This is a genomic window from Maribacter corallii, from assembly GCF_047345415.1.
In the GTDB taxonomy this organism is placed as follows: Bacteria; Bacteroidota; Bacteroidia; order Flavobacteriales; family Flavobacteriaceae; genus Maribacter_C.
In genome coordinates this window covers 115,344-173,014 of the sequence record NZ_JBLFEP010000007.1, presented here as the reverse complement: position 1 = coordinate 173,014, position 57,671 = coordinate 115,344, and the positions used below count along the sequence as shown (strand labels likewise).

General features: G+C 43.4%; 37 protein-coding genes (2 of these 37 cut by a window edge). 24 read left to right on the top strand and 13 right to left on the bottom strand.

The annotated features are described in order from the left end of the window. Positions 1-353 carry the 3' end of a glycosyltransferase family 2 protein gene (locus ACKWCA_RS22640; RefSeq protein WP_413980528.1) on the top strand. The gene continues 442 nt to the left of window position 1, outside the view, so 353 of the gene's 795 nt are visible here — the last part of the coding sequence; its start codon lies beyond the left edge, outside the window; it ends in the stop codon at positions 351-353. On the opposite strand, the gene ACKWCA_RS22635 is transcribed toward ACKWCA_RS22640, so the two are convergent. Next, positions 332-1,147 (bottom strand): glycosyltransferase family 2 protein, encoded by an 816-nt coding sequence (locus ACKWCA_RS22635; RefSeq protein ID WP_413980527.1) that lies wholly within the window; start codon positions 1,145-1,147, stop codon positions 332-334. The two genes, ACKWCA_RS22640 and ACKWCA_RS22635, sit on opposite strands and share 22 nt — an antisense overlap. Positions 1,148-1,324: 177 nt before the next feature. On the opposite strand from ACKWCA_RS22635, the gene ACKWCA_RS22630 reads away from it, so the two are divergent. The 7 genes from ACKWCA_RS22630 to ACKWCA_RS22600 all read left to right on the top strand — a co-directional run bounded on the left by ACKWCA_RS22630 (position 1,325) and on the right by ACKWCA_RS22600 (position 8,353). Next, positions 1,325-2,425: a glycosyltransferase family 9 protein gene (locus ACKWCA_RS22630; protein ID WP_413980526.1), complete on the top strand. Its 1,101-nt coding sequence runs from the start codon at positions 1,325-1,327 to the stop codon at positions 2,423-2,425. Then, positions 2,422-3,357, top strand: a complete 936-nt coding sequence (locus tag ACKWCA_RS22625; RefSeq protein WP_413980525.1) for a glycosyltransferase family 2 protein — start codon at positions 2,422-2,424, stop codon at positions 3,355-3,357. The genes ACKWCA_RS22630 and ACKWCA_RS22625 overlap by 4 nt, the downstream gene beginning before the upstream one ends. A 63-nt stretch (positions 3,358-3,420) precedes the next feature. Further along, the gene (locus ACKWCA_RS22620) at positions 3,421-3,981 is read left to right on the top strand and encodes an L-threonylcarbamoyladenylate synthase (protein ID WP_413980524.1); all 561 of its coding nucleotides are present in this window, start codon (positions 3,421-3,423) and stop codon (positions 3,979-3,981) included. Between the two features lie 93 nt (positions 3,982-4,074). Beyond that, a complete protein-coding gene (locus ACKWCA_RS22615; RefSeq protein ID WP_413980523.1) occupies positions 4,075-5,502 on the top strand; it encodes a CCA tRNA nucleotidyltransferase in 1,428 nt (475 codons plus the stop codon). A 119-nt stretch (positions 5,503-5,621) separates the two neighbouring features. Further along, positions 5,622-6,656 (top strand): COX15/CtaA family protein, encoded by a 1,035-nt coding sequence (locus ACKWCA_RS22610; protein WP_413980522.1) that lies wholly within the window; start codon positions 5,622-5,624, stop codon positions 6,654-6,656. A 26-nt stretch (positions 6,657-6,682) separates the two neighbouring features. Continuing rightward, on the top strand, positions 6,683-7,177 hold the full coding sequence (locus ACKWCA_RS22605) for an IS1096 element passenger TnpR family protein (protein WP_413980521.1): 495 nt from the start codon (positions 6,683-6,685) through the stop codon (positions 7,175-7,177). Between the two features lie 117 nt (positions 7,178-7,294). After that, positions 7,295-8,353 (top strand): nucleoid-associated protein, encoded by a 1,059-nt coding sequence (locus ACKWCA_RS22600; RefSeq protein WP_413980520.1) that lies wholly within the window; start codon positions 7,295-7,297, stop codon positions 8,351-8,353. Between the two features lie 9 nt (positions 8,354-8,362). Here ACKWCA_RS22600 and ACKWCA_RS22595 read toward each other — a convergent pair whose 3' ends face one another. Next, entirely contained in the window at positions 8,363-9,448 is a 1,086-nt protein-coding gene (locus tag ACKWCA_RS22595) for a hypothetical protein (protein ID WP_413980519.1), read from the bottom strand. Between the two features lie 236 nt (positions 9,449-9,684). Between ACKWCA_RS22595 and ACKWCA_RS22590 the strand changes: the two genes are divergently transcribed. The 12 genes from ACKWCA_RS22590 (at position 9,685) to ACKWCA_RS22535 (ending at position 41,622) form a co-directional block, all read left to right on the top strand. Further along, the gene (locus ACKWCA_RS22590; protein ID WP_413980518.1) at positions 9,685-22,041 is read left to right on the top strand and encodes a T9SS type B sorting domain-containing protein; all 12,357 of its coding nucleotides are present in this window, start codon (positions 9,685-9,687) and stop codon (positions 22,039-22,041) included. A 256-nt stretch (positions 22,042-22,297) separates the two neighbouring features. Beyond that, the gene (locus ACKWCA_RS22585; protein WP_413980517.1) at positions 22,298-24,379 is read left to right on the top strand and encodes a DUF11 domain-containing protein; all 2,082 of its coding nucleotides are present in this window, start codon (positions 22,298-22,300) and stop codon (positions 24,377-24,379) included. Positions 24,380-24,506: 127 nt separating this feature from the next. Further along, positions 24,507-25,409, top strand: a complete 903-nt coding sequence (locus ACKWCA_RS22580) for an ABC transporter ATP-binding protein (protein ID WP_413980516.1) — start codon at positions 24,507-24,509, stop codon at positions 25,407-25,409. A gap of 12 nt (positions 25,410-25,421) precedes the next feature. Next, positions 25,422-26,255, top strand: coding sequence for an ABC transporter permease (locus ACKWCA_RS22575; protein WP_413980515.1), 834 nt, complete (start codon positions 25,422-25,424; stop codon positions 26,253-26,255). A gap of 25 nt (positions 26,256-26,280) precedes the next feature. Next, positions 26,281-28,995, top strand: coding sequence for a T9SS type B sorting domain-containing protein (locus tag ACKWCA_RS22570; RefSeq protein WP_413980514.1), 2,715 nt, complete (start codon positions 26,281-26,283; stop codon positions 28,993-28,995). A gap of 56 nt (positions 28,996-29,051) precedes the next feature. Beyond that, on the top strand, positions 29,052-30,755 hold the full coding sequence (locus tag ACKWCA_RS22565) for a T9SS type B sorting domain-containing protein (protein ID WP_413980513.1): 1,704 nt from the start codon (positions 29,052-29,054) through the stop codon (positions 30,753-30,755). A gap of 34 nt (positions 30,756-30,789) precedes the next feature. After that, complete coding sequence (locus tag ACKWCA_RS22560; RefSeq protein ID WP_413980512.1) at positions 30,790-32,535, top strand: T9SS type B sorting domain-containing protein; 1,746 nt, start codon at positions 30,790-30,792, stop codon at positions 32,533-32,535. A gap of 9 nt (positions 32,536-32,544) precedes the next feature. Continuing rightward, on the top strand, positions 32,545-33,993 hold the full coding sequence (locus ACKWCA_RS22555; protein ID WP_413980511.1) for a T9SS type B sorting domain-containing protein: 1,449 nt from the start codon (positions 32,545-32,547) through the stop codon (positions 33,991-33,993). A gap of 134 nt (positions 33,994-34,127) precedes the next feature. Next, the gene (locus ACKWCA_RS22550; RefSeq protein ID WP_413980510.1) at positions 34,128-35,576 is read left to right on the top strand and encodes a T9SS type B sorting domain-containing protein; all 1,449 of its coding nucleotides are present in this window, start codon (positions 34,128-34,130) and stop codon (positions 35,574-35,576) included. A gap of 195 nt (positions 35,577-35,771) precedes the next feature. Continuing rightward, positions 35,772-37,889 carry a BspA family leucine-rich repeat surface protein gene (locus ACKWCA_RS22545; RefSeq protein ID WP_413980509.1) on the top strand — a complete coding sequence of 706 codons (2,118 nt, stop codon included), beginning with the start codon at positions 35,772-35,774 and terminating at the stop codon, positions 37,887-37,889. Positions 37,890-37,921: 32 nt separating this feature from the next. After that, positions 37,922-39,910 (top strand): excinuclease ABC subunit UvrB, encoded by a 1,989-nt coding sequence (uvrB, locus tag ACKWCA_RS22540; protein WP_413980508.1) that lies wholly within the window; start codon positions 37,922-37,924, stop codon positions 39,908-39,910. A 131-nt stretch (positions 39,911-40,041) separates the two neighbouring features. Continuing rightward, positions 40,042-41,622 carry a M20/M25/M40 family metallo-hydrolase gene (locus ACKWCA_RS22535; protein ID WP_413980507.1) on the top strand — a complete coding sequence of 527 codons (1,581 nt, stop codon included), beginning with the start codon at positions 40,042-40,044 and terminating at the stop codon, positions 41,620-41,622. Between the two features lie 107 nt (positions 41,623-41,729). Here the strand turns inward: ACKWCA_RS22535 and ACKWCA_RS22530 are convergent, their stop codons facing one another. Together ACKWCA_RS22530 and ACKWCA_RS22525 are read right to left on the bottom strand one after the other, a co-directional pair. Then, positions 41,730-42,155, bottom strand: coding sequence for an Hsp20/alpha crystallin family protein (locus ACKWCA_RS22530; protein ID WP_413980506.1), 426 nt, complete (start codon positions 42,153-42,155; stop codon positions 41,730-41,732). Between the two features lie 166 nt (positions 42,156-42,321). After that, positions 42,322-42,723: a TerB family tellurite resistance protein gene (locus tag ACKWCA_RS22525; RefSeq protein ID WP_413980505.1), complete on the bottom strand. Its 402-nt coding sequence runs from the start codon at positions 42,721-42,723 to the stop codon at positions 42,322-42,324. Between the two features lie 139 nt (positions 42,724-42,862). Between ACKWCA_RS22525 and ACKWCA_RS22520 the strand changes: the two genes are divergently transcribed. Beyond that, a complete protein-coding gene (locus ACKWCA_RS22520) occupies positions 42,863-43,228 on the top strand; it encodes a DUF1456 family protein (RefSeq protein WP_413980504.1) in 366 nt (121 codons plus the stop codon). 46 nt (positions 43,229-43,274) lie between these two features. Here the strand turns inward: ACKWCA_RS22520 and ACKWCA_RS22515 are convergent, their stop codons facing one another. The 3 genes from ACKWCA_RS22515 to ACKWCA_RS22505 form a co-directional block, all read right to left on the bottom strand. Then, a complete protein-coding gene (locus ACKWCA_RS22515) occupies positions 43,275-43,619 on the bottom strand; it encodes a hypothetical protein (RefSeq protein WP_413980503.1) in 345 nt (114 codons plus the stop codon). Positions 43,620-44,057: 438 nt separating this feature from the next. Next, positions 44,058-45,251 carry an ADP-forming succinate--CoA ligase subunit beta gene (gene sucC / locus ACKWCA_RS22510; protein ID WP_413980502.1) on the bottom strand — a complete coding sequence of 398 codons (1,194 nt, stop codon included), beginning with the start codon at positions 45,249-45,251 and terminating at the stop codon, positions 44,058-44,060. 139 nt (positions 45,252-45,390) lie between these two features. After that, positions 45,391-46,029: an LON peptidase substrate-binding domain-containing protein gene (locus ACKWCA_RS22505; protein WP_413980501.1), complete on the bottom strand. Its 639-nt coding sequence runs from the start codon at positions 46,027-46,029 to the stop codon at positions 45,391-45,393. 157 nt (positions 46,030-46,186) lie between these two features. On the opposite strand from ACKWCA_RS22505, the gene lysA reads away from it, so the two are divergent. The 3 genes from lysA (at position 46,187) to ACKWCA_RS22490 (ending at position 50,721) form a co-directional block, all read left to right on the top strand. Then, entirely contained in the window at positions 46,187-47,428 is a 1,242-nt protein-coding gene (lysA, locus tag ACKWCA_RS22500) for a diaminopimelate decarboxylase (RefSeq protein ID WP_413980500.1), read from the top strand. 62 nt (positions 47,429-47,490) lie between these two features. Further along, positions 47,491-48,024, top strand: a complete 534-nt coding sequence (locus ACKWCA_RS22495; protein ID WP_413980499.1) for a thioredoxin family protein — start codon at positions 47,491-47,493, stop codon at positions 48,022-48,024. Between the two features lie 117 nt (positions 48,025-48,141). Beyond that, on the top strand, positions 48,142-50,721 hold the full coding sequence (locus ACKWCA_RS22490) for a M1 family aminopeptidase (protein ID WP_413980498.1): 2,580 nt from the start codon (positions 48,142-48,144) through the stop codon (positions 50,719-50,721). Between the two features lie 5 nt (positions 50,722-50,726). Here the strand turns inward: ACKWCA_RS22490 and ACKWCA_RS22485 are convergent, their stop codons facing one another. The 6 genes from ACKWCA_RS22485 to ACKWCA_RS22460 form a co-directional block, all read right to left on the bottom strand. Continuing rightward, the gene (locus ACKWCA_RS22485; protein WP_413980497.1) at positions 50,727-51,374 is read right to left on the bottom strand and encodes a class I SAM-dependent methyltransferase; all 648 of its coding nucleotides are present in this window, start codon (positions 51,372-51,374) and stop codon (positions 50,727-50,729) included. Positions 51,375-51,381: 7 nt separating this feature from the next. Beyond that, on the bottom strand, positions 51,382-52,854 hold the full coding sequence (gene guaB, locus ACKWCA_RS22480) for an IMP dehydrogenase (protein ID WP_413980496.1): 1,473 nt from the start codon (positions 52,852-52,854) through the stop codon (positions 51,382-51,384). Positions 52,855-52,972: 118 nt separating this feature from the next. Beyond that, on the bottom strand, positions 52,973-53,431 hold the full coding sequence (locus tag ACKWCA_RS22475) for a heme-binding domain-containing protein (protein WP_413980495.1): 459 nt from the start codon (positions 53,429-53,431) through the stop codon (positions 52,973-52,975). An 11-nt stretch (positions 53,432-53,442) separates the two neighbouring features. Beyond that, the gene (locus ACKWCA_RS22470; protein WP_413980494.1) at positions 53,443-55,914 is read right to left on the bottom strand and encodes a TonB-dependent receptor domain-containing protein; all 2,472 of its coding nucleotides are present in this window, start codon (positions 55,912-55,914) and stop codon (positions 53,443-53,445) included. Then, positions 55,895-57,262, bottom strand: a complete 1,368-nt coding sequence (locus ACKWCA_RS22465; protein WP_413980493.1) for an HTTM domain-containing protein — start codon at positions 57,260-57,262, stop codon at positions 55,895-55,897. The genes ACKWCA_RS22470 and ACKWCA_RS22465 overlap by 20 nt, the downstream gene beginning before the upstream one ends. Positions 57,263-57,265: 3 nt before the next feature. Next, on the bottom strand, positions 57,266-57,671 hold the final stretch of the coding sequence (locus ACKWCA_RS22460) for an imelysin family protein (protein ID WP_413980492.1). The gene runs 743 nt beyond the window's last position; 406 of the gene's 1,149 nt are visible here — the last part of the coding sequence; the start codon falls outside the window, past its right edge; its stop codon occupies positions 57,266-57,268.

The window sequence follows — 57,671 nt, the reverse complement described above, 5'->3', positions numbered from 1 at the left end:
GGAAAATTGTACACGAGACGTTGGTGGTAGATGGTAAATCAGGAATTTTTAAAGAAAAGTTGGTCCATTATTGCTACAAGAACTTCGAGGACTATAAGTCGAAAATGCTTAAATATGGGAGGCTTAAAGCGAAGGAAGATTTTTTTACGGAAAAAAGCTTCAACTATATATCCCTTCTGTTAAAACCGACTTGGAAATTTTTCAATCACTACATTTTGCGCCTGGGCATACTCGATGGACAAAAAGGAATCATAATCTGTTATTTGAACGCACTCTCGGATTTGGAACGGTTTCGTGAGTTGAAAAGGCTAGAAAAGAAAAATGAAATGGCCTACTGCTTGATTATGCCGTGATAGGTCCAAACGCTTTTCTTTTGCCTAACTTCCTTTCGAATGACCATATTCTTTGCGATGGCCTCCGGGGTGCGATAGCTTCGCTCATGGTCTAAATGAATACAAACGGCACTGTATCGCAATTGCTTGGATTTTATCCCGAAATTGGAGAGACGTTCCCCAAACTCGCGATCTTCCCCTCCGTACTGCATTCTTTCATCAAAACCATTGACATTTAAGATATCGTTTTTCCATCCCGAAGAATTATGTCCGTTCCAACTGGCATTCGTAGGGGTGAAAGTGTTGAATAATTTAGAGATAAAACCACTAGCGGTCAGCTTGTTGTTTTTAAACGTTTTAGGAATCCCTTTTTTCTTCAACCAACTCAAATCAAAACAATTTTGACTTCGTATATCTGTCTCCGTGATGGCATTTGATATATTCATGGGTAACATATAGTACCCCCCGGAAATAAAATGACCCGGTTCTTTGTTCAAATAGTGCACTTGCACGAAATCTTCCCGCGGAATACAATCGCCGTCGGTCATGATGATATATTGCGTGCTACATGCCGTAATCGCCTTATTTAGTATTCTGCATTTCTGGAAACCGTCATCTTCTTGCCATACATGCTTGATATCGTACGATACAGTAGCTTTCATGCGCTTGATCAAATCAACGGTCTCTTGACCAGATCCATCATCCGCGATGACCACTTCAAAGTCTTTGTAGGTCTGGCAATCGAAACCCCAAAGTACTTTTTGCAACCAATCGGGTTTGTTATAGGTACTTACGATGACGCTTACGGTATTCATTGAGGAAGTCTTGAGCTACTATTTTTACAAATGTAGTTTTTTGCCTTGCATCTTCAACAGAGATTGGACTTTATCATGGGCCAAATATCGAAAATTTCATTTTAATACCCGGCTCATGCCTCGTATGGAAGGTCGGAACCGCTATTTTTTAGCAATCAGAAATAGTATATTTGATCAATGGCCCAGAAAAAGTTTTTAGTGATACAGCAAAAAATGATTGGGGATGTTCTAGCCAGCACAGTCATATGCGAAGGTCTAAAATCGGTATTCCCTTCCTGTATCGTTCATTTTGTGGCCAACCACAACACTTTACCCGTTTTGGAACATCATCCTTTTATTGATAAGGTTATCGTTTTCGAGAAAATATATCGTTCCAGTAAAATCGAGTTCTTCAAATTTTTGAAATCCATTCAGGGTCAGCCGTACTATGCCGTCATTGACGCTTATGGTAAATTGGAAAGCAATCTGATCTCTCTTTTTTCGAAGGCTACGTATAAAGTGTCCCACCCAAAGTGGTATACAAAATGGATATATAATCATAGGATAGAGGAAAACCTTAATCCTGACGGAAAATTTCCGTCGGCGCTTCAAAATAGGTTACGACTCCTCGAACCCATCATCGGCTCGCAGACCAACTTGGAAGTTTACCCCAAGATTTATTTGTCCACAAGAGAAACCACTACGGCAAAGAACACGGTCGACACCCTCAGGGAAACTACGGGCCAGTCTATGATTATGATCGGTATTCTGGGTAGTAGTCCGATAAAGACCTATCCCGCCAAATACATGGCAGATATTCTGGACTTCATTTGCCAGAGAACGGATGCCAAGCTTATTTTCAACTATATTCCCAATCAAAAAAAGGAGGCTTTGGCTGTTTATCATCAATGTAAAAAAGAAACTCGAGCACGGATAGCTATAGATTTTTATGCAGAATCGTTACGTGAATTTTTAGCGATTCTAGATCAGTGCGACGCATTGATCGGCAATGAAGGTGGCGCCGTGAATATGGCCAAAGCATTGAACATACCCACATTTTGTGTATTTAGCCCTTTCATTGTCAAAGGCGCTTGGCATGTGGACAACTCTAAAAAACATATGGGCGTTCATTTGAAAGATCATAGACCCCAAGTATTCGAAAATCGGAACAAGAAAAGTATCAAAAAGGATATTGAAGCGCTTTACACTTCATTTGAGCCGGAACTATTCAAAAAAAACCTAGCTAGGTTTATTGTTGAAAATCTTGACGATAAAAAAGAAACTACTCCGCAAAAATGAGCAACGTGACATACGATATCGCCATCATCATTATCAACTACAATTCATCGGAGTTTACTACAAAATGTGTCACCTCTGTTTTAGAACATACGAATACCGCACTATTTTATCACCTTATCGTTATTGACAATGCTTCCGAAGCCAATGATTTTAAAGCCCTGAAAACATCGATAGCTAACTTGGGTGAAGAACATATCAGTTTATACAGAAGTAGGTTCAACACAGGTTTCGGTGGAGGTAATATGCATGGCGTACAATTCGCCAAAGCCAAATATTACTTGTTTTTGAACAACGATACCCTCATGATCGACGACCCCATCAAAAAATGCTTTGATTTTATGGAAGCGCATTCTGATGCGGCCGTTTGTGGACCTCGAATTCAAAACGAGCATGGCGAAAAACAACTAGGGTTCGACTATTTCACTTCATTTTCACGTGAGGTCTTTGGAAAAAAATTCGTTGAAAAAATCTATGGAAAACCCAATCGAAGAAAAGAATACTCCCAGCCGATTGCTGTCGATTATATAAATGGAAGTTTTATGTTCTTCAGCGCTAAGGATTTTGATGAAGTTGGAGGGTTTGATACCAACATTTTTCTGTACTTCGAGGAAAGCGATGTTTGTTATCGACTCAAAAAAAAGGGTAAGAAAACCTATTACCTGCCTACGGCGACCTATGTACATTATCAAGGTCAAAGCATTAATAAGACCAAAATGCCCATGGCCATCAAAATAGAATTGAAAACATCGATGTTCTATGTGATACGAAAGAACCGTGGTTATTTTCATTACCAAGTCTTACGAATGATATTTGTGCTGCGCTATGGATTGACCTCAATTCTCAAACCACGATATTTCAAACTGTTCCATCGTATTTTAATAGGACTCCCATTGGGAAAATCACTCAAACAAAATCAGGTAATCCAAAGCTGAGAATTCCAGAATTCTTCCCGGATATCATATTTTTGCCAAATCATCAAAACAGTTATGTTTTCTATGACCGAAGAAATCAACAAGGCTATCGGGGTATTGGATTCGGGTGGACTTATTCTATATCCCACGGATACTGTGTGGGGTATCGGCTGTGACGCCACCAATGCCGAGGCCGTACAGAAAGTGTATCAACTCAAGCAACGTGAAGATAGTAAGGCCCTTATTTGTATGGTGGCCAATGATGCCATGCTCGAACGTCATGTCTCCGAAGTTCCTGATCTAGCTTATGATATCATGGATCTATCTACGAAACCAACCACTATTATATACGATGCGCCCAAAGGCATCGCCAACAATCTTGTAGCACCTGATCATACCATTGCTATTCGGGTGGCCAGTGATAAATTCTGTCAATACCTGATCAATAAATTTAAAAAACCAATCGTCTCGACCTCGGCAAACATTTCAGGCGAACCTACACCTCAAAATTTTACTCAAATCACGGCGCCCATTTTAAAAGGAGTCGACTATGTGGTAAATTTGTATCGAGATAAACAAAATGCAAGTCCTTCCGCCATTATCAAACTAAGCAATGATGGCACGGTAAAGGTGATTCGAGCATAGATAGAACGAAACAAGGGCAGGATATGTTATGGTTCAGATTTAGAACGCCATAATTGACCAGGCCACTATTCCAAATGTATTCCATATCGTAAAATGACAAAACAGAATCACAAACAAGCACTCACCGATCCTTTGTTTAAAAAAGTGACCGAAGCGGCCAAGGAATTGAAAGTGGAGTGTTATGTTATCGGGGGCTTTGTACGAGATTACCTTTTGAAGGGCGGACGGCCAAAAGACATTGATATTGTCGTTGTCGGAAGTGGTATTGCACTTGCGAAAAAAGTTGCTTCAAAACTTCCGGGGAAACCCAAGGTATCCAGCTTTAAGAACTTTGGTACCGCCATGATAAAATCCGACCATATTGAACTCGAATTTGTAGGAGCGCGAAAAGAGAGCTATCATCGCGATAGTAGAAAACCCGTTGTGGAAGACGGCACCTTGGAGGATGACCAAAAAAGAAGGGATTTCACCATCAATGCCTTGGCCTTATCGCTGAATGAAGCGAATTACGGTGACCTTCTCGATCCTTTTGAGGGTGTAATCGATTTAAAACGGGAACTTATTCGTACCCCACTCGAACCGGATATCACTTATTCGGATGACCCCCTACGTATGATGCGCGCCATTCGATTCGCCACTCAGTTGGGTTTCAGGATAGATCCTAAATCGCTTGATGCCATTTCGCGAAACAAAGAGCGTATTCAAATCATTTCAAAGGAACGGATTGTCGAAGAGCTTCATAAGATTATGGCCAGTACCAAACCCTCCGTTGGCTTTTCGTTACTTCATAAAACGGAGCTCTTACCTTTTATACTCCCCGAATTAGTTGCTTTGCAAGGAATTGAGGAAATAGAAGGACAACGTCATAAAGATAATTTTTGGCATACCCTGGAAGTTGTGGATAACATATGTGAGACTACTGACGACCTTTGGCTACGCTGGGCAGCGCTACTGCATGACATCGGAAAAGCACCTACCAAGAAATTCCACAAAAAAATCGGATGGACGTTTCATGGGCATGAATTTGTCGGTTCCAAAATGGTGTACAAGCTGTTCAAAAGGCTCAAGATGCCATTGAACGATAAAATGAAATTTGTACAGAAAATGGTCTTGATGAGTTCGAGACCTATTGTTCTTGCTGAAGATTATGCGACCGATTCGGCCGTTCGGCGGTTGGTTTTTGATGCCGGTGACTATGTGGACGATCTGATGACCTTATGTGAAGCTGATATCACTACCAAAAACCCTAAGAAACAACGTAAGTACAAGAATAACTTTAAAATGGTCCGGCAAAAGATTAAGGAGGTAGAAGACCGCGACCACATAAGAAACTTTCAACCGCCCGTTACCGGAGAGGAAATCATGAAAACCTTTGACCTCAAACCATCCAAGGAAATCGGGATTATCAAAGACACCATAAAAGAAGCTATTTTAGAGGGTGAAATACCGAATGAATACAAGGCCGCCAAGAAGCTCATGATTCAAAAAGGAAAGGAATTGGGCTTAAAGATACGATCTTAAGTATACGAGGTTATCAAAGGGCAAGAGTCCACCTTTGGGCCTATTGAAATCTTTGGGATTCTAGACCCTGAATCTTCTCAAAGTGTAGTAATTTTGTATCGAAATCCAATGAGAAAAACATGAGCAATCGCTTTCTTAAAACAGCAAAAATCTCGCTGATTTTAGTATATCTGGTGATTGTGGCCGGAGCTATAGTTCGGATGACCGGTAGTGGTATGGGCTGTCCTGATTGGCCGAAATGTTTTGGCTATTATATTCCACCTACTGAAGAATCACAACTGGAATGGCACCCAGATAGCACTTATAAAAAAGGGCAGGTCATCATTAGAAACGAACAGCTTTGGGTTGCGACCCAGAATTTTACGACACGCGCAACTTACGATTCATCCTATTGGGAGCCTTATACCAAACACGAATATGCTATCTTCAACCCGTGGCATACTTGGATCGAGTTCATCAATCGACTTTTTGGAGCCTTAGCCGGACTTGCAACGCTTGTCTTGGCGATCCTATCGCTATGGTATTGGAAGAAAAACAAGAAAATCACCTTGCTTTCATGGGTAATCGTTTTCGCTATGGGGTTTCAGGCATGGCTCGGTGCAACGGTAGTTTATTCGGTTCTGAATCCTTTTAAAATTACCATCCATATGGTCATGGCCTTACTTATCGTGGCCATGTTGTTGTATCTGATAGCCCTAAGCACAACCAAGTCTAAGCCATTCAAATACGATAGAATGACATTGATGCTGTTCATAACGGCATTGACAATTACCTTTCTTCAAGTTATTTTGGGTACACAGGTCAGGGAATTTGTGGATGCTCGAATTGATGTGGTCGGCGAAGCGGCCAAAGACCTTTGGTTAATAGAACCGACCTTACAGTTCTATATCCATCGCTCTTTTTCCATACTGGTGACGGCACTGAACCTCTTCATTGCCTACCGCATCTATAAACTAGGCTCCGGGTACTCAAAAATCAATTGGGTGTTATTGCTGATTTTTTTCGAGATAATTACAGGTATGGCGATGTACTATTGGAGTTTTCCATTTACCACTCAGCCCTTTCATCTTGTTTTGGCCTCGCTTCTATTCGGTGTTCAGTTCTATTTGGTTTTGGAAGCACTTAAATCGAAAAGAAGTCACAAAACTTTGTAACTTTACCGTCCCGCAAAAAAACACTAATGATTTATAAAATCCGCATCATTTTAGATGCTCAGGAAGATATCTTTAGGGATATCGAGATTGATGCCGGCAATTCAATGGAAGAATTCCATAATGCCATTGCCCAGTCTTTTGGGTTTCTTGGAAACGAAATGGCCTCTTTTTATACATGCGATGAAGATTGGAACCAAGATGAGGAAATAGCATTGTTCGATATGAGTGATACCGGTTCTGATGTACGATTGATGAACGAGACGTTTTTGGAAGATGTGATGAATGCTAAAAATCCGAAGCTTATTTACGTCTATGATTTTTTGAACATGTGGACGTTCTTCGTCGAGTTGGCCGATATTGTGGAGAATGAACCAGGCGCAGCCTACCCTAATGTTTTATTCAGTTTCGGCGAATTGCCCGAAACGCCTCCGGAGAAAAATTTTAAAGCAGACCCAACTTTTGATTTTGATGACACCCTTGAGAATTATGACGACCTTGATTTTGATGAAAACTGGAACTAGAATTCAAAAAATAAATCTACCATCGGCATTTGTTGCTAAGTATCAAGGTTAAGCGTTATCAAAATTATCCAAAAAAAAATTAGGCTCCGAAGGGAGCGACCCAAAAATTCAAACTGAATGATCAACCTGTATTCTACACAAATCGAAAGTATCTCTATACACCGAATCGGAAATAAGAACAAGGGAGAAGGTGCCTTTTTATCGGAAGAACCCGCTCGTTTAAATGATGAGACTTCGGGTATTCTAAAGGAATACTTTTTTAAACCCTTTCGCGAAAAAGAAGAGAATTATTTTAAGCTCTCGAACGAGGTAGATGTTGAATTCAATGAACTGTATACGATAGTCTCGGACATTTTTTCAGACCCCTCTTCTGCCCATCTGAACTCTAAAAAAGTAGCGACCCATCTTTTTGAACAATCGAATCATCCACATATCAAGAGCGGAGAGGTCTACGTGACTTATTTGACCGGTCTTGTTCTCGACAATACCAAAGTGGACGCGGTCGGTATTTTCAAAAGTGAATTAAAGCATGATTTTCTGCAGTTTGCCGAAAAGGGCAGTAATCTTGACATCATTATACAGCAAGGCATTAATGTAAATAAATTGGATAAAGGATGCCTCATTTTCAATACCAATAAAGAGGAAGGCTACAAGGTACTATCGGTAGACAGCAACCGCTATGATGCCAAATATTGGTTGGAAAATTTTTTGGGAGTAGATGCCTTGGCCGACGAGAATTTTTATACCAAAAACTATCTTAAGTTCTGTCAAAATTTTGCCAAGGATGTGGTTTTACCTGCGGAAGATAAGCAGCAAGAGGTTTTGTTTATGAACAGGGCGGTGAATCATTTCGCTAAAAACGATGCCTTTGAGGAGAGTAATTTCCTAACCGATGTCATGGAAAACCCAGAGCTTATTCCTGAGTTCAAGCACTACAAGGTGGAGAAAGGACCGAAATATAGTATTGAGGATGTTTCAAATTTCGACATTGCCAACAAGGCCGTGTCGGATGCCAGAAAGAAGATTAAAAACGTCATCAACCTCGATACGAACATCCAAATCAAAATGGACTTTATCAATCCCGAATCGGCGGAGAAGTTCGTTGAAAAGGGCTGGGACGAAGAGCGACAAATGTATTATTATTTGGTCTATTTCAATAAAGAGCAAAAAAGCTAATGGCTTTCTTCAAGGTATTTTTATTTTTTGCTCAATAATCTGTTTCATACTGACATTTTCATAATTCCGCTTGACAAAATCAAGACCAAGTGTCAAGACCTCTCCCATAGTCTTGCACTTCTTGAATTTTTTATCCAAGGTCAGCTCATAGATCTGATTTCGTAATGAATTGATGTTTTCCTCAATTGAAATGGTATCTTCCCTACAGATGTCGACCAACTCTTCGATTCTGTCTTCGGAACTGATGATACGTTTCGCTACAATAGACCGTTCCTCCACTTTGTATTGGTCAACGGAGGTCTTCTGTAATTTTGATCGTACCAATTCCACCATAAGGTAATTCTCTTTGAAAAATTGGGGACGATACACCTTTAATTTGCCTTCAAAGCACTGTTGGTCGAAATCAATGGCTCTTATCTTGTACACTACATGATCGAAATCGTGAGTCGGAACGATAACGTAATTGTAAGATCGCATATCGCCGAGGAGCCGAATCATACAACGCTCATTGAACTTAACAAACTCCTTGGCTAGCTGTGCCTTTTCCGATTCAGTGCATTTGGGCAGCATTTCCTTAATAAAGACGTCTCCCGGAATACCGGCGATATGCTCTTCAATTAGGGTGTCTTTATAGACTAAAAAGTTCAGATTATACGGTGAAAGCATGTGTTCCAGTTCCAACCCGTATACCCTAGAGGCATCGGTCTTCTTGACATAGAAATATGTAAAATTATCATTGAGTATGTTTCTGACCTTAATACGAAAAGGTTTTGAATTACCGAAAGTGCAATAATCTACGGCATCTATATTCAAATACTCGATAATCATGTCGCTTCCATCCGAATGAAGAATGGAATACACTTTCTTCAGACTCAGATCGATTTCCTTTCGTTCCACATCGGAATAATATACCCTCACCCAAAGGGTATCCTCGTCATTGGCGTCGTACACCACTACAGAACCCGCAAAGCGTAACAAATCCTCATAAAAGATGGGAATCTCTATTTTTCGGCTATAGTGATCCAAATAGGTATCCAATCGACTGCCAACCGGGTAAGCCGGTTTTTTCTTCGACATCAGTTTTTCGTCAGGCATAGTGCTTCATTTTTGGGTCCCAGTCTTCGACAAAATAGTATTTTGTAGTCTTATTCTTTCAATTTGAAGAACTTTCGAAATTCTACAAAAACCCAATATTATCGGTAAAGTTACGCAATACCTGAAGTTACCAACAAGGTTCGCTAGTTTTACAACATATTATTGCGCACTTGAACAGGTTGTCTTTTTTTTGAAGTTGGGCTAGTTATGTCCTTCCCAAACCAAAGTAACCTATAATGATCAAAAAAGTACTGTTTTTATGCTTGGTAATCGGATTTGCCATTTCTGCGAAGGCACAATTGAGCGACCTACATTATTTACCACCTTTAAAACAAGGCCAAAATAATGCGGGAATCCGTCAGCAGGCGGTCTACTTATCGACCCCTGAGCCAACCACTTTCTTAGTAAATGTATATCGAGGTACAAATGCAACACCAGTTGCAACCTTCAACATTTCAAATCTAAACCCGGCCACATATACCATATCAAATGGTGATAACAATATCATCTTGGTAAATAATGCCAATACCGGGGTGGTCCTTAACAACAGTGGTCTTCGGTTTGAATCGCCCAGTGGTAATCGGTTTTATGTCAACTATCGGGGTAGTAGCAACGCTCAATCGGCCTCGCTGACCTCTAAGGGGCGCCAAGCTCTTGGAACTAGTTTTAAATGGGGTGGAGTACCGAATTTAGGATCACATCCTTCCAAATCGAATACGCTTGGTATCATGGCTACCGAAGATAATACGACCATTAACTTATTCGGCTACGACCCTGGTTGTGAGTTCAGGGTAGGCAACGATAGGGCCGGTATTACGGCCAATACCCATCAAATCACGCTCAATGCCAATGAGTCCTTTGTTTATGAAACCTATATTGGCAATACTCCTACACAAGCGCATGAAGATGGTTGGATCGGGGCTTCGATAGTTTCAGATAAGGACATTGTAATCAGTAACGGATCTATGAACTTTGGAAGACAGGTCGGAGCGACCAACCGTGATGCCGGAATTGATCAGCCCGTACCTGAAAACAAATTGGGAAAGGAATATGTTTTTGTTCGTGGTAATGGTAATACCAACGGTTGGACTGAGTTTCCACTGTTGATCGCAACTGCAGATAACACACAGATTTTCGTCAATGGTTCAGCTACTCCGATAGCGACCATAAACAATGGGGACTATTTTCAAGTGCCCAGTAATTTGTATTCTTCGAATGCAGCTGGGGCAAACATGTTCATTCAGACTTCAAAAGATGTCTATGCGTATCAGTGTATGGCAGGGGCCAGTACGCCATACACCCAGGGTCTCAATTTTGTAGCTCCCGTAAACTGTTTACTTCCCGATGTCATGGATAATATACCCGACATTAGAAACATGGCAGGTACAGCAGTTACTGGAGGACTTACGATTATTGCAGCTGTGAACACCCCCGATGCAAACATACAAGTAACCGATGGTAATGGTGCCGTGGCTTTGCCCGCGCCCACACCCGTAGCGGGTTCTTCAGACTGGAAGACCTTCTTTATACCTAATCTTAATGGCAATGTAAGTGTTCAATCCACCGGACCAATGGCCATTGGATTCTTTGGATATAATGGTGCGAGGGGCGTTGCTGGTTATTTTTCCGGCTTTGACACCCTGCCTGAAGTGAATCTTGAAATCCGGGGAGGCACCGGCTGTTTCGTGGGTTCCGAACTGTATGAGGCCACAGATAGCAACTTCGACGCTTTTCAATGGTATGAAAATGGGGTAGCCATTCCTGGCGCTAATAGTGCCAGTTACTCCCCTAGTGGAGCAGGTGAGTTTTTCTTGAGAGGTACCAAAGGTCCATGTACCTATGACAGTAATCCTATTTTGGGGCTTTATTGTAATCCTGATGTGGTCCTTGAAAAGACGGTTGACAAGACCGAAATCATGGAAGGCGAAACGGCAACATTCACTATTCGGGTACAAAATTGGGGCGTCGGACCATTGACCAACCTCCAAATAACGGACAATATCCCTGCAGGGCTCACATTAGTCAATGCGTTTACAATAACGGGTAGTTGGAGTGGAAATACATGGAATATAGGAACCTTAAATGGGGGTGAAGTTGCCGAATTGGAATTAGAGGTCAGAGGTGATGAAATAGATACCTTACCACTTTTGAGTCTAATCAATACCGTTACAAATTCACAAGATCAGGTAGATTCGAACACTACACAAGACAATCCGTCTGCACGAATAGTCGTGCACAATGATTTTGATAATGACGGTATAAACGATACGACCGACTTGGACGATGACAACGATGGCGTCTATGATGAAGATGAATGTAGCGGGTTATCTTTCAATATCAGCGACGGAAATACCCATAATACCAATTTGATTAGCGTTGAAAACTATTTGATTCTTGATGTTTTCAGCATCGACAATTCCTTTAATCTGCAAATCAATGGCACAGATTTGGCAGGCGAAATTCAATTTCAGAATTCGCCGGGAAACTTCGCTCGATTCTTAGATGGCACGGGGTATGGTGAAGGAGGTAATCCACAAGTCTATACCTTGACAGGATCTCATGGAAGTCCACTTATCCGCGTAGTAGTAGACCAAACAGGACAATTCTACCTCTTCGGCTCAAGAAGCTCAAATGGGCCTTTAGAACCCATGGCCCTAACCACTCCCGCAAACGCATTTACTTGGAACGCTGCTGGGTCGAACACGATTACTGTTGGTCAAGACGTAGTTGGACCGACTAATATGCAGGGGGTATTATTAACGGCCGGTTGTGATACCGATTCGGATGGTCTACCTGACCAACTTGATTTGGACAGTGACGGTGATGGTTGTAGTGATGCCAATGAGTTTTATAAAGACGAGGATGCAGACGGTGGTGATGGCGGCGAATATGGTACCGGCGTGCCTGTTGTTGATGCCAATGATGGAACGGTGAATGCAGCATCTTACACTCGAGTGTTAGCTCCGGAAATACTTTTGGGCAATATTTCGGCCGATTTAGCCGGAGTCAACATCAATGGACAAGAATTAAGTTTAGGGCAATCGTTCCAGTATATACTTAGTTTTCAAAATACTGGAGATGATGATGCGGTCAACTATACCATTAGAAATATACTTCCTAATAATATAACCGTTGACAATATCGACGTTTCCAACGCTCCAAGTACGGCGGTTAACCATGATGTACCGAATGGAATCATCACCTTTTCCGTTCCCAATAATCTTGTGGAAGTTGGAGATCCGGAATATAGTATCCGAATTGAAGTTACCATCGCCGCTAACTGCTCAAGCTTTATCAACGCCTGTTCATCACAACTCGATAATTTCGCTTACTCTACCTATCAAGGAGCGACGAACACGAATACGTTTAGTGATGAGAATGGTTCGAACTCTATTACAGCATGTCCACGTACTCCGGAAGTAGCAAGTAACTCCATATTAAATGACCTCACCAATTGTAGTGAATCGCGCACCGTACAACTTTGCGGTGATGACGTATTGCTCACAGCTGGTCAAGGTTTTACGACCTATGATTGGGTCTTGGACATAAATAATAATGGACAGGTAGATGCTTCCGATACACCTATCACCGCTGATCCGGATAACGACCCGAGCACCATATTGGTAACGGCAGTAGGGGTATATATCGTTGAAAAATCATCTAATGGAAGTTGTCCTGATTTAGTGGAGCGAATCAATGTAGAACGATTCGGTACCACCCAGACCAATCCGATAGTCGATTACTTCAATCAGGTAAACAGTGATGTAAATACTGATAATGACATTCAGGGGGAGATCTTGGTGGATTGTAGTGATGGTACGACCCAGTTTCCTGAGATTTTCCTATGCGGAGCAGGAGACAGCGCCCTCTTGCAAATGAACATTCCCGATGCACAAGGTCTATTTTGGGAAGTATTGGACGAAACTAGTTGTACGGTAGAACCGGATAATTGTTTGAATCGAAACCTCAGTTGTACCTGGAACCAAGTTGCCACAGGCAGTGATTATACAGTCAACACCTCGGGAAGATATCGCCTGTCGATTACCTACCAAAACGGATGTTTCAGTCGTTTTTACTTCAATGTATTTCAAAATGAACTGAATTTTACCACATCGTCTTCCGATATTTTGTGTACCACTAATGGTACGATTAGAATCGACGGAATCGGCGCCAACTACGGTTTTCAATTGATCAATGCCGATAATAACAGTATCGCTGTACCGTTTTCCGCGAATAATGGTCCTCTTTTCAATATAGCGAATAGTGGTACCTATCGCGTGCAGATTACGGCATTGAATCCTGCCGACAGCACACCAATTGTCGGTACCTGTATTTTTGAAACCGAGGATATTGGCATCGAAGAATTACTATTTGACACTCAAGTGGCCTCAGATCCCGAATATTGTAATGATCTAGGTTCAATTTCGGTTCAGGCCCTTAACGCACGACCCAATTATAGTTATGAACTCCGTTTAGATGACGGCAGTAATGGAGGTCAAGGTACATTCGTGAGCGAATTGCTTGCGGTCAATGACAATACACACACCTTTTTGAATGTAAGTGCCGGAGACTATTTGGTAATTACCACTACTCAAGATGGTTGTACCGATAGTAAACCGGTTACCGTATCGGAAATCGATGAGCTAAGGCTTAATGCTGTCACCTCGGAAAACATTACATGTACTCCTGGTGTTGTCAATGTCACTCCGACTGGTGGCCAACCTAACCCGGAATATGAAATGGCCATATGGAGTAAGGATGGAACACCGCGGTATGCTGATGAAGTATCGGTACCTGATGGTGACTATCAAACCGAAACAACATTTCTATTCGGAGATACTGGCAATCCTGATAGCGAAGGCGATTACGTATTCATCGTAAGGGATGGGAATGGTTGTTATGGCTTTTCGAATTCAGTTCGCGTCGATAATTTAGGTACACTGGTCATTTCGGCCTCTGATTCCGGAATTAGATGTGCCGATACCGCGACGGCAACTATGACGGTTTCGGTATCTGGAGGCACACCACCCTATCGCTATAGTCTTGACGGTGGCACCAACTATCAGACGACTAATGAATTTGTAAACTTGGCCGCAGGACTTTATACCGTTACCGTAATGGATTCGAGTGGTACAACGGGCACTGGTTGTATCGAGACTCATGAATACGAGGTCACGCAGCCATTTCGATTACTAGCAGCGGCAGCAATTATCGAGGATGCTTCTTGTAATCCTGCCGGAGCCCTGGTAAAAATATTAAATACCAGCGGAGGGCAAGGTCCGTACGAGTATAGCTTCAATGGTGGCAGCTTTAGTTCAGTTGACCAATCGAACTTACCCTCGGGCAGTCATGTGATGACGGTCAGGGATGCCCTAGGCTGTACCTATGACATGAACTTAACCGTACCTAACGAAATTACCAGTCCAAGTTTTACGAGTGATGTTGTCTATGATTGTGATGGATTTGGAGACATTACCATTAGTCCATCGAACACGACGGATTTTACCTATGAATATACCTTGAACGGAACGGCAAATACACCGGCCGACAATGCTAATTTCAATACAGTTGCTTCAGGTACACATACGGTAAGTATTGCTATTTCAAGCACCTTGGCTCCTAGTCAAAGCACCCTCTTTTCGGAGACCTTTGGCTCAGGTCCCTCAACGCAAATCGCGGAAGTAGGAGCTGACTATTGTTATGAGCCACAAGACGGTTCAACGGTAAGCTGCAACCGAGGTCCAGCAGGTATTCTGGTGAATGGTGAATATACGGTTACCAATTTTGTGACCAATCCGATTTCGGTGTTGACGAGTCCTCAAGATCATACCGGTTTGGCCGATGGAAGATTCTTGGCAATCGATATCAGTACCTTCTCCGATACGGGTGTAGAACGATTGAACACCGTTTTATGGACAAAACAGAATATTGAAGTACTTCCGAATCGGGAAATCACTCTGGACTTCTGGGGGTACAACCTGATGAATGTTACAGGAGCGGGAAATAATCCTGAGGTTCTTGTTGAGATTTTGGACAGTTCAGGAACGTTGATACATAGTGAGGTAACTTCCGAAATACCAAAAAATACCAACGACAATGATTGGCACCAACGTACGATAACCTTCGACCCAGGAGCAAATACTGATATCGATATTGTCCTTAGGTCCAATGTCAACAGTAATGACGGCAATGATCTGATTTTAGATGACATCCAGGCTTCGCAAATACCTGAGGTGTGTAGTCAGACGACCGATATCACGGTAATCGTTGAAGATGACCAGGAGTTCAGCGCTAATTTATTAGGAGTCACCAATCCAAGCTGTACCACCAGTACGGATGGCGCTATTCGTTTTGAGGTCTTGAATTTTAATCCTGCCGACGGGTATCAATATTCCACTGACGGTATCAATTGGACAACTTCCACACAAACAGAAGTGACCACAACGGCCAATCTTGCCGCGGGCAACTATACGGTTCAAATAGCCAAGCTTCCCTTGACTACCAGTTGTACTACCGATTTCACGGCTACCTTAACAGCTCCAACGGCAATTGTACCAACACTGACACAAATAGCCGATTTTACCTGTTTGAATACGGGCGGCACATTACAAGCCTCAGCAACAGGCGGAACACCTGGGTATCAATATCAGTTGGAAGATACAGGTGGAGCCATCATCGCGGGGTATCAAAATGACGTTAATTTCCCGAATATTCCTGCTGGTTCTTACCTCGTACGGGTACAGGATCAAAATACATGTGCCGTTCTTTCGAGCACTCCGGTAACGATAGCTCCCCCGGCGACGGTAGATTTTGACCTCACGGCAACAGCATGCTACGATGGTTTGAACAACGCTAGCATAACGGCATCCGTTAATACAGGAAACAACAACTATGCTTTTAGAATACGAATAGTTGGAGGTACATACGGGGCGTTTATCACCCCTACTCCATCAACAACGCACACTTTCAATGGCCTATCGAATGGCGACTACGAAGTTGAAGTTTCGGATAGTTATGGGTGTTCTGCGACAGAGACCATATCCATTGCACCAAATGTATCGGCACAAGTACTTCCCGTAGACATCACGGCATGTGCGGATGGAAGTATTACCATCAATGCTACCGGTGGTGACGGGAACTTTGTTTACGCCTTTTTACCAACGGGCACCGCAGTTTTAGACACGCATTTCGCCACACCGAATAGCTTTACAGTAGCGAGTGGTAACGCCGGTGACTATGACGTTTATGTACGGGATAATGGAGGAGTAAACCCACGATGTGAATACACGGAAACCGTTACGGTACAGACCGCGGCTACCCTCGCTTACACGGCGACACCTACTGATGCCATCTGTTTTGGTGATACGGGAAGCATTGTAGTGAACATCACCGCAGGTGAAGGGCCATATACCTACCAGTTGGTCGATATTGACCATGGAACTTCAAATCAGACACAGAGTGGAGTTGTTGCGACTTCCAGAACTTACTTTAATTTGACTCCTGGATCCTATGACGTGACCGTCACGGATACCAACGGTTGTGCAACCACCGTGTCAGGAATTGCGGTGGCAGAACCTGACGAGTTAATAGCAACAGTAACCGGTATTACTCCAGCAAACTGTACCGGTGATGTCAATGATTTTGGATTCGGGTTTAGTGCATACCCAACAACTTTGGGTACCATTCAATTCAGCGCGGATGGAGGAGCGACTTGGATTGGAGACAATAGTACTCCTGGGACAAGCGATCAACTAACCGGTTATTTATCAGGAGATACGGTTAACCCTTCTATGCGAACCGTAGATGGATTTAACAATACCATATGTCAAACTGATTTACCACCTTTCATTATTCCATACCCCTTGGATGATTTGGATATTAGCCTTACCACTATTGTAGTGAACTGTAATGAGCTTAGGGTCAAAGTTCAAGGTTCGGAAGGTTCTGCACCTTATGAGTATGCCTATTCCGAAGACCCCGCTAATTTTGATCCAGGTACGGCTACCTGGGTACCGGGTAGTAATGTTGATATTTTAGGCAATCCGGTCGCCGCTGGTGACGGAATGTATGAATGGCTGAACCTAGTACCCGGGCGAACCTATGTGTTCTATGTAAGGGATTCTTCAGGTCCACCGGCCTGTGTGAGGCAAAGTAATGTCAATGTGAACGATATTACCACCAATCCTATGGAAATCGCAGCCACCTACGAACCATCGTGCAATGCTGCGAACGATGGGGAAATCACGTATACACTAACGGATACGGATGGCTCGATCGAACCTCAAATGGATTGGACACTTTATGATATCGATGACAATCCTATTCAAACCAGTGGCATCATTCCATATACAGGTACGATTACCGTTACCAACCTCCCTGCGGATGAATACTATATTGTGGTCACTCAGGTAGATGCTGGTGGCATATCACAATGTATCAGTGGTAGTGAAAACCTTATTTTAGAGGAATTAGATGCCATATCGGCAAACTTGAATGCCTTGCAACAAATCAGTTGTGAAGCGCCAGGTCTTATCGCCATTGAAAATATACAAGGTGGTGGCGGAACATTTACCTATACCGTGACCGGACCAGCACCTTTTGCAACAATTACGGGCACCACGGATAACCCGATTGAAATTCCGGCGAATTCACCGGCGGGAGATTACTATGTCGAGATCACGGACCAATTTGGCTGTTCGGCCGCTCTTGGCTTCGAGACGATGAGTTTGGCCGAAAACCCTGTAATTAACAGCGTCAATGTGGACAATTGCGGTATAGCAACAACGGTAACTATTGATGGAACCAGTCCCGCTTTCCCAACCTTGCTTTACTCCATAGATGGAGGCACAACCTTTGTCGACAATGCAGGCGTATTCAACAATGTTATCCCAGGTTCTTACACCGCCGTGGTAAAAAACAGTGCGGGATGTACAGTCTCACAGGCCTTCGATGTATCACCTAGCATGCAAGCTTCAGCAGCTTTAACACGAAGTCTCGGATGCGGCGCAGGGCAGGAAGCTCAGATTACCTTAGAGGTAACGGCAGGCTCGGGAAGCTATGAGTACCAAATAGTAGACTCCTCATTAGGTACTGTGGTAGCAAGGCAAACGTTGACGGGTAATCCGACAACCGAGAATATTACCTTGGCCGATACCTATGTGGTTACCATTTTCGATATTACCAGTAATCCGGAATGTCCACGTGACTTTACCATTGAGGTACCTGCGGCGACAATCCCCGATTTTAGTGAGGATGTCACCCATGTCACTTGTAATGGGTTTACCAATGGAGCGATTGCCCTTACCCAGATCAACAATGGAAACAATCCGTTGACCTATACACTGGCACCGAACCTCGGCAGCTTCAATGCGGCCTCGGATACATTTGAAAACCTACCCGCTGGAACCTATACAGTAACCGGAGAGGGACCCAATGGCTGTACGCTCATAATCAACAACATTGCCGTAAATGAACCTAATGTCATCGCCTTTGACATCCCCTCTGTGACATCATTTGGCTGTACAACGGATAATACGACGAACAATGCAACAGTTTCCATCAATACAGGTAGTATTGTAGGAGGAAGCACTACCTATACCAACTTTCAATTTGAAGAGGTAACTAGTGGTGCCATTCAAAATGGTACTTCACCCGACTACACCTTCACGGATTTTGCAGGAGGTGATGTTATCGTTAGAGTATTTGATGATCGCGGTTGTATGCATGCGATAACGGTGAACGTTCCGGCATTTGACCAGTTGAACACCGCAACCGTAACTGTAGTTGATCCGCTTACCTGTATTTCTTCTGGTGAGGATATCAGCATCGATGTCAGCAGTAGCCTGACCAACTTTGGTACCGACCCGACGAACTATGAATTCCGACAACTACCCGCAACGGTGTATGAAACCCCGGGGGACAACACCTTCAATAATCTAACACCAGGAACCTACACTTTTGGTGTACGAAACATTGCCACGGGCTGTGAAATCACGGTAACGCATGTCGTAACCGATCCGAACACATTCAACGTGGATGTTGAGGTACTTTCAAATGTAATTTGCCAGGGTGATGACGGAAGTGTCCGTTTTAACCTTACGGATGCCACTTATGGCGGTAACTTCACGTTGAACATTTACGATACCCAAGGTACCCCAATAGACACCTTGGACGATACCTTGGAATATAATCAGAATAATGTTCCCTTAGGTCAGACCGCTAGCATCAATATTCCGGCAGGTAGTTATCTGGTGGAAGTAATTCAGGACGGTTTGCCAAATTGTAGTCAAACCCGAGCGTTTACTATTTCAACCCCAATAGATCCGATTGGCCTAGATCCAGTGAGTCTTGAGCATGCAGGCTGTACTGATGATCAGGGAACGGCGATAATAACTCCGATCGGTGGGGCTGCCCCTTATGATATTATACTCACGAATACATCTAACGGCACCATACATCCAATGGTCGCGCAGGTAAATTCACATCAGTTTCAAGGGTTGACCTCAGGCCAATTCACAATTGAGGTGACCGATGCCCTGGGTTGTATTCGAACATTCCCGAACGCATTTGAAATATTGCTTCCCGATCCGATTTCAGGTCTACTGGCCGTAACGACCCTTCAATGCGAAGGTGATAGGGACGCAACCGTGGAATTAACTTTGAATGCCCGTAATGTAACCCCGAACTATCGATTCATTTTGAATACATATAGTGATAGTGCGAAGAGTGTATTGTTGCAGCAGACCGCTTCACAATCAAGCTCTATTTTCACGAATCAAGGAGCAGGGTTTTACACAATCTCTGTAGAAGATGATATGGGCTGTACCTATGAGGATGCCACGGCCTTGGAAATTGTCAATCCAACAGAAGTTTCGGCACTATTGATCACGACCCGAACCTTGAGTTGTGATCTTAATGCCGAGCTCGAGTTGACCGCTAGTGGAGGAACCGCGCCATATATGTGGAGTGAAGACGGCATTTCGTTCAATGCAATGAACGAAACCAACGGCCCAAATACCCATCTATTCCAAAATATAACGGCGGACAGCTACCAATACTATGTACGCGATAACTTTAATTGTATTTCCGTAATCTCAAACGAAATCAATATTGCACCGATTGAAGCGCTAATGGTAGCTCCGGTAAACGCTGCAATTATCCCGACTATTAATTGTAATGGCGAAGCAACGGCAATAATCGATTGGATCGCGGACGGTGGTCTTGGTAATTATCAATATGGGCTGTTCTATGATGCGGCGGCGACAAATCAAGCCGAGCCTTTCCAGAATACAGGTACTTTCCTCGATTTAGCCGCTGGCACTTACTATGTACACGTACAAAGTGGCGATTGCGAGGTAACCTCAACCCCTATCGTTATCACGGAACCAGATGCACTAGAAGTGGTTCCGAATATTACCGACATCAGCTGTTTTGGTGATGAAAATGGTCGTATTGAACTTGATGTTCAGTTCGGAACGGCACCATATCAATTTGCCATTTCACCAAATCTTTTGAAGTTTGTAGACGATAACTATTTCGAAGATTTGGGCGTGGGCGATTATACCGTCATCGTGCAAGACAGCAATGGCTGTATTGCATTGGTTGAATTTTCTATCGAAGAACCTGAAGTATTGACCATGTCGCTGACCGCTACCCCTGAGGTATGTGCCGGAGAAGAAAATGGTACGATAACGGTCAGTATCAATGGAGGCACTGCACCCTATAGCACAGCGATCGGTTCCAATAACGATGCCGATTTTGTGGAGGGCCGTTTGACCCTTGAAAACCTACCTGGTGGTGATCACTTCGTATTCGTTAGGGATGCCAACGGTTGTATGACGGAAGATCTTATAAGAGTAGAATCAGGAGCGAATTTGAACGCAAACGCAGAAGTTGTTTATGAATGTTCGGGTGACGTTCCGAACAATCACGTCGAACTTAGCTTAGAAGATGACTCTATTGCTGCTGATGTCTTATATGCCCTCGATTCAAATAATCCTGGTGACCTGGAGTTAGAGCCTGTTTTTGAAAATCTATCACCGGGTGATCATTTCATTTACATCGTTCATTCCAACGGCTGTACCAATACAATTGATTTTGAAGTAGAAGGGTTTCAACCACTCACATTGAGCTTGGAGCAACTGGATCTTAATGAAATCACGGCAACTGCCGAAGGCGGTAAGCCAGGTTACACCTATTATTTCGATGGTCAGAATAACGGAGATGACGATACCTTCTATATTCGACGTACCGACACGTACAACGTGAGGGTAGTCGACGAAAATGGCTGTGAATCAACCGCATCGATTTATATGGAATTCATAGATATCGAAATCCCTAATTTCTTTACACCTGACGGGGATGGTCTCAACGATTTCTGGATACCTCGAAACATCCAGCAATTCCCTGATATCTTCATTAAAATCTATGATCGCTATGGACGTGAGGTCTATCGAATTCTAGATACCGAAGAAGGCTGGAACGGCTTGTACGCTGAAGCCGAGCTTCCCACAGGTGATTACTGGTATATCATCAGGTTGAACGGCGAGGAGGATGAACGGGAATTTGTCGGTAACTTTACCCTATATCGATAATCGCTTTAAACCTTAAATAAGCACTCAAAACCCAACTGCCCCCAAAATAGCAAAGCTGTTTTGGGGGCAGTTCATTAAAGGTGTTGACGTATATCGCGCTCGTTAGAAGAAAAAGCACACCTCCATCCCGGTCAATGTTCGAAAAAGAAGGTTTTTACCACAAAAAATTAACAGTATACAACAAAACATTCCAGACCTCCCTTTAATGCTCTTAATTTGTATCAAAGTCCCGAACCTATACATCAATTGACCAAGTATGCTTTTCTTTCGTCCCCAAAGAAATACTGTTTTTGCCATCTTATGGCTTCTTTGTGGTTTTTATGGGTTCAGTCAACTTAGTGATCTGCATTATCTCCCTCCTCTAAGACAAGGAAGAAATAATCAGGCCATACAACAGCAATCTATTTACCTTTCCACTCCTGAGACCACGGCTTTTACCGTAAATGCATATCGCGGAACCAGCGCGACCCCCATCGCAACCTTCACTTTGTCAAATGTAAGCCCACAAGAGTATGTATTGGGTAATGGAGACAATAACATTACCCTCGTGAACGAAACCAATACCGGAGTGGTACTCACCAACGGCGGGCTTCGTTTTGAAGCCCCTGGAGGAAACAACTTCTATGTCAATTACCGCGGAAGTTCAGGTTCACAAGCGGCTTCCTTGACCTCAAAAGGAAGGGCGGCTATCGGTAGGGAATTTAAATGGGGCGGAGTCCCGAATCTGGGCAGCCACGTATCCAAGTCAAATACTTTGGGAATCATGGCAACCGAAAACAATACCACAATCGACATTTTTGGGTACGACCCCAATTGTGAATTCAGGGTCGGAAGTAATCGAGCAGGAATAACGGCCGACACCTACCAAATAGTGTTACAGGCAAATGAGTCTTTCGTTTTTGAAACCTATATTGGCAATGCACCTACCCAGGCACACGAGGATGGATGGATAGGAGCCTCTATTGTTGCCGACCGGGATATTGTCATCAGTAACGGTTCTCTGAATTTTGGTCGCCAAGCCGGGGCCACGAATCGAGATGCCGGTATCGACCAACCTGTTCCGGAAGGCAACCTAGGCCGGGAATATGTATTCGTAAGAGGTAACGGGGGTACCAATGGTGCTACCGAATTCCCGTTGATCATTGGTATAGCCGATGGCACGGACATCTTTGTGAACGGGTCTGCGACCCCAATAACCACCATTAACAATGGGGAGTACTTTGAGATTCCAAGTAGCAATTACTCTTCCAACTCGGTTGGAGCCAATATGTTCGTTCAAACTTCTCAAAATGTGTATGCCTATCAGTGTATGGCAGGCTCGAGTCAAGTGTACACCCAAGGCCTCAATTTTGTTGCCCCTGTGAACTGTCTGCTACCCGACTCCATGGACAATATTCCAGATATTAGGGATGCCGCGGGCATTACCATTACGGGCGGTGTCACCATAATCGCGGCAACTTCCACCCCGGACAGCAATATTGTGGTCACCGATGGAAGTGGTACGCTTACTTTGCCAGCCTCTACTGCAGTAGCCGGCACATCGGATTGGAAAACGTTCTATCTACCGAGTCTGACCGGTAATGTCAGCGTACAATCTTCGGGGCCGATCGCCGTCGGCTTTTTCGGTTTTAATGGTGCGCGCGGACTGGCCGGGTACTATTCAGGTTTCGATACTATTCCTGATGTCGATCTCGCCATAACCGGAAATACCTGTTTGCCCGGCGCTTCCCTAGAGATTGCCGACGGAGAGACTTACGATGCTTATCAATGGTTTGAAGGTGTGAACCCCATAGCGGGAGCTACCTCCTCTTCCTATATTGCTACTTCGGCCGGTAATTATTATGTTCGCGTTACCCGTGGACCCTGTAGTTACGACTCCAATATCCTTCCCGTGTATTATTGTAATCCCGATATTGTTCTTGACAAGACGGTAGACCAACCAGTCGTAAATCACGGAGATATCGTAACCTTTACCATTTCCGTGGAGAGTTTGGGACTGAATCCGGTGACCAATCTGAATATTACGGATAATTTGCCGTCGGGACTCAATTTTATATCCGCAACGGTGTCCTCAGGCTCTTTCACCTATCCTAATTGGGATATCGGGACAATGAACGCCGGACAAATTGAGACCATGACCATTACTGCAAAGGCCTTACTGACAAATACGTACATCACCACCTCACAAACACATACCAATACCGCCTCCAATACTCAAGACCAGACCGATAGCAATACTACTACCGATACTCCTTCCGCCAATGTGCAGGTTAATTTTGTGCGCCCCAATACCATTATCACAAATAGAAGAATTACGATTCGGGTGCGGCCCCATTAGAATCTAAATTGGAGGTCACGTTATTTTTCACCATAGCTGTAACAAAATTCTCTTTTGCTCGTCAAGTATATGAAATGGGCAAGTCATGCCTATTTCGTATTTTCATCAATCATCAAAACCTTCTACTTTGGAAAAAATCCTGACCGTCAGCAACCTGACTAAAAAATTTGGGTATTTGACCGCCGTCAAAGACCTATCCTTTACCATAGAAAAAGGCAACGTTTATGGAATTCTGGGGCCCAATGGCAGCGGAAAGTCGACCACGCTCGGTATCGTATTGAATGTTGTGAACCGAACTCAAGGTGAATTCTCATGGTTCGATGGAAACACCTCAACACATGAAGCATTAAAAAAGGTAGGTGCCATTATTGAGCGACCTAATTTTTATCCTTACATGACCGCGGTTCAAAATCTAAAATTGGTCTGTAAGATCAAAGAAGTTTCGACCGATAAGATCGAGGAAAAATTGGAATTGGTCGGCCTATTGGAAAGAAAGGACAGCAAATTCAAGACCTATTCCTTAGGTATGAAACAACGTTTGGCTATTGCCTCAGCCCTATTGAATGATCCTGAAATATTGATTCTTGACGAACCTACAAATGGCCTAGATCCTCAGGGAATACATCAAATTCGCGAAATCATAAAAAAAATAGCCCATCAAGGCACTACGATTCTTTTGGCTTCACACCTTTTGGACGAGGTTGAAAAAGTGTGCAGTCATGTGGTTATTCTGAGAAAGGGTGAAAAACTGTATTCCGGCAGAGTAGACGACATGCTGGCCACCCACGGATTCTTTGAATTGAAAACCGCACAGCAAGAGGCATTGAAAACCTATCTGAACGACAGTTCATATTTTGGTGAAATCAAGGAGGAAAACGGACTCGTTACGGCCTTTCTCAAAGAAGACCTAAAAGCCGAGGAGTTTAACAAAGCGCTCTTCGAAAAAGGAATTGTATTATCACATCTAGTGAAAAGAAAAGAAAGTCTAGAAGAACAATTCTTGACGTTGACCAAAAACCAATCCAATTAATAGCACCATTCCATGATACGACTCCTTCAAATAGAATTCATAAAACTGTGGAACAATAGGGCTAGCAGGGTTTTGATAATTTCTTACTTTGTACTTTTGACCTTTATTTCCCTGATTGCGGCCATAAAGTTCGACATCGGCCCGATTAAATTCCATTTGGCCGAACTGGGCATCTTCGACTTTCCATATATATGGCATTTCAACGCATTTATCGCAGCTTTTTTCAAGTTGTTCTTGGCGGTAGTCATCGTTTCGATGATGGCGAATGAATATAGTAACAAGACGATAAAACAGAATCTGATCGACGGACTGAGCAAATGGGAATTCGTTTATTCCAAATTTCTAACTGTTCTGGCCTTCTCAGCAATATCTACCCTATTCCTTTTCGTGATTTCCATAGCGCTCGGCCTGGCCTATTCATCCTTTGACGAACTGAGTATCATATTTTCGGATCTTGAGTTTATACTAGCCTATTTCGTCAAACTATTGGGTTTCTTTTCTTTTTGTCTATTCTTGGGTATTTTGGTCAAAAGATCCGCTTTCGCACTGGGTTTTCTGATTCTATGGCTTATTTTGGAACAACTCATGTTCGGCTTGATCGGATGGAAATTAACAAGTTGGGAGACTGCTCAAAAAATTAAGGATTTCTTCCCCTTGGAATCAATGCAGAATCTTGTAGATGAACCATTTACTAGACTTTCCGCCGTCAAGAACTTGGGCAACCAAATCGGCGAGGACCTCAACTTTGACTATGCTGTACATTGGTATGAAATCTTGATTGTCTTATGCTGGACCGCTCTATTTATCAATTTTTCATATAGTTTGTTGAAAAAGAGAGATTTATAGTATCTTGTAGCGTTCAGAGAACGCTATGATCAAGAGAGCCACAATTATCATTGTATTGTGTTTAGCTTTCCCTACCCTGATTTTTGGGCAGGGAGAAACCTCTAATTGGTATTTTGGTAATGGTGCCGGCATCTCCTTTAACAAAAATGGTTCGATACAAGTAACCACGGACGGGCAATTGAATACCGCGGAAGGATGCGCTACTATATCCGATTCTTTTGGTAATCTACTTTTCTATACCGATGGCAAAATAGTCTACAATCGAGACCATCAAGTCATGGAAAATGGTACAGGGCTTTATGGGGATTCATCAAGTGCACAATCTGCTATCATTGTGCCTCAACCCGGTAACTCCGATGTGTTCTATATTTTTACTGCAGATACTGGCCTTTCAAAGTCAGATACGGATTATGGTCTAAACTATTCTATTGTGAACCTCTCCCTTCATAGAGGAAAGGGAGCTGTTGTAGAGAAGAACATTCCGCTACTGGCACATAGTTCCGAAAAACTGGCAGCCATTGCAAAAAGCTGTGTCGAGCAGTCTATTTGGCTACTGACCCTTGCCACTTCCACGGGAAGCAAGGGCACCTTAAACACCTATCACGCCTTTGAAATCACCAATACCGGGGTATCGAAAACCTCCGTTAGATCAACCTTCGAGGATTTATTCATTAACGACCCAAGAGGCTACCTGAAAATTACTTCTGACGGAACCCGAATTGCCAGTGCAAATATGGCCGGGGGGCTTTTTCTTTATGACTTCGATTTAGAAACAGGAATCCTTTCCAACCAACACCGCCTTTCCATTTCCGGTTCGAATAAAGCAGCCTATGGGGTAGAGTTTTCACCGAACGGTCGTTTTTTGTACGCGCACACTTCAAAAGATGCAACGGAAGACGCCAAACATTTCTCAACCCTTCTACAATATGACCTTCAATCCTCGAATATCTCTTCTTCCCAAGTAGTTTTAGATGACCGTTCCATATTTCGGGGAGCCTTACAACTTGGGGAAAATGGCAAAATATACCGAACCATCGCCAAAAGCTTCAGTGAAGGAACCTCATTTCTGGGTGTCATCAACATACCCAATGAAAAAGGGCTTGCTGCGAGGTACAAACATGATGCCATTGCCCTAGGGTCCAATATGGCTATGCAAGGCCTTCCCCCGTTTGTACAATCGTTTCTGAACAAAACAGACCTGTTGACCGACGGGAACGGTGAAAAGGTAGGCGTGCGCACGATTTGTGAGGGTGACGATTTAAGGTTGGAGGCAGAGGCAATCGCAAATGCGACCTATTCTTGGAAAAAAGACGGTGTACCCTTTTCAAATCCCAATGGACATTATGTCCAGATTTCAGGAGCCTCTAATCACGATTCTGGTCGGTATCAACTGAAAATCGACCCAAACGACCCAATGGAGTGCACCATAATAGGGGAAGCTTTAATCGAAGTAGCGGAGCTACCCGAGATCGACGATCTCGTATTGACCCAGTGTGTAATTAGCTCCGAAGATTCGCCAGCCGATGGGTATGCCGTTTTCAATTTGAACCAACTCGTAGAAAATGAAGACGACACCTTCATTTTTTACGAAAGTCTGCAAAGTCAAACGGAAAACAACCAGATTAAGAATCCCGGTAATTATACGAACATCTTTCCTTACCAACAGACCATTTTTTACAGCGCTGTCAACGAAGCAGGATGTAAAGGCTCTGGAGAAATTACGCTTCAAGTAAATCCGACCACTTTAAACGAAAGTGTATTAAGTCCATTACTGACCTGTAGTACGAATAATGACGATACCCTTTTGAAAGGTATTTTCGACCTTGAATCTTTCGCCCAAAAGGCATATCCGGGTCTCGAGTGGGCCTTTTATGCTAATTTGACCGATCTGGAACATGAAGAAAACGCCCTAGAGCGCTCTTTTGTTAGTGATGACACCACTATTTACCTTCGTCTTGAAGGTGACAACCAATGCCTAGGAGTTGAAAAACTAAGTTTAGGGGTGATGCCATCACCTATCTTTGAGTTCGTAGAAACCCTAGAAGTATGTACTGACGGTACCCCCATAGAGCTCGAAGCCCCGTCAGGTTATGATTCGTATGCTTGGTACAGAAACGATACCGAGCAATGGCAAAAAATCGGTGAAACGAATAAACTATCGGTATCCCAAGGAGGTACGTATAGTCTTGAAGTAGGAAGGCTCCATAAAAGTGAAGGGCAGCAAATTATGTGTCTTACCACTAATGATTTTGTGGTAATATCCTCGAGCAGGGCTGTTTTTCAGGAAATACAAATAGAAGATAATTCCTCTAACAACACTATTGAAATAATTACCAGTGGTGAGGGTCATTATGAATATTCCTTGAATGGAATCACCTATCAAGATAGCGGTAGTTTCGAGGGTGTAGATGCTGGGTTTTATACGGTATTCGCCCGGGATAAAAATGGGTGTGGTATTACGGAAGAAAGAGTCTCGGTTATGGGTTTTCCTAAGTTTTTCACACCAAATGGTGATGGTCTCAACGATGAATGGCAACTCATCGGCGTAAGTCAAAATGACATCACAGCACGAATCTCCATCTTTGATAGGTTAGGTAAGCTTATGGCGAGATTAGAGGCGAATGAGCCAGGATGGGATGGGACCTTTCAGGGAAAACGTTTGCCGGCTTCGGATTATTGGTTCAAGGTGGATTTTGATGACGGAAAAAAGTTTACAGGGCATTTTTCGCTGAAAAGATAAATCGGACTTCAGTACTTTTTGCTATGAAAAGAGTCTTGTTTCACATAATGGTATTTATGAGTTTAGGGTTTGCCCGAGCGCAGGTTTGTCCGCAGCTCATAGGGCCTTTTGATAACGATGAGGATGTGGCAGTGACTACTGAAATCAGATGGGAAAATCTCACTGGGCAACATATCTTCTTGATATCCCTCGGAACTACTCCCGGCGGCACCAATATCATCGACAAGAAGACGTCGGGTACCTTTGCCAATTTCACGCCTCCAAAGGGCTTGCCTGAGCGCACACGAATCTACGTCTCCCTAACCGTTATCGATGAAGACCTGACGCGCTTCGATTGCGAGATAGGAAGTTTTGTTACCGAAGATGTAGTCATACCGCCTTCTTGTACGACGCTTCGCGATCCTTTGAACAATGCCATATTCGTGAGAGAAGAAGTAAACATCGTCTGGAATTATGCCCCTTTGGCAACTGGGTATCGAATCACGATAGGTACTTCACCAGAGGGTAACGATATCGTTGAGGAATTTGACGTGGGCAATACCCTCTTTTATGATCCACCGAGCAATCTTCCCTTGAATTCAGAAGTGTATGTAAAAATAGTTCCGTACAATGAAAATGGACCACCGGCCTTTGTTTGTGATGAAGAGAGCTTTGCAATACGGACGGTAAGTAATAGTCTTCAATGTACAAATCTTAGGTATCCGACCGACGGAGCCATTGAAATACCTAAATCAGTAGCTCTAGAATGGAATCCTGTTGATGGGGCCAGTGGCTACAAAGTATCCCTTAGTATCTCACCTTTTCCTATCGACGTGTTCTATACGGCGTATATTGAAGATACCAAGACCAATCTACTCGAACTGGAGTCTACCCACAAGTATTATGTCACCATAGTACCTTATAACGACGCCGGTGAGGCCGTAGGTTGTGCAAACGAATCGTTCACAACAATTGTCGACTGTGGTCCATTTACCGATGACCTTACCGGCGAAACAGTCATTCTAAACCCCATAACCACGCTTCAAGACCAAATAGCCCTTTGCAATACACAATTACCCAAGGTACTTTCCGCTCCGGACAGGGCCGATGGGTACCGATGGTATCAAATCAATTCGGACGGAACGACCGACCTGATATCCGAAAAGGAAGTGATTGAACTCTTTGAGCCTGGAAACTATCTCTACGAAATTTATGATACGGCGGTTTTGTTTGAAAGAACGATCGAATGTAGCAGTAACAGTGAGTTTTCGGTCGTCATTGATGAAGGGCCACGAATTACCCGAGCCTTGGCCATAGAAAAGTTCGACTACCTCGAAATCACGGTTGAGGTCGAAGGCAACAACACTTATGAATATAGTCTTGAAAGTGCAGATGGACCATTTCAAAATAGTAATAGATTTGAAAACATGCCTCCAGGCTCCTATATTGCTTTTGTGAGGTCGAAGGATGGGTGCGCCGTTTCCCAACGACCTGTTCAGCAAAATATAGCTGTGGATGATTTTCCGAAATTCTTTACCCCTAATGGTGATGGAATCAATGATTTTTGGCAATTTAAAGCAGATAGTGCGGCGAAAAGAAAACAAGTAGGACCTATTTCCATCTTTGACCGCTATGGTGTTTTTATTCTGCAAATAGCCACGGACTCCAATGGTTGGGATGGTACTATCAATGGAAGACCGTTACCCGCCTCTGAATATTGGTTTGAAGTGTTCATCGATGGGGAGCGGGATTTTAACGGTCATTTTTCGCTGAAAAGATAGACTTTAAGTATATTGTACTGTTTGATGCTATCAAATGAAAAAAAAACTGCTATTTCTCATCGCAATCCTATGCGCTGGTATTGCATGTGGCCAAGTTCCTTGTCCCGAATTGAATGGGCCTGAGGATGGTGATGTCAATGTACCGGTCGATGCGACGATTATGTGGAATGATGTTGCTGCTCCAGGATATCGTATTTCGATAGGTACCACACCAGGAGGCACTGAAATCATAAACGAGCGAAATCTTGGTAACGCCACCGCTTTTACGCCCCCCTTAGGACTACCACAAAACACCCTTATCTATGTCAGGCTCACCATTTTTTTCTTCAATTCTCCCGAGCCGGATATCGTATGTGACGTGGGGTCCTTCAGAACAGTTAGTGTTACGACTCCCCCCCCATGTGCGATCATCAGTTCTCCCACCGACGGAGCTACCGATGTAAATGTTGCCAGCGCGATTAGCTGGGATTATACCCCCACCGCCGAGGGCTATTTTATCTCTATAGGAACCACTCCAGGGGGAAGTGAGATTTTGAATAATTTCGATGCGGGTAATGTGCTATCGTACCGACCAGCGGCCGATTTTCCATTCAATACTACCATCTATGTCCGGATCACACCTTATAACATTGCGGGATCGACGCCCGATACCTGTACCGAATATAGCTTTACCACGGGAGCAATGGCCACCCTACCTCAATGCACGCAACTCATTAGTCCCGCAAATGGATCGATAAATGTGCCACTGACGCCGAATTTGGAATGGACTCCCGTGCCCGATGCCATTGGTTACCGGGTAACTGTAGGTTTATCGCCGACCACAGGTGAGGTACTTGACAATGTGGTATTCACCGCCAATAGCACACGAATAGTGGATTTTGACCCGAACCGGACCTTCTTTATCCGCATAATTCCCTTTAATGTTGCCGGAGATGCCATCGGATGTACTCAAGAAACCTTTTCAACCGTATTGGGCTGCGGTCCTTACTTAGATCCACTGACCGGTGCACTTGTGGATCTCGCACCTGAAATCAATTTCCCTGATGAAGTATCCTTTTGCGAGAATGAAACCCCTTATTTCGTTTCGGCAACAGATACGGCGGAAGGGTTTCGGTGGTACAAAATCGATAGCAATGGCAATGAAACCCTGATTTCGTCAGACGTACAGCTAGATGTTTCCGAAGCTGGTCTTTACCGATACGAAGCGTACAACACCGTTTCCCAATCAGGAAATACCGTTGAATGTACCAAAAGCAAGGTATTCACAGTCGTGGCCTCTGAAATAGCGACCATAACATCATTGGATACCCGAGTGCTCAACGGTAATTTTGAGATTGTGGTAGAAGTAACCGGCAGTGGTAATTACGAATTTGCATTGAATGAAATCGATGGTTCGTATCAAGATAGTAATGTGTTTTCCGGGCTGCCATCGGGTTCCTATACAGTGTATGTCAGAGACAAGAATGGCTGTGGTATCGCCGAGGAAAGTATCGTTCAAGACCTGACTTTAGAAGGTTTTCCGCGTTTTTTCTCTCCCAATGGGGATGGAATCAATGATTTTTGGCAATTTATTCCCCCAAATGACACTGGGGAAATCAACGTTGGAGCCATTCAAATTTTCGACAGGTACGGAAACTTCCTCAAACAGATCGACCCCTTAGCCCTCGGATGGGATGGGCAATTCAACGGGAGACCTATGCCATCATCGGATTATTGGTTTACCGCTATTTCCTTAACAACACAGAACAAGATAAAAGGGCATTTTTCCCTAAAACGATAGAACGTATCTATGTGGTCTAGATTTTTTATTACCGTGGCGCTATGCTTTGGATTTTTTTCACAAGCACAGCAATGTCCTAGAATCTCGACCCCGGTTGACGGGGCTGTAGACGTACCCGTGGATACCGAGGTTAGATGGCCTCAAGTGGAAGGTATTTTTGGTTATGTGGTATCACTGGGCACCACCCCCGGGGGAGGTGAAATCATCAATCGAAGATCTTCCGGTACCAAGAACTTTTACGTCCCCGAGGTAGGCCTGCCCGAGAACACCAAAATCTATGTGACCATCCGACTATTTGTGCTTGGCCAACCCGTTAGAGTTTGCGAAATCGAGGAGTTCACTACCATTAACGTGAATACACCACCAGAATGTACGACCTTGGCCTATCCCTTGGACAAAGCGACCCAAGCGAATGTAAATCGGCCTATATCATGGAATTATGCGCCTACGGCCACGGGGTATCGAATAAGTATCGGTACGACCTCGGGAGGTACCGATTTGGTAAATGACCTCGATGTAGGCAATGTGTTGCAGTATAAACCCCCGACCGAACTACCCTTAGATCAGGAATTTTTCGTACGGGTAACTCCATATAATGAAAACGGTGATGCCGGTACCTGTCAAGAGGAATCTTTCATAACAGGTATTCCGACATTTAACTGTGATGCCGTACCGAACCCTGCAACGGGTACCGTATACTCCCTAAAACCGGAGATTTCTTTTCCAGATCAAATCGGTTTTTGTGTGGGCGAGAATTCAAAACCCGTACAAAGTGAGGATACCGCACAGGGGTTTAGATGGTTTAAACTGAACGACGATGGAACCGAGACCCTCCTTTCCCAAACACGAGAAGTAAATCTTCAATCATTGGGGCGATATCGTTATGAAGCCTATAACAGTGCGGTTTTTCTCGGCAATACAGTTGAATGTGCGCAGGTCAAGGAGTTTACCGTAATACCATCAGGACCTGCGGAAATCAACACGATCAAGGTAAGCAGAGAAGCCGATGGGTTGACTATCATAACCGTAATCACCGGACCCGGATCCTATGAATTCGCCTTGGATGATGAAAATGGCCCCTTTCAAGACAGCAACACCTTCACCCGTGTGCCCTTAGGTGAACATACGGTTTATGTTCGTGAAAAGAATGGGTGCGGCATTGTAAGCCGTATCGTTGAACGACAACTTTCGGCAAAAGACTTTCCTCAATTCTTCACTCCCAATGGTGACGGCATACATGACTTTTGGCAATTCTCACCACCCCCGGATGTTGAGGCCAGCATTGAACGCATTCGTATCTACGATCGCTATGGCAATTTTTTGGCGCAGATCGATCCTAAAAGAATTGGATGGGACGGCCTTTTCAACGGGCGACCACTTCCTGCTTCCGATTATTGGTTCAAAGCGACCTCGTTTGGTCAACAGGAAATATATGGGCATTTCACGCTCAAGCGGTAATCACCGTAAACAACCTCGGAGCAAGCCAGTCTGCCAAAAAAGGTAGGCTCACAAGGCATTCTAAGGAAATAAAATTTACAAATTTTAGATTATCGAGTCAAAGAATAGCTGCAGAAAGATTTTCATTTATTAGTATGGGAAGGTTCGTATTTATCGCATTCCAATTGACGTGGTTTTTTTCCACCGCACAGGTATGTCCGACAATTAGCTACCCGACCAATGGTACGTTGGACGTACCAGTGGACGCCACGATTACCTGGCCGGCAGTTCAAGGGATCAACGGTTACCTACTAACAATTGGAACCATACCGGGAGGAACCGATGTACTCGATAGCCAACCCATCGGAGTAGACAACTTTTACACCCCCCCGTTGGGTCTTCCGGAAAACACTCCGCTTTACCTGACACTAAGTCTTATACCTTTCGACCAACCTCCCATTCACTGTGAAGAGATTACCTTCACCACTATTGATGTGACCGAACCACCCCCATGTACGTTCCTGATAGCACCAGACAACAACGCTGCCAATGTTACCATAATAACAGAAATTGTATGGGCCTACGCCCCTACCGCCACCGGCTATATTCTATCTATGGGAAGCGAACCGGGAGGTACCGATTTGGAGGATAATCTCGATGTGGGCAATACAGTGCGTTACGTACCCCCTGAAGACCTTCCGCAAGACACGGAAATTTTCGTTACGATAATTCCCTATAATGACAATGGTGATTTGAACACGTGTACGGAAGAGAGTTTTATCACTGGCGCTTCGCCCTACGCATGCGATCCCGTTATCGATGAGCACACGGGTGAGACCATTTACTTAAAACCGCAAATCGAGTTCCCAAGTCTGGTAGGCATATGTAGCGATGAGTTGCCCTATACTATTAGCACCGATGATATCGCCGATGGCTTTCGATGGTTTCGCACCAATAGTGGAAGTGCCGAAACCCTCTTATCCGAAACAACAAGCGTAGGTATCACCGAACCCGGAAGATACCGTTATGAAGCCTATAATTTTGTTGATGGGGCCAATGGAACCATTGAATGTGCAAGCACGAAACTTTTCAGTGTAGTCGCCTCCGAAGTGGCCCTTATTGAATCCGTAGAAGTCATTAACTTAATGAACGGGAAAACGATTACCATACAAGCAAGCGGAAACGGAGACTACGAATTTGCCCTGGACAACGAGATAGGACCCTACCAAGACAGTCCTATCTTTTCAAACGTGATAGATGGAGGGCGAGTGGTATTCGTTCGTGATAAAAATGGTTGTGGAACGATTTCCAGATCAGTCGATAGAGATCTAGATCAAAGTGATTTTCCCCGTTTTTTTACTCCTAATGGTGACGGTGTCAATGATTTTTGGCAGTTCATCGATCCTCCCGAGAACTTTGAGCAAAGCTTAAAAGTAATTTCGATATTTGATCGATTCGGCAATTTTCTAACCCAAATCGGGCCAAATCAAAGCGGATGGGATGGAAGTTTCAATGGACGTCCCCTACCGGCTTCCGATTATTGGTTCAAAGCCATTTTTCGGAATCGACAGGAAATTCGTGGGCATTTCGCATTAAAAAGGTAACGCAAACATGGGCAAAACCGGAATTCAAAAAAGAAACGAAGCACTGTATAGGGGTATCTTGCAAGTTGGTACGGACTATGCTTCAATTCAACTTAAAACCAAATGAGGCTTGTTCTATTTCAATTCTTCCTCCTTTGTTTCAGTACTTTACTGTACCCTTCGGCTTGCCCTGAAATGACTGAAGACAGGTTACCCATGGGCACCATACCTTTCGTGACCACATGGAAAACGGATAATCCCGGAACCTCTGACGGCAGAAGCATCAGTATTCCAACGGCCCCTAACGAGATCTATAATTATACGGTAGACTGGGGTGATGGTACAGCACCTACCGATCACACGGGCGACGCCACTCACACCTATGCAACACCCGGTACGTATACCGTAAGTATTACAGGACTCTTCCCTAGGATCTATAACGGCGCTCAACCCCCAAATGACTCCGAAAAACTGGTGAGCATTGAGCAATGGGGGAACAATGTCTGGACTTCCATGAACGGTGCATTCTCATCTTGCGCTAATTTGGTCGGTAATTTTATAGATGCTCCCGACTTATCCAGCGTTACGGATATGAGCTCCATGTTCGCCAATTGTACCTTGTTCAACTCGAATATCGGCAACTGGGATGTCAGTAACATTACCAGCATGTCCGCCACCTTCGCCAATGCCAGCTCGTTCGATCAGAACTTGGGCAACTGGACTATTGAAAATGTAACGGATTTTGAAAATATGTTCCTCGGCGCAACTCTCTCTACGGCAAATTACGATGCCCTGCTGATCGGTTGGGACCTTCAAAATCTTCGGCCGAATAGTGCTTTCCATGGAGGAAATAGCAACTATTGCGATGGTCTCATCGCTCGAACGAATATGACCAATACCGATGGATGGACCATTACGGATGCTGGGGCCGCCGCACCCGTAGTAAACGACATACCTCACCAAACCCATGTGAACGGCGTTTTGTTACCGGAAATCACTGGAAGCAATCTTACGGGTAGAGAACGTTATTATACAGGACCCAATGGAACTGGTACTGCCTATGAAGCCGGAGCGATTATTCTATTTGCAGACTTTCCGGCCTATCCAGTAACATTTTACATTTACGATGGTACTGGTAGCTGTAGCTCCGAAGAAGATTTCAATTTAACGTTGACCACTTCTTGTAACCCGCCCACCGCTGACAGCCTCTTGGATGTAACGGAATGTAGTGCCTATACCTTGCCGCCTTTGACTGCGGGCAACGAGTACTACACGGATACCAATACGGGAGGACTACTATTAAATCCAGGCGACAACATCACCACCTCGCAGACCATTTACATCTACATTGGTAGCTTGGGATGTTCCGATGAAAGTTCTTTCAACGTTACCATCATCGAACCTACAGCGGAGGTATTATCTGATATGATCGTTTGCAATTCCTATACCCTACCTGCACTTTCCATAGGAAATGAATACTACACCGAGACCAATGGTGGAGGAAATCAGCTCAATGCAGGGGATGTTATTACAAGCTCGCAAACGATTTATATCTATGCGGGCACTCCGGGTTGCGCCGACGAAAGTATGTTTACCGTTACCATAACCGGTGGTCCGATTGCCGATACCCTCATCGATGTCAACGAATGCAACTCATTTACGCTACCGCCATTGAGTGCCGGAAACAATTACTTCACTGAAAGCAATGCGAACGGGATGTTGCTCAATGCAGGTGATCTGATTATCGAATCACGATCACTGTTCATTCATACCGGTAACGGTAGCTGTTCGGATGAAACCAGCTTTACCATTACCATTAATGACACATCTGTCGCCGACGAGATGGAGGATGTGCAAGCGTGCAATAGTTACACCTTGCCGATTCTTTCGGTCGGCAACAATTATTATACCGAAAGTGGGGGCAATGGAACCCAATTGAGCTCCGGAAATATCATCAATACATCACAAATGATATACATTTACTTTGAATCCGGCAGCTGTAGTAGTGAAAGTAGTTTTACAGTGACCATCGACCCTGATATTTGCGAACCTACTGCAGAACAAACCTGTGCCATAGAATTTTCAAAGTTCATGACACCTAACGGGGATGGGATAAACGACCGTTTTGAAATGAAGAACGATAGGTGCCGATTCCAAGGTGAATTACGCATTTTTGACCGTTATGGAAAACTGGTCTTTCAAACGATGGACCTCTACAAAGGTTGGGACGGCACCTACGCCGGAAAACCACTGCCGGCCTCCGATTATTGGTACCAATACCTCGATGCTGAAAGTGGTGAGATCGTTAGCCAACATTTCGCCATAAAACGATAAAATAGTCGTGTTCTCTTTTGTATTTTTAGGAAATGAAGTTTAAGGTAGTATCGGAATTCAAACCGACCGGCGACCAACCTCAGGCCATCGTACAATTGGTAGAAGGTATGGAGTCGGGCGAGAAGTACCAGACACTCTTAGGAGTTACTGGATCGGGCAAGACATTTACTGTCGCGAATGTCATTGAAAAAGTGCAAAGGCCCACCTTGGTTTTGGCCCATAATAAAACACTCGCGGCTCAATTATACTCTGAATTCAAGCAGTTCTTTCCTGACAATGCGGTCGAATACTTTGTATCGTACTATGATTATTACCAACCCGAGGCATTTATACCCACCTCTGGCCTGTACATCGAGAAAGACCTCTCTATCAATGAGGATATTGAAAAACTGCGGTTAAGCACCACTTCCTCATTACTTTCCGGTCGTCGGGATGTCATTGTGGTCGCCTCCGTTTCCTGTCTCTACGGAATCGGTAATCCCATTGAGTTCCAAAAGAACGTCATCAATATCCAGAGAGATCAGGTCATCCCAAGAACAAAATTCCTTCATCAACTCGTACAAGGATTGTATTCCAGAACGACGGCCGACTTTAGAAACGGAAATTTCAGGGTCAAAGGAGATGTTGTGGATGTTTTCCCAAGTTATGCCGATCATGCCTTCAGGATTCACTTTTTTGGGGATGAAATAGAGGAGATAGAGTCGTTCGACCCTTTCAATAATACGATTTTAGAAGAATTCGAAAGTCTGAGAATCTACCCCGCCAATATGTTCGTAACCTCGCAGGATGTGCTACAGAACGCCATTCATCAAATTGGAGAAGACATGGTCAAACAGGTCGAATACTTCAAGGAAATCGGAAAACCTTTGGAAGCCAAACGACTGGAGGAGCGAACAAGTTTCGATTTGGAAATGATTCGTGAATTGGGCTACTGTTCCGGTATCGAAAACTATTCAAGATATCTTGATGGACGCGACCCCGGTACGCGACCTTTCTGCCTCCTGGATTATTTTCCAGACGATTATTTAATGGTGGTCGACGAAAGTCATGTTACCATTTCCCAGGTACATGCCATGTATGGTGGTGACCGTTCAAGAAAGGTCAATTTAGTGGACTATGGATTTAGACTGCCCGCAGCGATGGACAACCGTCCGCTAAAATTCGAGGAGTTCGAGGCGTTGCAGAATCAGGTCATCTATGTAAGTGCGACTCCCGCGGATTACGAATTGCAACTCAGTCAAGGGGTTTATGTGGAACAGGTCATTCGACCGACAGGACTTCTAGACCCCATTATAGATGTTCGTCCTAGCCTTAACCAAATTGACGACCTGGTCGAGGAGATTCAACAGCGTGTTGAAAAAGACGAACGGACCTTGGTAACGACCTTGACCAAACGAATGGCCGAAGAGCTCGCCAAATACATGGATCGCATCAATATTAGATGCCGATACATTCATAGCGATGTGGATACTTTGGAAAGAGTGGAGATCATGCAGGATTTAAGAAAAGGTATTTTCGATGTATTAATCGGGGTGAATCTGCTAAGAGAAGGGTTGGATTTACCCGAAGTTTCCTTGGTCGCCATCTTAGATGCAGACAAGGAAGGCTTCTTGAGAAGTAACCGTTCTTTAACACAAACTGTAGGAAGAGCTGCGCGACACCTAAATGGAAAAGCGATAATGTATGCGGACAAGATTACCGAAAGCATGCAGAAAACAATTGATGAAACCAACTACAGAAGAGCGAAGCAGACGACCTATAATACGGAACACAATATTACCCCGAAAGCACTGTCCAAAAATTTAGACAGTGCCTTGGCAAAGAACTCGGTTTCTACCTATCATTTTGAAAAGGAAGAGATGCGCGCGGCCGAACCGGATCTCGAATACCTCACCAAAGAACAGATCGAAAAATTAATTCGGGAGAAGCGAAAGTCAATGGAAAAAGCGGCCAAGGAATTGGACTTTATGCAGGCGGCCAAACTAAGGGATGAGATAAAAATGTTACAGGAAAAAGGCTAATTACCAGAAAAAAGACCTAAATTTCAATAATAACAGTCTCTGCTTTTAAAATAGAAAAAAAGCTTTATATAAATTATTTTAACTAATTGGCTTTAAATATTTTAATTTAAATTTTTAGACAAGACTAAATCATGAAATCCACTCATTTCAGACACACATATTTAATGTTTCGTTTTTATTCGGGTCTAAAATCGATACATTTTTCACTTCTGCTTTCCATTCTCTTTTTTTCACAATTTTCAGATGCTCAAAAATTGTCCGGAAAAGAAATCAACGACTTGGCCACACATAAATTTCCAGAAGCGATTTCTAATTTGACCTCGTTTTTAAAGTTACCGAATGATGGTCATTTTGAGAAACAGATCCAACAGAATTTACAATGGTGCGACTCCGTTTTTTCCAAATTGAAATTCAGAACGCAGGTGATAAAAACAGATGGTGCTCCCCTACTCCTTGCCGAGAAAAAAGTAGCTCCAAAAGCAAAAACCATTTTGTTCTATTTACAGATCGACGGACAACCGGTGGACACAACGAAGTGGAATCAGCAAAATCCATTCCTACCTGTTTTTAAGGAAATAGATTACAAAAACAAATGGACGATTATCAAGTCGGACATGCCGGAAAAAGAGTTTAATCCGGACTGGAGAATTTTTGCCCGGTCCGCGTCCGATTCAAAAGGCCCGGCCATGTCTTTAGTCTCGGCACTCCAAATTTTACAAGACCGCAACATAGAGCCCACATTCAACGTAAAGGTCATTATGGATTTTCAAGAAGAAATGGGAAGTCCATCTTTACCCAAGGCGGTCATGCAAAACCGCAAGGTCTTGGCTGCCGATATGCTTTACATTATGGATGGCACCCGCCACCTTTCCAACCTACCAACGCTTACCTTCGGTGCCAGGGGGATCGCCACGGCCACTCTTAAGGTTTTCGGCCCAAGATATCCGCTACATAGCGGTCAGTATGGTAATTTTGCACCAAATCCGGTATTCGGGATGGCAAAACTATTGGCCAGCCTAAAGGACGAACAGGGCAGGGTCACCCTCCAAGGCTTTTACAAAGGCATTGAACTCTCCGAAAAGGATAAATTACAGCTGAATTCCGTACCAGAGAAATTAGAGAACATCAAGAATAGGCTAGGTATTGCATCCATCGATCAGGTGGGTTCAACTTACCAAGAAGCTCTCCAGTACCCCTCGTTAAACATCAGAGGCCTCAACGCCGCTTGGACAGGGGACGGTGTTCGAACCATTATCCCTTCCGAGGCAGTGGCGGAAATCGACATGCGGCTGGTGCCTGAATCGGATGGAGAGCGACTCATGCAACTCTTGAAAGAGCATATCTTAAACCAAGGCTATCATTTGGTCGATTCTATCCCTACGGAGGAAGAACGAAAAAAATATTCAAAATTGGCCTCCTTTACGTATCGGTTAGGCTCGCAGCCCTTTCGAACAGAAATGGACTCCCCCATCGGGGAACAGCTGGGGCGGGCCATGCGGAAAGTCTTTGGTGATGGCTTCATCAAAATGCGGACTACTGGCGGGTCACAACCCATCGCCCCATTCATACAGACACTGGGAATTCCGGCAGTATCCATTAGAATACCGAATCCTGACAACAACATCCACAGCCCCAATGAGAACTTACGGCTTGGCAATTTTCTAGAGGGTATCATCACCTGCTTGGCTATTTTGGATGAACCCTTAAAATAGAAAAACGCCTCGATTTTTCAATCGAAGCGTTTCTCAACTAACCAACTAAACCAACCTCTATGCGGGGCCACCAGCGGTGGTAGCACGCCTCATAGCTTTTAAATACCTTACTTGAGCTCGATATGCCGCTTGGGCTTGGGCAATGCCTCTGCTTTCTTCGGAAGCACAAACTTTAAAATCCCATCCTCATAAGCTGCTTCAATTTGATCCTCGTTAATGGTCTCGGGCAATGTAAAAGCCCGCTTAAAGGAAGTATACCCAAATTCTTTTCTCGAATAATTGTGTGTTGCAGCCTCGCTCTCTGTCGTAATTTCAGAAGATACCGTCAGCACGTTATCATTAATCTCAATATTGAAATCATCCTTCTTTCTACCAGGTACCGCCAACTCTAATTCAAAGTCCTTTTCGTTTTCCTTAATATTGACCGCAGGAACATTGCTCGATAGATTTTCCATACCACCAAACCAATCCGGTTTAAAAATCTCGTTCATTAAGGCCGGAAAAACCAAATTATTTCTTTTCACTATACTCATGATGCTTTTGTTTTTGATTAAAAATTAAACTCAATCCGAGTAGGACAAAAGCTATACCAAGGCAAATAAGATGCCCTTTTGACATGCTTAGACTTTAAAAGCCTGTCATTTTGGCATTTTTTTAACAAAAAAATTAAGTTGAACGAGGAAATAAACCAGGATTGACCTAGTTATAATGCGCTTTGAAGATATCAATAAGCACTTTTGGTGGAACTACCCGATTCGGATATTGATGCATAATGGAGAGCACTTGATTAATGGCGGAGGGTGGCAGCCCCATGCCCAGGCCAATATTATGAAGCTGGCCCACTTCCGTTTCCTGTTGATCCTGATCCACATTCATTAAGAGTACCAAACGATGGAACTGCAAAATACGATCACCTGCCGTTTTGGGTATTACGTGTTCCGTTTCATTTTCAAAAAGACCTTCAAACAATGTTCTGTCAATCCCTAATTGGGTGGCTACACCGAATAAGAATTGGTATTCGGAATCTTTCACTACGCCATCTACTTTCGCAAATTCGATCATTTCGGAAAGGATGCTCAGTTTTTCTTTGTGGGTACTCATGTTTCGGAACGTAATTAATTCGCCTGCTTGGCTTTAAAAGATAACAGAAAAAACAACATTTTCGTATAAAAATAGGCAAAAGCAAAGAACAACGAAATCATAAAACAATTTGTAATACCTTGCGACAAAGTACTACAAGATGACAAATAATGATGTTTTTAAAAAGCTTAGAGTAGCCTTAAGACTAAGAGATGATGAGATTGTAGATATTCTGAAGCAAGCGGATTTTAAAATCTCTAAAAGTGAGTTAAGTGCTTTTTTCAGAAAAGACGACCACCCGAATTACAGAGAGTGTGGAGATCAGGTCCTAAGAAACTTCTTGAATGGATTGATACTGCATCTGAGAGGCACCAAAGAACATCCGAAAAACCCAGGGGAAGTGCTCTTGAGTCAACAAAACAAAGGTACGGCCAGCAAATCGGAAAAAGCGCCTCGACATCAGGAACGAAAAAAATTCGATTCCGATATCAGCCCAGTGAAATACAAAAACAAAAAAAAGTCCTGAAACCGTGCTGTCGGCATAACCAGGACTTTTTCTAATTAACTAACACTTAAATTACAACCCGTACGGAAACGGTATATTTTTTACCTTCTTTGTAATTGGCCAAATCAACTTCTTGATAGTTCAATTTGCTTTTGATAAACCCCTCTAGAGAAGTATTATCGTCGGCATCTACTGAAAGGACAACGATTTCCCTATCGTCGTTAAGGGTGAACAATACCTGGGCTTGTTTGCCTTCATCGTTCTCTGTAAAATTATTATTATCCAACAATGCCCCAATTTGAGCGGTAAGACTTTTAGAGGGCTTGCCTTTTTTTGCAGGATTGTTGTTTGCGAATGTACTTCCAACAGATAATAGCATTGCAGCTACTAGTACGAAACTAATTTTTCTCATGACTTGTTTGTTTTTTAACCCCTTCGATGATTGTCGATTGTTTAGGGATTTGATTAATAATTGATTGATGATATGCTATAAAGACGTCTAAATTCTCAAATTGTTACATTCAACACTGGATTTAACAATTTTTTAGGCAAACCATATCCATCGATATACATAGCAAAACTAAGCAGCATGACACTATAAAGCAACTGCACGTCAATAGGTTAACCCACAATTAAAGTACGTAACGCTATGATAAAGGATACCATGAAAAAAAGATAGGAAACGAACTGGGTTTCCTCCAAAATTGTTCTATCATGGCTAAGATAATGCGTTCAAAAAGTCACAACTATCACTTATACCAGAACAAATTGTAGCGAAAAGTAATAAAATGAAAAAAGGGCAATGTTATCAAAACATTACCCCCTTCTATTAAATTGTATATAGTAAATATTAACTCAATACCTCTTTTACCTTATCGGCTGCCTCTTGAAACTGCACTGCTGAGTGTACCGCCAAGCCAGAGTTGTCGATAATCTCTTTCGCAATCTCGGCGTTCGTACCCTGTAGGCGAACGATGATGGGCACTTTTATACTATCGCCCATGTTCTTGTACGCTTCCACGATACCGTTGGCCACTCTGTCACAGCGCACGATTCCGCCAAAAATATTGACCAGAATTGCTTTTACTTCAGGGTCTTTTAGTATTATCCTGAAAGCCTCTTCTACCCTTTTCGCATCTGCGGTACCACCAACATCCAAGAAATTGGCAGGTTCGCCACCGGCCATTTTAATTAAATCCATTGTTGCCATGGCCAAACCGGCACCATTGACCATACAACCAACATTACCGTCTAAATCCACGTAGTTCAAGCCCAGTGCGCCCGCTTCGACCTCGATAGGGTTTTCCTCGCGCAAATCACGCATTTCCGCATATTGCTTTCTTCTGTATAAAGCATTGTCATCGATAGAAACTTTCGCATCGACGGCCATGATTTTGTCGTCGGAGGTCTTTAAGACCGGATTGATCTCGAACATACTCGAGTCACTTTCCACATACGCTTTGTACAAAGCGGAAACAAATTTGGTCATCTCTTTGAAGGCCGTTCCGGACAGCCCTAGGTTAAAAGCTACTTTTCGAGCTTGAAAAGGCAATAGACCTGTCGCAGGATCGATTTCTTCGGTAAATATCAAGTGCGGTGTACTCTCGGCCACCTCCTCGATATCCATACCACCCTCAGTGGAATACATAATCATATTTCTACCGGTACCACGGTTAAGTAGAACGGACATATAGAACTCACTTGTTTCACTGTCTCCAGGATAATACACATCTTCTGCAATCAATACCTGATGTACTTTTTTTCCCTCGGCCGAAGTCTGTGGTGTAACCAAGTTCATACCGATGATCTGACTTGAAATCTCTTCTACTTCCTTAAGATTTTTTGCCAATTTAACACCTCCACCTTTACCTCGGCCCCCAGCATGTACCTGTGCCTTGATCACGTGCCATCCTGTTCCTGTCTCTGCCGTCAATTGTTTGGCAGCATCCACGGCTTCTTTCGGGTTATGTGCAACGATACCGCGCTGAATGCGCACACCGAAACTTGCTAATATTTCTTTTCCTTGGTATTCGTGAAGATTCATATGTTAAAAGGTCTTTTGTATTCGGAAGCAAAAATAAGTAATAGTTGTCAGTTTACATCCTCCTTGAGAACTAAAGTTACCCTAATCGAGTCAAGAGTTACCCTCAGGGAACACCAATGCTAAAGACTGGATAAAAGCCTCAAATTTTGAACTCATCAAAATCCAAAGGATCGAAATTTTTGAAATCACCATTCAACTTGATGGTGAGCTTAGTACGATCTATTTCCTGCAAAACCGAAATGGTCGTCAGTAAATGGTTCTTGATAAAGTCAAGACGTTGACTTTCTTTGGGGAGTTGTAATAATTCATATTCCTGTTCATAGGAGAGCCCCATTTTATGCGCAAGTACAAAACTGCTATATTTATCGACTGAAATGGGAGTATAAGGAACGCCCATAAGCTCATACAATTCTTCAATCTTGCCGAGTACATAGCGCTTGGTATTTTCGTCTCCGTCCATCTCATTGTCGAGAAATTCAACATCGCCTCCGGCGTAGAGCTTTCCATCCATTTGGGTTTGAAAATTCACAAGTCTGAACACTTGACGCGCTACACAGGTAACATCCATTTCACCCTCCTCATAGGTATTGACCACTTCGACTAACTGCACTTCTACCCCGTAATGAATGCTATCGTGAATATATACGGGTATACCAAAAGTTGTGGCCTCATTTCTACAATCCCAGATCAGCTGTTTATACCGTTCCTCAAAAATGTGCAAGGGAACGGTCTCCCCTGGGAAAAAGATGGATTGCAAAGGAAACATGGGTAACTTCATTCAATGACGTTTTTCGTTAAAAATACAACTCACCACGCTTTGGAACAAATTCTGTTTTTGTTTTATTTATAACATTTTGTTGTATATTTCATTATTGGTTATTATTTTTTTGTGATGATCGAGAAGAGAATTAGATTTGATAAAATTTTAATGGGCTATGAAGCAAAATGACTTGCTAAAAATTGCAAAAACCTACGGCGACCCCGTCTATGTATACGATTCAGAAAAAATCACTTCCCAGTTCAACAGATTGACCTCTGCCTTCAGTGGCGTGAAGAAACTGAAATTGAACTATGCCGCGAAGGCATTATCGAATATTGCGATCCTTAAGCTGATGAACAGTCTAGGCAGCGGGTTGGATACCGTCTCCATTCAAGAGGTACAATTAGGACTACTGGCCGGTTTCAAGCCGGAAGCGATTATCTTTACGCCAAATGGGGTTTCTTTAGAGGAAATCGAGGAAGCTTCTAAATTGGGCGTGCGAATCAATATCGACAACCTATCCATATTAGAGCAATTTGGTAGTAAACACCCTGACATTCCCGTTTGTATACGAATCAATCCGCATGTTATGGCGGGGGGCAACTCGAACATTTCCGTGGGCCATATCGATTCAAAGTTCGGTATTAGCATACACCAGATTCCCCACTTACTTCGCATCGTCGACTTGACTAAAATGAACATCAACGGTATTCATATGCATACCGGAAGTGACATCCTCGATATCGATGTTTTCCTATACGCTTCTGAAATACTTTTCGAAACGGCCAAAAACTTTGAAAACCTAGATTTCATAGATTTCGGTAGCGGATTCAAAGTACCCTATAAAGAGGGAGATATTCAGACTAATATCGAGGAGTTGGGTAAAAAACTAAGTTCACGTTTCAATGAATTCTGTCAGGAATATGGGAAGGAGTTGACTTTGGCTTTCGAACCTGGAAAATTTTTGGTGAGCGAAGCGGGACATTTTTTGGCAAAGGTCAACGTGGTCAAGCAAACGACCTCGACGGTTTTTGCAAGTATCGATTCGGGGTTCAATCATTTGATACGGCCCATGCTTTACGGAGCATCTCATAAAATCACCAATATTTCGAACCCCAAAGGACGGGAACGATTCTATTCCGTAGTCGGCTATATCTGTGAAACAGATACCTTCGCGAGTAACCGTAGGATCAATGAGATATCCGAAGGGGACATTCTCAGCTTTCACAATGCCGGGGCCTATTGCTTTACCATGGCGAGCAATTATAACTCTAGATTTAGACCCCCGGAAGTCTTATGGCATAAGGGCGAAGCCATCTTAATTCGAGAGCGTGAGAATTTTGATGACCTACTAAAAAACCAAGTAGATGTCAAAGACCTGTTCAATCCGAAAAAGGAAAAAGCATCCGTGAAATAAAGATGTCGAAAATTCGTTAGTTTTGGTATAGTTGTTGGACTAATTCAAGAAAAACAAACCCGATGAAGTCACGTATACCAAATCTGTCAAAAGTTTTGCCTCTTCTTCTCTTCCTACTCTTACCCCTAAATAATAGGGCCCAAGAAGTCACTTGGCTTTCATGGAGTGAAGCCGCGACCTTGGCGGAAACGGATAAAAACCCCAAGAAGATTTTTGTGGATGTGTACACTGATTGGTGCGGTTGGTGCAAAAAAATGGACAAGGATACCTTCCAGAATGCTGAAGTGGCGGCCTACATGGAAGACAATTTTTACATGGTAAAGTTGGACGGAGAAGGTAAAGAACCAATTGAATTCAAGGGGAAGACCTACAAATTTGTGCCGTCGGGAAGAAAAGGATACCACGAGTTCGCAGCTGCCCTGATGCAAGGGAAATTGAGTTATCCAACTACCATCTTTCTTGATGAGGAAATGAATATGCTTTCTCCTGTACCGGGATATCAAAAACCCGGACCTTTTTTGAATATCGCCAAGTATTTTGGAGATAATATCTATCTCGAGAAAGATTGGAAGACCTATTCAGGAAGTAGCAAATAATCCGTATTCATCCTAAGTTCTCCATTCCGATTTCGATAGCTTTTTTAAACTTCTGACTTTGGTTACCTTTCAAGAATAATCATAGGCAGCAATCCTTGCCGTTATTATCTTGATATTTTGAAGTATTTCACCTTTTTACTTGTCCTAGCTCTACTATCCTCTTGCGAAAATCACATTACTGATACCGCTTTTTTACAAAAAGGTGTGCCTTTGGTTTTGGCACAATATCGATACGAGCATGTTTCCGAAGTAACTTATGACCTCTCGTTCACCATTCCCGAAACAAAAGAAAGCCCAATCGCCGCAACACTTCTTTTAGCCTTGAATCTTTCCAATCTCGATGTTCCGCTAATTTTGGATTTCAAAGAGGACTCCAAAAAATTGAAATCACTTAAGATCAACGGAAAACCGGAAGAGATCATTCATACAAACGAACATCTGGTAATACCGAACAAGGCACTTTTCCAAGGAGGCAATGAAATAGAAATAGCGTTTGACCTTGGCGAACTTTCCCTTAATAGAAACGAAGCCTACCTTTACACTCTTCTAGTGCCCGATAGGGCCAGGACCCTTTTACCATGTTTCGACCAACCAAACATCAAAGGTAAATATACCTTGACCATTACAGCCCCCGAAAACTGGCAAGTACTCTGCGGAGCACCTCTTAAGAAAATCATTCGGGAAGGCAACAGCAATAGGCATCAGTTCAAGCAAACCGAAGCAATAAGCACCTATCTCTTTTCTTTTGTCGCAGGTGAATTTCAAAAAGCCTTTGAAAGCCCAAAAGGTATCGATATGAATTTATTTTACAGGGAGAATGATAGTACCAAAATCAAGCAGAGTATTCCAGATATTTTCAATGCGCATCAACAATCCGTCCAGTTTTTGGAAGACTATACATCCTATGATTTTCCCTTTCAAAAACTAGATTATGCTACCATCCCCGGATTTCAGTATGGCGGCATGGAACATGTAGGCGCCATTCAATATCGAGAAGGAGCGTTATTTATGGACCAAACCGCAACCGATAATCAAAGACTGCGTCGGGCGAAACTTATTGCCCATGAAACTGCCCATATGTGGTTTGGCAACTTGGTTACCATGGACTGGTTCGATGATGTGTGGATGAAAGAGGTATTTGCAAATTTTATGGCAGACAAAATCGTCAACCCGGCCTTTCCCGATATCGATCATGATTTGGCTTTCATGGTCGCTCATTACCCCAGAGCTTTTGCCGAAGATAGAACCTTAGGTACCAACCCAATTCGCCAACCTTTGGAAAACCTCAATGATGCAGGATCCTTGTATGGCAGCATCATCTATAATAAGGCCCCCATTATGATGCGTCAATTGGAAACTGCGATGGGGAAAAAAGCTTTTCAAAAAGGGATTCAACGCTATCTTAAAAAATACGCTTACGATAATGCCACTTGGAATGACTTGGTACTCCTCTTGGATGAAGAGACGCCACTTGACTTAAAAGCTTGGAGCGAAATATGGGTCAATCGATCAAGTCGACCTTTATTTCAATCGAAAATCAAGTACGCTTCCGACAATACCATCGCGTCTTTTATACTCAGCCAAACGGCTGAGGATGGCAGTGATGGTTTTTGGCCGCAATCTTTCAATATTACTTTACAATATCCGGATACGTTAGTGTCGCTACGAGCCGACATTCAAAAGCAAAAGGAACTACTGGTGGCGGCAAAGGGTCTCCAAAAACCTGAAGCGATCATCTATAATTCCGATGGTATGGGTTATGGTGTTTTTCCTGTTGAGGCTTCGTTTTTACAAAAAATTCCGCTACTTGAAAACCCAGTCACAAGAGGCTATGGTTATATCAATATCTACGAGAACGTACTTACCGGTACTATTTCGGCCTCCGATGCCTTTCAGCTATATAAAGAAAGCCTGATCACAGAAAAAAATGAACTATTGGTTAGTTTAGCCAGCAATTATTTAAATAAGGTTTACTGGAAATATCTTAGTAAATCACAACGTGCACAATACCAACAGCCATTGGAAAAGCAGTTGTTGACACAATTAAAATCGGACCTTCCCGCGAATAGTAAGAAAATCCTTTTCGGGCGGTTTCGTTCCATTGCTTATTCGGAATCTGGAAAGGAAGACCTCTTTGCCATTTGGAATAAAACCATGCAAATTCCCAATCTTAGGTTGAACCAAGATGATTATACTGCGATAGGACTTGATTTGGTGCTTTATGGACATCCACAACACAAGGAAATTCTGGAGCAAGCCCAGGCTGACATCACCAATCCGGATAAACTAGAACGCTTTAAATTCCTGATGCCAGCGGTTTCAAACAACCAAAATGTCCGCGATACGTTCTTCGCGTCGCTGCAAAAAGAGGAAAACCGGGGCAAAGAAAATTGGACGCTGACCGCATTGGGTTATTTAAATCACCCAGCTCGTCAAAAAGAGAGCGCAAAATACCTTGCCAGAAGTTTGGCCATGCTCGATGAGATTCAAAAAACGGGAGATATCTTTTTTCCAAAAGGGTGGCTGAATAATACCATCGGTAAGTATACTTCTAAAGAGGCTTTTTCAATTTTGGAATCGTTTATCAAAGAAAATCCAGATATGAACCCAGCACTATTGAAAAAACTGCGGCAAGCCTCAGATGATTTAAGAAGGGTCCAACTGTTGCATAAAAAAGTGAACCTCGGAAATAACTAGTTTTCTTATTTTCCTTTTTTGGCCACGGTCGCAAACTGCAAATAGAACATATCCATCGCCGTGAAGAAAAAAGGAATGTTGTAAAGATAAGGCTTCAGTGATCGGGTTCTGTTGATTCCTTTGTGGCTTATGATTTTAAAACCCAAATTCCCATACATATTCGCGATACTGCTTTTGGTAAAAAAACGCATGTGGGTTTTATCGAAGATGCCATGTCCTTCGTATTCAAATTTTTTCTGTAAGATGATCTTTTTAAAGGCGTCGTGATACCGAATATTAGGAATCGAACTAATGATTACCCCGTTTTCGGTCAACTTTGATTTCAGATGTCCTAAAAAGGTATAGGGGTCAACCAAGTGTTCCAATACGTCATTGCAATAGATAACGTCAAAATAGGTATCCGGTAAATCATTTACAAAGTTTTCGCATGGGCCGATAAAAACTTTATCCAAACGTTTTTTCGCTTCTTCGCCTGGTTCTGGCATTAATTCGATACCCCAAACTTCCGCACCCAGCATATTTTTGATTTGAAGGGCGAAGGTACCCTCCCCACAGCCTACATCCAAAGCCCTTTTACAGGTTTCAGGTAGAAAAGCCAACATTTCAGGACGCTCATGATTGAAATAGTCGTCAGCTTTGTTCGTATAGTCCATAGAGCGATTATCTGCTATAGTTCGGTGATTCTTTCGTAATGGTTACATCATGGGGATGACTTTCATTGATACCACTAGCTGTGATCTTAACGAAACGGCCTGTGTTTTGAAGCGTACTGATATCCTTGGCTCCACAATAGCCCATACCGGCTCTTAGTCCACCCACGAATTGATGGATGCTCTCAAACAAATCTCCTTTATAGGGTACCCGACCTACAATGCCTTCGGGGACCAACTTTTTAATATCATCTTCCACATCTTGGAAATACCGATCCTTGGAGCCTTGCTTCATGGCCTCTACCGAGCCCATACCCCGATAGGATTTGAACTTTCGTCCTTCATAAATGATCGTTTCGCCTGGGGATTCTTTGGTACCGGCCAATAAAGACCCTAACATCACCGTATCGGCACCGGCAGCAATTGCTTTGGGAATATCTCCTGTATATCGAATACCACCATCGGCGATTACGGGTACGCCGCTTCCTTTGATCGCGGCAGCGACCTCAAGTACCGCAGAAAATTGAGGGAATCCGACTCCGGCCACTACTCGGGTAGTGCAAATGGAACCTGGCCCGATACCTACTTTTACAGCATCTGCCCCGGCTTCTACGAGGTATTTGGCAGCTTCGCCCGTAGCGATATTCCCTACGATGACCTCCAAATCGGGAAACCTCTTTTTCACTTCCTTCAATACGGCCACAACACCTTTGGTATGGCCATGCGCCGTGTCGATTACTACCGCGTCTACGCCGGCCTTCACCAAGGCTTCCGCCCTGTCAACGGCATCACCAGTGACCCCAAGTGCGGCCGCTACGCGCAACCTACCGTATACATCCTTATTCGCAATCGGTTTTTGGGTGAGCTTGGTGATATCACGAAAAGTAATCAGGCCGACCAGTTTGTTTTCCTTATCGACAACCGGTAATTTTTCGATTTTATGTTCTTGTAGAATGTCTTCGGCTTCAGAAAGTGAAGTACCTTCCCCTGCCGTAACCAAGTTTTCGGAAGTCATCACTTCCGAAATGGGTCTTTCGTTATTCTTTTCAAAACGCAGGTCACGATTGGTCACGATACCAATAAGTTTGCCCGCATCATCCACGATTGGGATTCCACCGATACTGTGCTCCTTCATATTCGCTTTCGCGTCGCTTACCTTTGAATTTAAAGGCATCGTAACCGGGTCAAGTATCATTCCGCTTTCAGCTCGTTTCACCTTACGAACCTTTATGGCCTGCTGCTCAATGGTCATGTTTTTATGCAACACGCCGATACCGCCTTCTTGGGCTATGGCTATGGCCATTCGCGATTCCGTAACGGTATCCATTGCTGCTGAAACAATGGGAACATTGATGGTTATGTTCCGAGTAAATTTTGATTTGATACTGACTTCACGCGGAAGTACTTCGGAAAAGGCAGGAACGAGGAGTACGTCGTCATAAGTAAGACCTTCTCCAACTATTTTATCAAGGTGGGCTTGCATGGCAATTAATGATTAATTGCGTGCAAATGTAGTGAAAAAAAGGGAAAGCGCTTCGCCCTGACCTTCAGTAACCTTACCTTTCTGGCCTGAAGAATATCAAGATCAAACCTTCTTAACTCTATTTGTCCAAAGCATAGTTCTTCCGTGCATTTTTCGCCCAAGAAATCAATGTTGCCTTTTCCTCTTCAGTGATACCGCCATGAATAAGTGCATATCCCTTCTCCGGCATTTCACCTTCCTCCACTTCCTCTATCAGTTCATCTAATTTGTGATCTCGCTTTTTAGCATCGTAGCTGTCCCATTCGGAAACATTGAAATGTTCATTACCCTCTTCTACATGATCGGCGATCAAAAGAGAGATCGGCGCCACTTCGGCATACCATGGATAATCGGTCTTATTGCTATGGCAGTCGTAACATTTACGCTCCAATAACGCTTTGACTTCAGAACTGGGTTGTGTCTCTGTTTCGAAGGAAGCTACCTCTCGATACTCCGCCTCGTTTTTTTCAGGGCGATAGAATTGTAACAGGACCAAGGCAATAAGCAAAACGATTAAAACTCTTTTTAGGATTTTCATAGGTATCGATTTTATAATTTAAATTGAAGTGTAGTGTAAAATGTTCTCGGTTCGGAGGGAATGATTCCCGGACCTGGATACCCCGTCGCCCGTCGCGTAAAAAAACTAGCGTCTAAGAGGTTATTGATTCCAGCTTCCAACTTCCATTTTTTATAGGTATAGGACAGGGAAAAGTCCAAAATATCATAGGCGGGAATGGTTCCCTCAATTCCTCGTTGGTTATCATTGACATCTTGAGGCGCATTGGTCGCATCGGTAAATTGTTCCGACAGGTAGGTGTACTGTATACTACCCAACAGGTTTTGATATCCAAAGCTGAGACCTGTTTTAAGATTGACCGTGGGTATGAACTCTACCTGATTTCCTTCTACATTTACTTCTTCCGATGAAAGATACTCCGATTTTGTCAAAGCCAGATTGGTAAAGAAATTAAGTTTTATATGTTCTGACTCGGGCATAAAGGTTTCTTTTAAACTCCAATTGGCAAAACTTTCCAATCCGTACATGAAGGCCGTTCCGATATTACCTCGAAAACGAACGATCCCGCCGGTCTCTATTTCTTGACCACTATCATCGATTCGGGTTCTCGCCTTTAAGATTTCACCAAGGCGATTATCATATAGTAGTCCGAAACCACTTATATCATAGGACAAGACATCGCGATAGCGCCCCCTAAAGCCCAAATCGGCTGTAAAACCATCTTCGTCACTGATATTCGGGTCCACTTGAAAAGATGGGTTGACGACACGGATATCACTAAAGGTTACCGATCGGTAATTTTGGGAAAAGTTACCATAGAGTTCGACGCTGGTTGAAAGTTTATAGGTCGCCCCTAGGCCTAGCAACAAAAAGGTACGATCAAAGACCCGATTATCTTCTATGTCTTCATTCAATAAAGGATTTCCGGCTAAATCAAGTACAATATTCTTATAACTTCCCAAACTCTCGGTCTTAATATGCTCCAAACGAAAACCGGGGGTTAAGGTCAGTTTATCGGTAAGACTGAAAATGTTTTCTCCAAAGAAGGCGATGTTCAGATTGGGAAAATCGAATTGTGATTGCCTCTCGTAATTTGGAAACTCCGTATCCGCGAATGTAAAGTCCGCATTGAATGCATTTGACCCAGGACCCTGCCGCTGATCGTTGGACGTTTTGTAAAATTTGGACCCGAGCAAGAGCGCAGATTCTTTTCCTCTGAGTTTGTAACGGGTCAACACTCTTGCTTCGGCTCCCCAGTTTTGAAAATTATCAACTAGTAGTTCGCGAGGGCCATCGAGGTCATCGGCTTGTGAAACACGGTTAGTTCTAAATCCCAATGCTTTTCGCGAGGCGTCCAAACCAAAGACATCGAGGCTGAAATCGGTATTGGATGAGAATTTGTGGTCCAATCGCACCGAGTACAACTTCCAGTCTACATCGAACCAGTTTCGTTCTCGATTGCTAAAAGTCGGATCTTCCAAAAATTGGGCATCGGTCAAGCCACCAGGTTGTTGGGCAAGATAGTTTAGGAATGTGGTTTCAAAAGTCAACTTGGTTTTATCGGAGAGTGCATACCCCAAGTGTGCAAAATAGTTTCGGCTCCCAAAGGTGGAGTTCGGCCGAAATCCGCTTCCTTCCTTGTAATTGAAATAGGTATAGTAACTCAGTTTACCGATGGTACCACTTAGGCTATTGAAGCTCGTTCTTAAATCAAATGAGCCTAAGGTCTGTCGAGATGTCCATTCGATTTTTTTTGTAGGATTGGGCTTTTTGAACTTGAAATTGACCAGACCGCCGAACTGGGTGCCATATTGTAAGGAAGCCGCTCCGCGCACTACCTGTATCTCTTCCAAGGCCTCCGCTGGTGGGGTATAGTAACTTTCGGGATACCCTAGGACATCGGCGCTAATATCATATCCGTTTTGTCGTGTGTTGAAATTGGCCGTGCGATTTGGATCCAGGCCCCGCCCTCCGATATTCAATTGCAGGCCTGCATCCCCATTATCATAAATATTCAGACCTACTACCTGACTATATATCTGTCTGGCGTTGTTTGCCGCCAGATTTCCAGTAATACCATCTACTAGAACCACTTCACTTTTCTTGCCGGCATAAATAGCGGTTCCTTCTACCTTCTTCAACCGTTGTAACGAAAAGAGACGCTCTCGACGTTTGATCAAGACCACCTCGGGAAGATTCTTTGTTTCGAGAGGTTGTAAAACAATATCGAAAGTCAACGGTTTATCAAACGTCAATTCTTGTTCAAAGACCTCATACTCAAAGGCGAAAACGATCACTGTATATTTCCCGCCGACGATATCGGAAAATACAAAACCTCCGGTATCATCGGTATAAGTCAGTCTTTGCAACTCTTTAAGGTAGACTTCGGCATCGGGTACCGGTGACCCGTTCCTATCCGAAACTTTTCCTGTAATGACATTTTGAGACCAGCCAAAACTAGCGATCAAAAAAATGATGATATAACTATAGTCCCTTAATCTCATCTTTGAATGGAATGATCCATGTTTTATGTTCGAATGATTCTTTCTGCTCGGCTAAATTGACGTCGGGATCGATAAACGCTGTACTCAACCTCCCGTTCAAAGCCACTTGACTGTCTACATAGACCTCTACTTCTTGATGGCCATCCTTTTCAAAATTGTGCTTCAGGAAATGGGCGTATTCCAGAATAAAGTCAGATTGAAATGCCATTTGCTTTTCCTGAAAAGGGGTCAAAAAGTCCGTATTGTCTACATAAAACCATCGCCCGGATTTTCCGTCGACAATTTTGAATTGGGCATAGCCCGATTTCTCAGTGAGCATGACGCGCCATGAAAAACGATATCCCTCTTCCGTCCAGAACAGCTCACCAGGGTAAAGCAAATAACGGAAGGGGACACACAATTGCGCTATAAAAAAGAGCATCAGAACTCCATAGGTCGCTTTGGTTATGGGACTCGATTTGAACATAAGACCGCTACCATTGTCAAAACGCTCTTTGGTGAAACGAAATACTTTTGCGATGTACTGTAGTAATTTTTGGTGTATGCGTGCATCAAAAAATATCAGGGTCGATACGATCATGATGTACGGGAACATCCCTATAGGAAACAAAACCCGTGTCAACACGTGAAAAACAACAACCATGATAAAAGCGAATACGCGTGTTCGACGATACAACAGTAAAAAAGGAATGGCCAAATCATATCCGGCTCCCGCCCAGCTAAATGCATACTGCATCCACTCTTGGCTCAACAGATTTCCAAGAAGGGGGGTATCAAATTTGGAAGGCAACCAAATTTTTAGGGGCATGGCCTCTAGGAGCCAATCAGAATTCAATTTGGCCAAACCCGCATAAAGGTAGACGATGCCCAGTAAAAGTTTGATGCTATTGGCACACCAAGCAGGAATGTACTGAAAGGCCTTCTTCGGGTTTTTAGCGGCATCCAAAGAAAAATAGGCATTTGCCGGAAGGAAAATCATCAAAAATGCCAATAGACTGATAAAGTAATAATGATTGAGATAGGTCGTCTTGTCCATCAGCTCAATATAGGTGAAGCTCAGAAAAAAAGTAATGGCCGCTGCTCGATACTTGTACCCGAGGGCGATAGCTATTGAAGAAAAACCACAAATCACAAAAAGCATGTAGGTGTAACCGCCCAGAGGCTTTATCCATTCGAAGCCGTAGTATGAAAAGAAAAAATTAGGTTGTATATACAATTTGTCGATCCAGCCATAGGACCAAAAACGGACGATACTCAAAAACATCATCAGCCCGAACAAAATACGGAAGACCGCTAGTGGAGCTGCCTCCTTAGGTGCAAAGACATATTTTTCTTGAAAGGACCTCATCAGTTAATCCCCATCTGCGTCAACAAAATCGATGCTGATGCTCATGGCCGATACCATATCAACTTTAAAGAGAGGAACTGCTCGCTGTACTTCATCATAAGCCAGTAACATGTCCGTTGGTGGGTCGTTATTCTCGATTTCAACGCGAAAGGCATCCAAGGTCTCCACCATTTCGCGGGCCTTGTTCAATTGATCATTGATGACTTTAGTCAAATCTTCGCCATCCTTTAAGGTGTTCAATGCATCTAGATAAGAGGCCAAACTTTCACCTGAAGTGTCGGAGCCATAGTGTTTGCCATTGAAGAAATCTTGAACCGCCTGCAGTCCTTCAAGAAAAAGCACGTTAGAAATCTCGGGCTCATAGAAGGCCTCTACATTTTGCGGTAAGGTGCTACCTGAAAAAACGCCC

Bases quoted from the DNA above. Each gene is read 5' to 3' on its own strand.
- ACKWCA_RS22635 (WP_413980527.1), bottom strand. From the start codon at position 1,147: ATGAATACCGTAAGCGTCATCGTAAGTACCTATAACAAACCCGATTGG.
- ACKWCA_RS22630 (WP_413980526.1), top strand. From the start codon at position 1,325: ATGGCCCAGAAAAAGTTTTTAGTGATACAGCAAAAAATGATTGGGGAT.
- ACKWCA_RS22625 (WP_413980525.1), top strand. From the start codon at position 2,422: ATGAGCAACGTGACATACGATATCGCCATCATCATTATCAACTACAAT.
- ACKWCA_RS22620 (WP_413980524.1), top strand. From the start codon at position 3,421: ATGACCGAAGAAATCAACAAGGCTATCGGGGTATTGGATTCGGGTGGA.
- ACKWCA_RS22615 (WP_413980523.1), top strand. From the start codon at position 4,075: ATGACAAAACAGAATCACAAACAAGCACTCACCGATCCTTTGTTTAAA.
- ACKWCA_RS22610 (WP_413980522.1), top strand. From the start codon at position 5,622: ATGAGCAATCGCTTTCTTAAAACAGCAAAAATCTCGCTGATTTTAGTA.
- ACKWCA_RS22605 (WP_413980521.1), top strand. From the start codon at position 6,683: ATGATTTATAAAATCCGCATCATTTTAGATGCTCAGGAAGATATCTTT.
- ACKWCA_RS22600 (WP_413980520.1), top strand. From the start codon at position 7,295: ATGATCAACCTGTATTCTACACAAATCGAAAGTATCTCTATACACCGA.
- ACKWCA_RS22595 (WP_413980519.1), bottom strand. From the start codon at position 9,448: ATGCCTGACGAAAAACTGATGTCGAAGAAAAAACCGGCTTACCCGGTT.
- ACKWCA_RS22590 (WP_413980518.1), top strand. From the start codon at position 9,685: ATGATCAAAAAAGTACTGTTTTTATGCTTGGTAATCGGATTTGCCATT.
- ACKWCA_RS22585 (WP_413980517.1), top strand. From the start codon at position 22,298: ATGCTTTTCTTTCGTCCCCAAAGAAATACTGTTTTTGCCATCTTATGG.
- ACKWCA_RS22575 (WP_413980515.1), top strand. From the start codon at position 25,422: ATGATACGACTCCTTCAAATAGAATTCATAAAACTGTGGAACAATAGG.
- ACKWCA_RS22570 (WP_413980514.1), top strand. From the start codon at position 26,281: ATGATCAAGAGAGCCACAATTATCATTGTATTGTGTTTAGCTTTCCCT.
- ACKWCA_RS22565 (WP_413980513.1), top strand. From the start codon at position 29,052: ATGAGTTTAGGGTTTGCCCGAGCGCAGGTTTGTCCGCAGCTCATAGGG.
- ACKWCA_RS22560 (WP_413980512.1), top strand. From the start codon at position 30,790: ATGAAAAAAAAACTGCTATTTCTCATCGCAATCCTATGCGCTGGTATT.
- ACKWCA_RS22555 (WP_413980511.1), top strand. From the start codon at position 32,545: ATGTGGTCTAGATTTTTTATTACCGTGGCGCTATGCTTTGGATTTTTT.
- ACKWCA_RS22550 (WP_413980510.1), top strand. From the start codon at position 34,128: ATGGGAAGGTTCGTATTTATCGCATTCCAATTGACGTGGTTTTTTTCC.
- ACKWCA_RS22545 (WP_413980509.1), top strand. From the start codon at position 35,772: ATGGGCACCATACCTTTCGTGACCACATGGAAAACGGATAATCCCGGA.
- uvrB (WP_413980508.1), top strand. From the start codon at position 37,922: ATGAAGTTTAAGGTAGTATCGGAATTCAAACCGACCGGCGACCAACCT.
- ACKWCA_RS22535 (WP_413980507.1), top strand. From the start codon at position 40,042: ATGAAATCCACTCATTTCAGACACACATATTTAATGTTTCGTTTTTAT.
- ACKWCA_RS22530 (WP_413980506.1), bottom strand. From the start codon at position 42,155: ATGAGTATAGTGAAAAGAAATAATTTGGTTTTTCCGGCCTTAATGAAC.
- ACKWCA_RS22525 (WP_413980505.1), bottom strand. From the start codon at position 42,723: ATGAGTACCCACAAAGAAAAACTGAGCATCCTTTCCGAAATGATCGAA.
- ACKWCA_RS22520 (WP_413980504.1), top strand. From the start codon at position 42,863: ATGACAAATAATGATGTTTTTAAAAAGCTTAGAGTAGCCTTAAGACTA.
- ACKWCA_RS22515 (WP_413980503.1), bottom strand. From the start codon at position 43,619: ATGAGAAAAATTAGTTTCGTACTAGTAGCTGCAATGCTATTATCTGTT.
- sucC (WP_413980502.1), bottom strand. From the start codon at position 45,251: ATGAATCTTCACGAATACCAAGGAAAAGAAATATTAGCAAGTTTCGGT.
- ACKWCA_RS22505 (WP_413980501.1), bottom strand. From the start codon at position 46,029: ATGAAGTTACCCATGTTTCCTTTGCAATCCATCTTTTTCCCAGGGGAG.
- lysA (WP_413980500.1), top strand. From the start codon at position 46,187: ATGAAGCAAAATGACTTGCTAAAAATTGCAAAAACCTACGGCGACCCC.
- ACKWCA_RS22495 (WP_413980499.1), top strand. From the start codon at position 47,491: ATGAAGTCACGTATACCAAATCTGTCAAAAGTTTTGCCTCTTCTTCTC.
- ACKWCA_RS22485 (WP_413980497.1), bottom strand. From the start codon at position 51,374: ATGGACTATACGAACAAAGCTGACGACTATTTCAATCATGAGCGTCCT.
- guaB (WP_413980496.1), bottom strand. From the start codon at position 52,854: ATGCAAGCCCACCTTGATAAAATAGTTGGAGAAGGTCTTACTTATGAC.
- ACKWCA_RS22475 (WP_413980495.1), bottom strand. From the start codon at position 53,431: ATGAAAATCCTAAAAAGAGTTTTAATCGTTTTGCTTATTGCCTTGGTC.
- ACKWCA_RS22470 (WP_413980494.1), bottom strand. From the start codon at position 55,914: ATGAGATTAAGGGACTATAGTTATATCATCATTTTTTTGATCGCTAGT.
- ACKWCA_RS22465 (WP_413980493.1), bottom strand. From the start codon at position 57,262: ATGAGGTCCTTTCAAGAAAAATATGTCTTTGCACCTAAGGAGGCAGCT.